Genomic DNA, 56792 nt, shown 5'->3' with positions numbered 1-56792 from the left:
GCAATCGTGATCCAGGCCGTCGCCCAGGCGGCGCTGCAGCAGGGTGATGTAGGAACTGATCATGCGCAGCGGCTGGCGCAGATCGTGGGAGGCCACATAGGCGAAATGCTCCAGTTCGGCGTTGGAGCGTTTCAGTTCCTTCTCCACCGACAGCCGGGCGGTGATGTCCTGGGCAATGCCCAGAAAGCCGCTGAGTTCGCCGGAATCGTCATACAGCGCCGTGATGGTCAGCAGGACGCGGAACCGCCCGCCATCCTTGCGGATATAGGTCCATTCGCCGCTGTCGGGCTTGCCCGTGTCCAGGGTCTTGGCGACGAAGCACTGGAAGCCGGCCTCGACCGGCCGCCCCAGTTCCTCGCTCAGAAGGGCGGCGCGGCGCGTCACCTCGCCCGCGTCATGAATGATGGCCGGCGAGGCCTTGCCGATCATCTCGTCGGCGCCATAGCCCAGCCAGCGCTCGGCGGTGGGATTGAACAGCGAGATGGTCCCATCGACGGCGGTGGCGATGATGGACGATCCCGCCCCGTCCAGCACCGCGCGGCGAAAGACCAGCAGCGAACGCACCTCGCGCTCGGCTTGGCGCCGGGCCGTCACGTCATGGACGATCGAATAGAGCAGCTGGCGCCCGGTGACCTCCACCGGCCCCGACCAGACCTCCACGTCGCGGACCTCGCCCGAGGCGAGGCGATGGCGGAAATCAAAATGGTCGCGAAGCTCCGCCTTGGCCTTCCGCATCTCCTCGGCGATGGCCGCCTTGTCCAGGGTGTTGATCTCCGAAATACGCATGGAGAGCAGCTGTTCATGGGTCCAGCCGTAATAGACCTCGGCGGCGTGGTTGGCGTCGATGATCCGCCCGTCGGCGGGATCGATCAGCATCTCCACCGCCTTGCAGCCGTGGAACAGCGCGTGATAGAGCGTCCCCCGGTCCCGCAGGGCCGCTTCAGCCGCTCCCACCTTGGCCTGCAGCGCGTTGAAGGCGCCGATCATCCGCCCGACCTCGTCGATGCGCGTCACCTCCAGCGGGGCGAGCGGAACGTGGCCGTCGACCATGGCCTGAATTTGCCCGGTGGCGCGATGCAGGGGCGACAGGGCGGTGCGCAGCACCAGCCACAACAAACCCAGCGACACCAGCCCAAAGCCCACCAGGGCCGCCACCAGGCGGCTCTTGATTCCGGCTATGGGCTCGAAGGCCTCGGCGGTGGGCAGGCGGGCCACCAGCACCCATCCGGTCGACTCGACGCGGCGGGCGGCGGTCAGTTCCTCGATTCCCAGCGAACTGACCGTCACCCCCGCTCCCTCGTAACCATCCACATAGCGGTCCAGCATGCGGTTGACGCCGCGCCGGGGCATCGGGGTGAATATGCGCTCCTTGTTGGTGGAAACGACGATGAGACCGGACTTGGGCGCCACCATGTAAAGGCCGCCGGTCGCCCCCACCTTCTGCTCCACCAGACGGCCGAGGAAGTTGCCCTGGGTCAGGGTGGCGGTGCCCACCAGCGCGCCGATGATGCGCTGGCCATCGCGGACGGCCACGGCCATGGTCACCGCCGGCTGGCCGAGGGCCTTGTCGAAATAGGGCTCGCCGAGCAGGGAACGACCGGTCTCGATCACCGGTTCGATCCCCGTCAGCCGGGCGAAGTCGCCCCCCAGCCGCCCCAGGTCGGGGGCCTCGGCCCGGACCATGCCGTCACGGTCGAGAAGCACCAGGCCGCCGGCAAAGAAGCCCTTGATCCCGATGCGATTGTCGAGAAAGGCGGTCAGGGCTTTCGGATCGTTCCAGCCGACCGCCGGAATCAGCCCCGCCACCCGTTCCATGGCGCCGATCTGCAGCTTGATCTTCTGGTCCAGCTCCTCGGCCAGTCCGCCGACGAAGGCCGCCTGCTGGCGGGCCAGGAGGCTTTCCATATCGTGCTGCAGCGAGCCGGCGAACAACACGGCAACGATGGCACCGACACCGAGGAACGACAGCAGGAAAAGAGTGAGAATGCGTATCCGTAACGACCTGAAATCCACGCTGCCTCCCGCCCCGGCTTTCCGGTCAGGATACGGCTAATTCCTGACCGTCCTCAAGAACTGTTCCACCTCGGCCTCGAGGCCGGACACCACGTCGGCCAGGGCACGGGCGCTCCAGATCACCCGAACCGTTCCGGCGCAGGCCATGGCCGACGAGCGGGACATTTCGGCGACGCTGCCCGACACCGCCGCCGCCTCCACCGCCACCTGTCCGATGTTGCCGGCGATGTCGCGGGTGGTGGCCTCCTGCTGCTGCACCGCGCCGGCGATGGCCGAGGACACCTGATCGATGGAGCGGATGGTTTCCACCACGCCGGCGATGCTGCCGGTCATCTCGCGGGTGGAGGCCTGGATGGCCGCCACCTGGGCGGTGATGTCGTCGGTGGCCCTGGCGGTCTGGTTGGCGAGATGCTTGACCTCCCCCGCCACCACGGCGAAACCCTTGCCCGCCTCGCCCGCCCGGGCCGCCTCGATGGTGGCGTTCAAGGCCAGCAGGTTGGTCTGGGCGGCGATGTCGCTGATCATCCTGACGATCTCGCCGATGGACTGGACCGCGTGGGACAGGTCCTCCATCTGGCGGGTAGTTTCGCTGACGTCATCGACGGCGCGCCGGGCGATATGGGTCGCCTGCCCCACCTGCTGGGCGATCTCGTCGACCGAGAGGGTCATTTGCCGGGTCGCCTCGGACACCACGTCGGCGCGCTCGGTGGTCTGCCTGGAAGCCTCGGCCACGTCGAGGGAACGGCCGCCGCTGGTTTCCGAACGCTTGGCCATGATCTGGGCGGTGCCCCGGATTCCCGCGGTCGAGCGCCCCACCTCGGCGACCCTGGCCTTGACGGTGGCCTCGAAATGGTCGGCGAGGTCGTGCAACATCTGGCGGCGGTTGATTGCGGCCTGATGCTCGGCCTCGGCCCGCTCGGCCTCGAGGCGCTGGCGGGCCTCGCTGTGCTCGCGGAACACCTGGGTGGCCCGCGCCATCTCGGCGATCTCGTCGGCATATTGGGTCCCCTCCAGACGGACGGAAAGGTCGCCTTCCGACAGCCGGGTCATGGCCTCGGCCAGATGGGAGACCGGCCGGACGATGGAGCGCACCACCGCCACGATGATGAAGCCGGTCAGGGCGAGAAGGGCCGCCAGCCCGGCGGAGACCATGACCAGCGAACGGGTGGCTTCGTCCCTGAGGCGCCCGGCCTGGGCATGGATCTCCCGGCCGATATGGTCCTCCACCGTCTTCAGCGCGTCGATCCGCTTGGTCGAGGCGGCGAACCAGGCGGGGCCGGTGACGTCGCCGATGGTTCCGGTGACGGCGCTTTCGATGGCGACGGCGCGCATGCGCGCCACCGGTTCCTCGATTTCGGAGGACAGGGCGGCCTTCAGCGCGGCGGCGGCCTCGGCCGAGGCGTAGCGCTGGAACACCGCGAAGGAGGAGCGCTGTTCCGCCCCCAGTTCCAGATAGCGCCGGTAGAGGACGGGCTCGAACTTGCCGGAAGCGAAGCCCCCCGCCCCGGTGGCGCGCTCCAGGCCGGCGCTTTCCTTGGCGTCGGTCAGCGCCACATAGGACGAAATCAGCTTGGCGGTCTCCACGTCGGGGCTGACGATGCCGACCCGGGCGACGGCGGCGATCAGCCGGCGGATCGCCTCGGTATAGGCGCCGACCGCCTCGGGCACCTTGGGCTCCAGGCGATCGACCCGGCCCCGCAGATCGGGCAGGCGGCGCAGCGCCTCGCGCACGTTCTCCACGGTGCCGGCCCCCAGCGCCTCGGCGGTGGCGGCCTCCAGGCCGCCCAACCCCGCTTCCAGTTCGGCGATCCTGCGGTCCGAATCCTTGCGCCGCTCGGCCAGCTCGGCGGCGAACTGGGTTCCCTTGCTGCCCAGGAACAGGGCCGAGGACCCGCGCTCGCGCTGCAGCTCGTGAACGACCCCGTTGGCCTTCACCGCCACGTCCGCCAGCCCGGTGAGAACCTTGCCCCGCCCGGCGGCGGCCATGTCCTGGCGCACCAGCCAGAAGGACAGCGCGATCAGGGCGGCGATCACCGGCAGAATGCCGAAGGCGATGCGCCCGCCGATGCGGGAATTGCGCAGAGTCACGGTACCATCCCCCCTCGATTCAAAGATGGGTATTTTACCCACACCTTTATCACATTTCGATTCTGACGGCCTATGCGCATTCCGGGCGGCAGCCCCCTTGATGAAGAATTGGTGACATCGGCCGTCATCCCGGTCACGACCCCGTCACGAAGTGGTAGAACGGGAGCCCCAACCTCAGGCGCTACCGATGACCGAGCCCTCACCTCCCACTCCCCACCGTCTTGCCGCCCAGGTCCTGCTGCTGGGCGAGCGCCTCGACACCAAGCGCCTGGAGGAGGGCGTGGTGCTGGCCACCGCGCCGTTGATCATCCGCGCCGGCCGCGAGGGCTTCGCCGTGCTGTTCCGCTACGGCGTGGTGGTGCTGTTCGGCCTGGACCCCATGGAGGAGGCGGTGTTCCTCGCCTCGCTGGGCAAGCTGGTCGCCGATCCCCTGCCCGTCCAGGGCCGGGAGGCGGCCGAGGTGCAGATCGAGCCCGATGGCGAGGACCGGGTGGATCAGTCGGGAACGGTCTTTCTGGCCGATTCCAGCCCCCAGCGTCTGCAGCTGGTGGCCGAGGTACTGGCCCGCGACCTGGTGCTCAGCCATTACGAGACGCGGATCGCCAAGGTGTTCGACGCCGTCGAGCCTCTGGCGGTGTCGCTCAGCAAGGGGGCGCTGCACAAGCTGAAGACCAAGGAATTGCTGGCCCAGATCGGCGAGGTGCTGCTGGCCGAGCACCGCATGGTGGGCCGCGTCGAATTGCTGGAAAGCCCGGAAGTGCTGTGGGTCAGGCCGGAACTGGAACGCCTGTTCATCCGGCTGGAGCGCGAATACGACCTGTCTGGCCGCAACCGGGCGCTGGACCGCAAGCTGGAGGTGATCTCCGACACCGCCGAGACGCTGCTCGACCTGATTCAGACCCGCTCGTCCATCAAGGTGGAATGGTACATCGTCGGCCTGATCGTCTTCGAGATCCTGATTTCCATCTACGAGAAGGTCCGGCTCTAACTCTCCAGCTGATGATGGACCGCCTTGGCCATGTCCATCAGCCGCTGGCGGTCCACGTCGCCGGCCAGGGCATAGCCCAGCGGCCCGTCCAGCCAGTAGAAGGCCTCCACCCGTCCCTGCGCCGCGAAGCGGAAGGCTGTCTCGCTTCCTTCGGTGTTGCGCCGCAGGTAAAGGGTCACCCGCCGTCCGTCGGCGTTCTCGTACATGAACTGGGCGGCCGGCCCCGACGCGGCGGGCAGCAGCCGCCCCCCCACCAGGGAGAAGCCCGCCTCCGACAGGTCGGGAACCCTCAGCTCCGCTCCAAGCCGCTTGGACAGCCAGGCCACCAGATGGGCGCGGTCGCCCGCCGTGACCTCGACGGGATGACGGATCTCGGCGGCAAAGACCACATGGGCCGACAGGGCCTCGGCGGCCACCAGGGCACCGGGGGCCGAGACGGCCCCGCCGCCGCGCAGCCACCAGCCCCCCGCCCCCCCGGCCAGAACCAGCAGCACCATGGCGGCCATGCGCAGCAGCGGCGCCAGCCAGCGGCCCGGCCGCCCGGCCTTCACCGCCGCCACCCGCAGCCGGTCGGGCAAGGCCTCGTCCAGCACCGGATCGAACAGGCGGTGCAGTCCCTCCACCTGCTCGCGCCATTGCCGCACCCGCTCGGCGTCGCGGGGATTGGCCTCCAGCCAGTCCTCGACCTCCCCCACCCTGTCGGGGTCGAGGACGCCGTCCACATAGGACAGCAGATCGTCGTCGGAAACCGACTTCCTCATTTCACTCTCCGGATGGCGGATTCGCCGCCGTGCATCAACAGGGCGAGGCGGTCGCGGCCGCGCTTCAGGCGCGACATCACCGTGCCGACCGGCACGCCGGTCACCGCGGCGACCTCGGCATAGCTCAGCCCCTCCAGCCCCACCAGCAGCACGGTCTCGCGCTGCTCCGGCGCCAGCTGGGCCAGGGCGGCGACCATGTCGCGCACCGCCAGACGGTCCGTCTGGCCGGGAGCGGTGGCCACGGTGTCGAGGGCCTCGTCCATGCCGTTGGTCTCCGGGCGGAGCTTGCGCCGCCGCAATTCGTCGATCCATGCGTTGCGCAGAATGGTGAAGAGCCAGGCCCGCAGATTGCCGTCGCGGCGCCACGGGGCCAGGCGGGAGAGCGCCCGCTCCAGGCAATCCTGGACCAGGTCGTCGGCCTGGGCGGCGTTCCCGGACAGGGCGCGGGCATAGCGCCGCAGCCCGGGAATCTCCGCCTCGATCTGGCTCTCCAGCGTGGTCATGGGTGATAGATGGCTACGGCTTGGCCACCCGCCAAACATCCTTGAAGCCCTCGCCGGTGACGTCGCCGGGCTTGGCATCCTTGATCCAGGTGTAGAGCGGCTTGCCCTTGTAGGCCCATTGCATGGAGCCGTCCGCCCGCTTGATGACGGTGTAATCCCCCTCGGCCATGGCCCCCGACGCGGCCATCAGCGGCGGCCAGTTCTGGGCGCAGGCATCGACGCAAGCCGACATGCCGGGAGTGTCCTTGTCGAAGGTGTAGAGCGTCATGCCCTTGTCGTCGGTCAGCACGGTGCCAAGCGCGCTTTGCCCCTGCTTGACCGGGGCGGCGAAGGCGGCCGTGCTCATGAGAAGAGCGGCGGCGAAGATGGTGAGGCTCTTGGCTATCATGGCTTCCTCCAGGTGCGGCCCGGCATGGGCCGCTGATGAGGAAACGGATGACGGCGGGGATTATTCCCTGGGGAGCGAATTTTATTTATGTCATCCCGAGCGAAGTCGAGGGATCTCCGCCTGCGATGCCTTTTCCGGTTTGGAAAAACTATTCCAGAACGAGATCCCTCCTCCCGTTGGTCGTCGGGATGACAGCCCTAACCCTTCAGCTTCTTCAGGGCCGCCACCAGGGTTTCGCGGGTGAAGGGCTTGGCGATGTAGCCGTCCACCCCCTTGGTCCGGGCGACGCGCACGTCGTCCAGGTCGGTCTTCGAGGTCAGCATGATGAACTGCACCTGGGGATATTTGGCCTTGGCCGCTTCCAGCAGGGCCAGGCCGTCCACCTCGGGCATGATCCAGTCGCTGATGATGATGTCGGGGATGTGGTCGGCGTGTTCCAGCTTGGTCAGGGCATCGGCGCCATCGGTGGCGGGCACCACCTTCTTGGCTCCCAGGCCACGCAGCAGACTGGCTTCCAGCATGCGGGCCGAGGTCATGTCCTCGACCACCATGAACACCTTGCCGCCCATCCAGGCGGTGAAGTCGGCATCGTCCTGCACGCTCATGAACCTGATCTCCTGAACAACCCCCCATTAACTTTAGTATGGCACCGCGCGACTTTCCAGCCCTCGTATTGAAAAAGGGCCCCGAAGGGCCCTTTTCCCCTGGCCGTCAGGCCGTCCCGGAGGAGGACGAGCCGCCCAGCGCCGCCTGGGCGGCGGCGAGGCGGGCGATGGGCACGCGGTAAGGCGAGCAGGACACGTAATCCAGCCCCGCCCCCTGGCAGAAGTGGATGGAGGCCGGGTCGCCGCCATGCTCGCCGCAGATGCCGAGCTTGAGCCCCGAGCGGGTGGCGCGGCCGCGTTCGGCGGCGATCTTGATCAGCTCGCCGACACCCGACTGGTCCAGGCTGGCGAAGGGGTCGTGCTCGTAGATGCCCTTGGCGCGGTAGACCTCGAGGAACGGGCCGGAATCGTCGCGGCTCATGCCGAAGGTGGTCTGGGTCAGGTCGTTGGTGCCGAACGAGAAGAACTCGCCGGTCTGGGCGATGTCGCCGGCCAGCAGGGCGGCGCGCGGCAGTTCGATCATGGTGCCGACCATGTACTTCACCGCGTATTTCTGCTCGGCGAACACCGCCTCGGCTTCCTTGTCGATGCTGGCCTTCATCAGGTCCAGCTCCTTCTTGGCGCCCACCAGGGGGATCATGATCTCGGGCGTCACGGTGCGGCCGGTCTCACGCGACACGTGCACCGCCGCCTCGAAGATGGCGCGGGCCTGCATCTCGTAGATTTCCGGGTAGGTGATGCCCAGACGGCAGCCGCGATGGCCGAGCATGGGGTTGCTCTCGTGCAGGGCGGCGTTGCGGGCCTTGACCACAGCGGGCTCGACGCCCGCTTCCCTGGCCACCTCGGCGATCTCGTCCTCGGTGTGGGGCAGGAACTCGTGCAGCGGCGGGTCGAGCAGGCGGATGGTCACCGGCAGGCCCTGCATGATCTCGAACAGGTCGATGAAGTCCTGGCGCTGGAACGGCAGCAGCTTGGCCAGGGCGGCGCGGCGGCCCTTCTCGGTCTCGGCCAGGATCATCTCGCGCATGGCGATGATGCGCCTGGGATCGAAGAACATGTGCTCGGTGCGGCACAGGCCGATGCCCTCGGCCCCGAACTTGCGCGCCGTGGCGGCGTCCAGCGGGGTCTCGGCGTTGGCGCGGACCTTCAGCGTGCGGATGGTGTCCACCCACTCCATCAGGGTGCCGAAATCGCCGGTCAGTTCCGGCTGGATGGTGGCGACGGCGCCGATGAACACCTCGCCGGTGGAGCCGTCCAGCGTGATGGTCTCGCCTTCCTTCACCACCTTGCCGGCGACCTTGATGGTCTTGGCGGCGTAATCGACGCGGATCTCGCCGGCGCCGGCCACGCAAGGCGTGCCCATGCCGCGCGCCACCACGGCGGCGTGGCTGGTCATGCCGCCCCGCGTGGTGAGGATGCCCTCGGAGACGTGCATGCCGCCAATATCCTCGGGGCTGGTCTCGATGCGCACCAGGATCACCCGCTCCTTGCGGTTCTTGACCCAATCCTCGGCGTCCTCGGCCGAGAACACCACCTTGCCCGAGGCGGCGCCCGGCGAGGCCGGCAGGCCGCGACCCAGCAGGGTGCGCGGCGCCTTGGGGTCGAGCGTGGGGTGCAGCAGCTGGTCCAGCGAGGCGGGATCGATGCGCTTGATGGCCTCCTTGCGGGTGATCAGGCCTTCGCGCGCCATATCCACGGCGATCTTCAGCGCCGCCTTGGTGGTGCGCTTGCCGGTGCGGGTCTGGAGCATCCACAGGCGGTTCTGCTGAACCGTGAACTCCATGTCCTGCATGTCCTTGTAGTGCGCCTCCAGCTTGTGGCGGATGGCGTTCAGTTCCTTGAACACCTCGGGCATGCACTCTTCCATGGCCGGCAGGTCGGACGACTGGGCGTTCTTGCCGGCGATGGTCAGCTGCTGCGGCGTGCGGATGCCGGCCACCACGTCCTCGCCCTGGGCGTTGACCAGGAACTCGCCGTAGAACTCGTTCTCGCCGGTGGAGGGGTTGCGGGTGAAGCACACGCCGGTGGAACAGTCATTGCCCATGTTGCCGAACACCATGGACTGCACGTTGACGGCGGTGCCCCACTCGGCGGGGATGTCGTGCAGGCGGCGATAGGTGATGGCGCGCTGGTTCATCCACGAGCCGAACACGGCGCCGACGGCGCCCCACAGCTGCTCGTGGACGTCCTGGGGGAAGGGCTTGCCCAGCTGTTCCTGGACCTTGTCCTTGTACTTGGCCACCACCTTCTTCAGGTCATCGGCGTCCAGCTCGGTATCGAGGCTGACGCCCTTGTCTTCTTTCACCTCGTCGAGGATCTCCTCGAAATTGTGATGATCGACGCCCAGGACCACGTTGGAATACATCTGGATGAAGCGGCGATAGCTGTCATAGGCGAAACGGGCGTCGCCCGAGCGCTTGGCCAGTCCCTCCACCGACTTGTCGTTGAGGCCGAGGTTGAGGATGGTGTCCATCATGCCCGGCATGGAGGCGCGCGCGCCCGAGCGCACCGAGACCAGCAGCGGGTCGGCGGTGGAGCCGAACTTGAGGCCGATGTCCTCCTCGACCTGGGCCAGGGCGGCCATCACCTCTTCCTTGAGGCTGGCGGGATAGGTCTCGCCATTGGCGTAATAATAGGTGCAGACCTCGGTCGAGATGGTGAACCCGGGGGGGACGGGAATGCCGAGATTGCTCATCTCCGCCAGATTGGCGCCCTTGCCGCCCAGCAGGTTCTTCATGTCGGCGCGTCCTTCGGACTTGCCTGCGCCGAAGCTGTAGACCCATTTCGTCATGGCCGTTCTCGTCCCCGATCCAGAAAAAGGAAAACCCGCGCCGCCGGTGGCTGCGCGGGCTTCATCATGCTACGTCCCAGAGGGATTGAAAATAGGGAGTACTGCTTTCTACCTCTCAGCCTTGGCCCTCGACCTTGGAGAAGTCGGCCAGCCGGCCCATGGCCGCGCCGATCAGGGCCAGCAGCTTCAGGCGGTTGACGCGCAAGGGCGCCTCGTCGGCGTTGACGGTGACCTTGTCGAAGAAGGCGTCGACCGGACGGCGCAGCCGGGCGAGCGCCGCCATGGCGGCGGCGAAATCCTCGGCGGCCAGCGCCTTCTCCACCGCCGGCCCCACATCGGCCAGGGCGGCGGCCAGGGCCTTCTCCTCGTCCTGGCGCAGCAGGGCTTCGTCGGCCGCGCCACGGAACAGGGCGCCGTCCTTCTTCTCCTCGATGCGCACGATGTTGGCGGCGCGGCGATAGGCGACCAGCAGGTTGGCGCCGTCGTCCGAAGCCAGGAAGGCGCCAAGCGCCTCGACCCGCTTCAACAGGCGGACCAGATCGTCCTCGCCGCCCAGCGAGAAGATGGCGGTGATCAGGTCGTGACGGACCCCCTTCTCCTTCAGCGCCACCGCCAGGCGGTCGGCGAAGAAGTTCAGCAGGTCCTTGGCCAACTCGCTGGGCGACTGCTCCAGCCTGGCCTTGTAATGTCCCGACGCCAGGAAGAACACCTGGGCCAGCGGCAGGCGCAGATTGTTCTCCAGCACCAGCCGGATCACGCCCAGGGCCGCACGGCGCAGCGCGAAGGGGTCCTTGGAGCCGGTCGGCTTCTCGTTGATGCCGAAGAAGCCCACCAGGGAATCGATCTTGTCGGCCAGGGCGACCGCCACCGACACCGGCGCCGTGGGGCAGGAATCGCCCGGTCCCTGGGGGGCGTAATGGGCGGCGATGGCATCGGCCACCTGCGGCGCCTCGCCGTCGTTCATCGCGTAGTAACGGCCCATCAGGCCCTGCAGCTCGGGGAACTCGCCCACCAGTTCCGACGACAGGTCGGCCTTGGCCAGGCGGGCGGCCCGCTCGGCCGCCGCCGTGTCGGCGCCGGTCATGCCGGCGATGTTGCCGGCCAGGGCGGCGATGCGCTCCACCTTGTCGGCCACGGTGCCGAGGCTGGCATAGAAGGTGCGCTCCGCCAGCTTGGGCAGGCGGGAGTCCAGGCGCTGCCGGCGGTCGGTGTCCCAGAAGAACTTGGCGTCGGACAGGCGGGCGCGCAGCACGCGCTGATTGCCCGCGACGACCGCGCTTCCGCCGTCGTTGGTCTCCATGTTGGAGATGACGATGAAGCGGGGCGCCAGCGAGCCGTCGGCCTTCAGGAGCGAGAAGTACTTCTGGTGGGCGCGCATGGAGGTGATCAGCACCTCGGCCGGCACGTCCATGAACTTGTCGTCGATGGAGCCCACCAAAGGCACCGGCCATTCCACCAGCCCGGTGACCTCGGCCAGCAGGCCGTCGTCGGCCTTGAGGGTCAGACCCTCGGCCGCCGCCAGGGCTTCGGCGCCGGAAAGGATGGCGTGGCGGCGCTCGACGGAATCGAGCATCACCTTGGCGTGGCGCAGGCGGGCGAGGTAATCGGCGAAATCCTTGACCCGGAAGCTTTCGGGAGCCAGGAAGCGATGGCCGGCGGTCAGGTCGCCCGCCTTGTGGGGGCCGAACTCCACCGGCACGACGCGGCCGTCGAACAGGGCCAGGATGGACTGGATGGGACGCACCCAGCGGATGGTGTTGGCGCCCCAGCGCTGGCTCTTGGGCCAGGGGAAGGCGGCCATGGCGCTCTCCACCACGTCCTTCAGGACCTCGGCGGTGGAGCGGCCCTTGCGGTTGACCACCGCGAAATAGAACACCCCCTTGCCGGTGTCGCGCTGTTCCAACTGCTCGACGCTCATGCCGGTGGACTTGAGGAAGCCCTCCATGGCCTGGGCGGGCGAGCCGACGCGGGGACCGCGCTTTTCCTCCGACACGTCGGGACCGGCCTGGGGCAGGCCCTCGATCACCAGCACCAGGCGGCGCGGCGTGACGTAGGAGCGCAAAGCCTCGAAGGCGATGCCGTTCTTGCCCAGCCCATCCGCCACCATGGTGCGCAGGTCGTCGGCGGCGCGCGCCTGCATGCGGGCGGGGATTTCCTCGGAGAAGATTTCAAGCAGGAACTCGGCCATGGCTTCAGCCCTCCTTTCCGGAACGAGAAGCCAGCCAGCCCTCGCAGCAGGCCTTGGCCAGGGCGCGGACGCGGCCGATATAGGCCTGACGCTCGGTGACCGAGATCACGCCGCGCGCGTCCAGCAGGTTGAAGCGGTGGCTCGCCTTGATGCACTGGTCGTAGGCGGGCAGCGCCACGCCCTTGGCCAGCAGGTTCTGGCATTCCTTCTCGGCGTCGAGGAAGTGCTGCAGCAGCATGTCGGTATCGGCGTGCTCGAAATTATGGGCGGAGTATTCCTTCTCCGCCTGCAGGAACACGTCGCCATAGGTGACGCCGTCGCCGTTGAAGTCCAGGTCGTAGACGTTCTCGACCCCCTGGATGTACATGGCGAGGCGCTCCAGGCCGTAGGTCAGCTCGACGGCGACCGGGTCGCACTCGATGCCGCCCACCTGCTGGAAATAGGTGAACTGGGTGACCTCCATGCCGTCGCACCACACCTCCCAGCCCAGGCCCCAGGCGCCCAGCGTCGGGCTTTCCCAGTCGTCCTCGACGAAGCGGATGTCGTGGGCCAGCGGGTCGATGCCGAGGCGCTTCAGGCTTTCCAGGTACAGTTCCTGGGAATTGGGCGGCGAGGGCTTCAGCAGCACCTGATACTGGTAGTAATGCTGCAGGCGGTTGGGATTCTCGCCGTAGCGGCCGTCCTTGGGCCGGCGCGACGGCTGGACATAGGCGCACTTCCAGGGCTCCGGCCCCAGGGCGCGCAGCGTGGTGGCCGGATGGAAGGTTCCGGCGCCCACCTCCATGTCGTAGGGCTGGAGGATGACGCAACCCTGCTCGGCCCAGAAGGCCTGGAGGGTGAGGATCAGGCTTTGGAAGCTCGGCTTCTTGGTCCCGACGATGCCCATGGAAAACCGCCGTTCAATCAGGTTTCGCAAAATTGCCGCAACCCTAGCCATGCGGCCTGACTCGGTCAAGACCGAGGGCGCCGTTTCCCGTGACCGGAAGGCATCCTGGGGTGAAAAGACCGCGTTTGCCCATGCGCGGGCCGAGGGCGGATCATCGGGGCAACCAACAGCCGAGGAGCCCTCCCATGTCCGAATGCATCCTGTGCGAGGTCAAGGACAACATCGCCACCGTCACCCTCAACCGCCCGGAAAAGCTCAACGCCATCAACTACGACCTGGTCGACACCCTGATGGCGGTGCTGGACGCCCTGGAAGCCGACGAGATGGTGGCCGCCGTCATCCTCACCGGGGCCGGCGAGCGCGCCTTCTCGGCCGGAGCCGACATCCACGAATTCTCGCGCGGCGTGGCGGCGGGCGGGGAGAAGGCCATGCGCGACTTCGTCCGCCGGGGACAGGCGCTGACCGCCCGGCTGGAAACCTTCGGCAAGCCGGTCATCGCGGCGGTCAACGGCATCGCCTATGGCGGCGGCTGCGAGATCACCGAGGCGGTCCATCTGGCCATCGCCAGCGACCGGGCCATGTTCGCCAAGCCGGAGATCAACCTGGGCATGCCCCCCACCTTCGGCGGCACCCAGCGCCTGCCCCGTCTGGCCGGGCGCAAGCGGGCGCTGGAACTGCTGCTGACCGGCGACCCGTTCAAGCCGGCCCGCGCCCTGGAACTGGGGCTAATCAACGCCGTGGTGCCCCACGACACCCTGATGGCGGCGGCCCGCCGTCTGGCCGGGCGGATGATCCGCCACTCGCCGCTGGCGCTGCGCTCCATCATCACCGCCGTGACGCGGGGCATCAACCTGCCCATCGCCGAGGGGCTGGCGGTGGAGGGCGAGCAGTTCGCCCGCATGATCCCCACCCACGACCTGCGCGAGGGGCTGGACGCCTGGATCGGGCGCCGGACTCCCGTCTACAGGGGGGCATAAGCGGCAAGCTCTTCGCGCAGCCAGTCGCGGAAGGCCACCACCTCGGGCCGGGCCAGGGAATCCCGGCCCGCCACCAGCCAATAGCCGGTGCGGCAACGGCGCGGCGGCCCCAGCACGGAAACCAGCCGCCCGCTTTCCAGGTCGGGGGCGGCCAGCGGCAGGCGGCCGAGCGCGATGCCCCCTCCCTGGGCCGCCGCCTCCCAGGCCATGTGCAGGGTGTCGAGCCTGAGGCCGCGCTCCAGGTCCAGGCCCTCCACCCCGGCCAGATCGGCCCAGGCGGCCCAGTCCTCGGAAATGTTGGTCACCTGCAGCAGCGTCTTGCCCTTCAGGTCCTCGGGCGAGCGGATCCGGGCGGCCATGTCGGGGGCGCAGACCGGCACCAGATCCTCCATGGTCAGGCACAGGCTGTAGAGATCCTGCCAGCCCCCCTGCCCCATGCGGATGGCCACGTCGATGCCGTCGCGGGGAAACTCCACCTGGCGCCGGGCGGTGTCCAGGGTGACCTCGATATTGGGATGACGCTCATGGAAGCGGGGCAGGCCGGGAATCAGCCAGCGCAGCCCGAAGCTGGGCGCCACGCTCACCGCCAGCCGGCCGGTGGGCTTGCGCCCCGGCACCGATTCGGTGGCCCCGGCCAGCTGCTGCAGCACGTCGCGGATGCGCGGCAGATAGGCCCGACCGGCGGCGGTCAGGGCCATGGAACGGTGACCGCGGGCGAACAGCGCCACCCCCAGCCAGTCCTCCAGCGAGGCGATGCCGTGGCTGACGGCGCTGGGGGTGAGATTCAGTTCCTCGGCGGCCAGCTTGAAGCTGAGATGCCGGCCGGCCGCCTCGAACAGGCGAAGGGAATTCAGCGGAGGAAGTCGGTAGGCCATGGACGCTCGCCCCCCCAAATGAAGGTCCAGCGCCGAGTGTCCGGGCCGACGCCGGTCTTTGCAAACGATTTGCCGCCACTCCCGGGTGAATGCAATTCATCCATAAGTCCGATCCAAGCTTCGCCCGTTGAGCCCGGCCGCCGGACAGGCTACCCTAAGGAGGTAGCCAAAGGGGGAAACAACCATGGCCATTGCTTGGGATGAAACGTTAAAGGTCGGCGACATCGAGATCGATGCCGACCACAAGGAACTCATCGGACTGATCAACGATTTCGAGGCCAAGGCCAAGGCCCCGGACGGCGTCGACAAGCACGCCATCCAGGTGACGCTGGAGCGCCTCCAGCTCTACGCCTACGACCACTTCGCCCGCGAGGAATACATTCAGGCGGTGGCCAAGTACGACGGCCTGGAAGAGAACAAGCGCCAGCACGCCGCGCTCAGAAAGACCCTGGGCGACTACATCTCCAAGTTCAATGCCGGCCAGTACGCCGACCTGGCCGTCGCCGCCGGCGAGATGTCCGCCTTCCTGAACCACTGGCTGATGAACCACATCCTGGAAACCGACCTCAAGATGAAGGGAAAGATGAAGGTCGAGCAGTGGCGCTGACCTGACGGCTCTCCGGCCGCCGGAATGCGGCCGGGACGGCCGCGCTCCACAAAGCCGCGCCATCTCGTGGAGCGCGGGCATCCTGCCCGCTGGCGCCCCTCATACCATCGGCAGGGCTTCCGCCCTGCCGGATCAGGCCTACCTCTCAGGGACACCCAACGGGAGCGCCGGCATGATCGATCTCTATTACTGGACCACGCCCAACGGGCACAAGATCACCATCTTCCTGGAAGAGAGCGGCCTGCCCTACCGCATCAAGCCGGTGAACATCTCCAAGGGCGAGCAGTTCCAGCCCGACTTCCTGCGCATCTCGCCCAACAACCGCATGCCGGCCATCGTCGATGACGAGCCCGCCGATGGCGGCGCCCCGCTCAGCGTCTTCGAATCCGGCGCCATCCTGGTCTATCTCGCCGAGAAATGCGGCCGCTTCCTGCCCGCCGACCCGCGCGGCCGGGCCCGGACGCTGCAATGGCTGTTCTGGCAGATGGGCGGACTCGGCCCCATGCTCGGCCAGAACCACCACTTCGTCCAGTACGCCCCGGAAAAGATTCCCTACGCCATCGACCGCTACGTCAAGGAGACCAACCGGCTTTACGGCGTGCTCGACCGACGCCTGGCCGAGGCCGAGTTCATGGCCGGCGAATATTCCATCGCCGACATGGCCTCCTATCCCTGGATCGTCCCCTGGGAGCGCCAAGGGCAGAACCTGGACGACTTCCCCCACCTCAAGCGCTGGTTCAACGCCATCGCCGCCCGCCCGGCGGTGCAAAGGGCCTACGCCCGTGCCGACGAGGTCAACACCCAGCGGGTGGTCACCGAAGAGGCCAGGAAAGTGCTGTTCGGACAAACCGCCGCCACTCTGCCATGACTGAAAGGGGCAGTGGCAGATGAAATGATACATTTTTAACGCATCTTAAAACCAACCCCCCGATGGAATAGTGGGTCAGGCTAATATTACAATCCGTGAATACCAAAGGGTAAGGTAGAGGAGCATCCGGAAGGCTGGTTTAAATCTTACTCTTCATTTTGTCACAAGCTGACACATCTCAGGTTTATCTGCATTTCATCACCTCTGACGTTTGACATCCGCGGCGCATTGCGATTTAGTTGCACTGCAGCAAACGCGGACTTGAACTCGAGGGCGGCGATGACTTGGCTTGATGACAGGCGAATCGGAACAAAAATCGGATTGATCGTGGCGGCGGCCTTCATCGGCATGTGCCTGATCTTCCTCGGCGCCCTCCAGATGCTGGACAGCGAGGTGCTGGGCGGGCGCAAGGCCAAGGTCAAGGATCTGGTGGACAGCGCCGCCGGCATCGTCGCCCTCTACGAGGGGGAGGCCAAGGCCGGACGCCTGCCCGAGGCCGAGGCCAAGGCCGCGGCGCGGCGCGACGTCGCCGCCCTGCGCTATGGCGACAACGACTATTTCTGGATTCACGACCTGAGCGGGCGCATGGTCATGCACCCGATCAAGCCTGAACTGGACGGCAAGGACGTCAGCGACCTCAAGGACGCCACCGGCCATCCGCTGTTCGTGCGCATGAACGAGCTGGTCAAGGCCAAGGGCGCCGACTTCCATTACTACGACTGGCCCAAGCCCGGCAACCCGAAGCCGGTGCGCAAGGTGTCCTATGTCAAACTGAATTCAGGCTGGGGCTGGGTGGTGGGCACCGGCATCTATCTCGACGACGTGGACGCCGCCTTCTGGTCCAGCGCGCTGTATTTCGGCGGCGGCGTCGTGGTGCTCACCCTTCTGGTCCTGGCCCTGTCCATGCTGGTGGCGCGCCGCATCACCAAGCCGCTGGTGAACCTGTCCCTGGTCATGGACGGTCTGTCCAAGAAGGATTTCCACATGGAGGTTCCCGCCCAGTCCCGCAAGGACGAGGTGGGAGGCATGGCGCGCACCGTGGAGATCTTCAAGGAAGGCCTGATCCGCGCCGAGCAGCTGGCCGCCGAGCAGCGCGAGGCCGAGTGGACCAAGGACAAGCGTGCCCGCGTCGTCGACAACCTGCTGAAGGAATTCAACGAGGAAGTGACCGAAGCCCTGCAGGGCATGGCCGCGACCGCCAGTCAGCTGGAATCCACCTCGCGGGTGCTGTCGGAAGCGGCCCAGGGCGCCTCGACCCAGGCCACGGCGGTGGCCTCGGCCATCGAGGAAACCGCCGTCAACATGCGCACGGCGGCCAATTCGGCGGAACAGCTGGCCATTTCCGGCGAGGACATCAGCCAGCGGGTCGGCCTGTCGGTGAGCATCGCCGGCGATGCCTCGGCCGAGGCCGGCCGCACCACCGCCCTGATCAACAGCCTGGCCGAGGCGGTGGACAAGATCGGCGCCGTTGTCGCCCTGATCAACGACATCGCCGCCCAGACCAACCTGCTGGCCTTGAACGCCACCATCGAGGCGGCCAGGGCCGGCGACGCCGGAAAGGGCTTCGCCGTGGTCGCCAACGAGGTCAAGACCCTGGCCAACCAGACGGCGCGCGCCACCGACGAGATCGCCACCCAGATTTCCACCGTCCAGAAGGTCACCGGCGACGCCGTCGCCGCCATCGCCTCCATCTCGGCGGTGATCGAGCGTATCCGCGACACCTCGTCGGGGATCGCCGATGCCGTCCACCGGCAGGACGAGGCCACCGGCGAGATCGCCGAGAACGTCCAGCAAGTTGCCCAGGCGACAAGCGAAGTCAGTTCGAATATCGTAGGGGTCAATCAGGCGGCCGAGCAGACCGAGCGGATCGCCGACGACGTATTCGACACGGCCAAGGACGTCGCGGGGCGGGCCAACACCCTTCGCGAGCGGGTGGACACCTTCCTGACCAGTATCCGGGCATCCTAGAAATCGAGAGAAGCCGACATGCAATACGCGCTCAAGACCAACGGAAACACGGCCCAGCTGACCCTCAGCGGCACCCTGACCTTCGCCCAGGCCCCGCTCTTTCCCAAGATCCTGGCCGAACTGGAGGCCGCCAAGACCCTGACCGGCCTGACGATTCTCCTGAACGGGCTGACCTTCATCGATTCCACCGGCATGAGCCTGTTCGTCCACATCTACGACGCATCGCAAAGCCGCAACATGCCCGTGTCCATCGAAGGGGCCAACGGTCCGGTGGCCGCCGCCATGGACCGCGCCGCCTTCAAGACCCTGTTCGAGTTCAAGTGAGCCGGGCCACCCCTCCTCCCGCCATTGTCAGCCGGACCGCGAGCAAGCGCGGCGTCGGCCGGTTCGGCCGCCTGGCGGCGGCAGGAATGCTGCCGCTGCGCACCGATGGCCACGGCCATTGTCTCGTGCTGTTCGAGGGAGCCGGGGCGGCCAACCCCGAGGACATCCTCTGTCCGCCGGCGGTCTGGGCCATCGACCTGGATTGCTCGTCTCCCGATCGGGGGTTGGAGAGGCTGCCCTCCCGGCTGCTGCTCCGCGCGTCCACCCTCGCCACCGTCAACCATGACATGGTGGGCGTGATGATCGCCGCGCTGATCCGGCACCTGCCACGCACCGAGGCCATGGCCGTCGATCTGCGTCTGGCGCTGCAAGAGGCGGTGAGCAACGCCGTCATGCATGGCAATCTTTGCCTCGACGGGCGCCTGCGCGCCAGCCGCGAAGGCCTCGCCGTCTTCACCCGGACCATGCAGCGCCGCCTGGCCGATCCCCGCTACGCCCGCCGGCCGGTGACCATCGCCGCCGACTGGAACCAGACCCATCTGGTGATCCGGGTCGAGGATCGCGGCCGGGGGTTCACGCCGCCCGCCGTGTCGCTTCCCGTCGCTCCCAAGGCCTGCAGCGGCCGCGGCATCGGCCAGATCCGCGCCCTGTGCCAGAGGGTGTCGTTCACCCGCCAGGGCCGGCGCATCTCCATGCGCTTCCGCCTGCCGTCCCCGAATGGACTTCAGCCCACCACCTGAACCCAGGTGACGTCGTCGGCCACCTCGCCCGGCGAGCGGGCGGCGAAGCCGGCCATCACCCGCGCCACCGTCTCCGAAGGATCGGGGCACATCACCTCGCCCATCAGATCCACCACCCATTGCTCGCCCAGGGGCTGGCCCGAGGAATCCGAGGCGTCGATCAGGGCGTCGCTGTACAGCGACAGCTGGCTGCCGGGCGGGAACGGCATCATCATGGTCTCGTAGCGTGCAATCTGGCTGATGCCCAGCGGCAGTCCGATGCCCCCCACCGGACGCGGCACGCCTCCAGGCTCGGCCAGAATGGGGGCCGGTCCGCCGCAATTGACCAGGGACAGGGTCCGGGCGGCGCGGTCGATCACCGCCATGGTCATGGTGGCGAACTGACCGCGCGGCAGCAATTGCTTCAGGGCGGAGTTGATCTTTTCCAGCACCGCGCCGGGATCGCCCATCTGCGGTTCCAGGTCCTGCAGCAGCAGATGCAGGCGAAAGGTGTTGATGGAGGCCGCCACGCCGTGGCCGGAAAAATCCACGGTGAACAGGGCCAGGCGGCTGGCGTCCACCGGCACCATGCCCCACAGATCGCCCCCCAGCTCGGTGGAGGGGCTGAACACGGCGTCGATGGCCAGGCCGTAACGCTCCCGTGCCTCGCGCATCTGGTCGGGACCGGGCAGCAGGGCGTTCTGCATGCCGCGCGCGGTGCGCAGATCCATCGCCAGCCGGTCGCGATAGCGGCGCAGGTCGGCCAGGGCCAGATGGCTGCGCAGATGGACCTCGACCCGGGCCACCAGTTCCCGGCGATCGATGGGCTTGCCGATGTAGTCGTTGGCGCCGGCGGCGAACAGGGCATTGCGGGTGGTCTGGTCCACCACCGCCGACAGCACCAGCACCGGCAGGGCGCGGCGGCGCGGGTCGGCCCGCAGCGCCACCAGGAACTCCTCGCCGTTCATCACCGGCATCATCAGGTCGAGCAGCACGATGTCCGGGTCGAAGGTCTCGACCTTGTCCAGCCCCTCGCGGCCGTTGCGGGCGCATTCCACCTGCAGGAGTCCCATGCTCTCCAGCACGGCGCAGGCGAACACCCGGTTCATCTCGTTGTCCTCGACGACCAGGACCCTTGCCCCGGTCAGGTCGATACTTCCCTCGTCCAGCGTGTCCACATCGCCCTCCCTGCCGCCAGGATAGCCATGTGCGGGAAATTCACCAAACGCGATGATGGCGGTCGGGGGCGAATTTCCCTCCGGCGCCAACAAGGCCTTGACCTGATCGCCGCCATCTTGGCAATGTTGTTGCGCCAGAACGCGGCAATACAAAATAATTATGCGTTCGTATAGGAAGGCGAGCAGTAATCGGTAGGGCCGGAACCATTCTGGAACCGGTAATCGCCACTGTTTTTCTGGAGACAACCGTGCTCGCCCGGATCGCCGATGCTCGCATCACCGTAAAATTTTTCATCGCCCCTCTCCTTCTGGTTGCCTGCATCGCCGTGCTGGGCATCGTGTTCAATGTCGCCATGAACCGGCAGGAACACTCCATGGAGAGCATGGTGACCGTATCCTTCGCCAACAGCCGCGCCGCCGCCGAGCTGGACGGCATGGCGGCCACCATCGAATCCAACATCTACCGCCTGCTGGGCTGGCAGGCGGCCAAGGAGGACAAGGAGCGCATCAAGGGGCTCGACACCCAGGTGCGCGCCGACCTGAAGGCCCTGGGCGACAAGTCCAAGGTTCTGCTGGACGCCATGAAGTCCGATCCGGCGGTGGCCAAGCAGATCAAGGATTACATCCTGGCGGCCGGCGACGTGCTCGACATGTATGCCAGCGACCATATGACGGCGCTGTCCATGATGGGCGCCACCGAGCTGGAATACGACGGCATCCGGGCCAAGCTGCGGGATCTGGTCGAAAAGGCCGCCGCCAAGGCCGCCGAGGACTACCAGGGCGCCACCGCCGCCGCCGCCGCCACCAAGACCCAGTACTTCCTGGTGCTGGCGGTGTTCCTGGGGGTGGGCGTCGTGGTGACGCTGGGCATGGCGCGCCTGACCGCCCGGCCGGTGACCCAGCTCACCGGCGTGATGGGGCGTCTGGCCGAGGGCAGCACCGAGGTGGAGATCCCCTCCCAGGACAACCGGGACGAGGTGGGCGAGATGGCCCGCGCCGTGGCGGTGTTCCGCGATTCCATGAAGCGGGCGGCGGAACTGGAGGCCCAGCAGCGCCGCCAGCGCGACCAGCAGGCCGAATTGCTGGCCCGGCGCGACCAGATGATCGCCGGCTTCAATGAGGCCATGGAAAGGATCATGGCGACGGTCAGCACCTCCATCGACCGGGTCCACAACCTGTCCAACGCCCTGCAGGCCAATGCGGAACAGACCAGCTCGCAGGGCTCGGCGGTGGCCAACGCCGCCGAGCACTCGGCGGCCAACGTCGCCACCGTGGCCAGCGCCGCCGAGCAGCTGGGCTCGTCGGTGCAGGAAATCAGCCGCCAGGTCACCGAGACCGCCACCATCACCACCGAGGCGGTGAGCGGCATTCACGCCGCCAACGGCACCATGGACGGACTGGCCGAGGCGGCGCGGCGCATCGGCGAGGTGGTGCAGCTGATCAACGACATCGCCGGCCAGACAAACCTGCTGGCGCTGAACGCCACCATCGAGGCCGCCCGCGCCGGCGAGGCCGGAAAGGGCTTCGCCGTGGTGGCCAGCGAGGTCAAGACCCTGGCCAACCAGACGGCGCGGGCCACCGACGAGATCGCCCAGCAGATCGCCGGCATCCAGTCCATCTCCAAGGAAGCGGTGGACACCATCCGCAGCGTCGGGCTGACCATCGACCGGGTCAACCAGGTGGTGTCGTCCATCGCGGCGGCGGTGGAGGAGCAGAGCGCCGCCACCGACGAGATCGTCCGCTCGGTGCAGGAAGCGGCCTCGGGCAACGCCGAGATCACCCGCAACATCGCCGATGTGTCCAAGGCCGCCATCGCCACCGGCGAAATGGCCTCGGGCATGTTCAAGGCCGCCGACGAACTGGTGGAGGAAGCCGGGCACCTGCGCTCGGAGGTGGGCGGCTTCCTCGCCAGCATGCGGCAGGCGTGACAGGCCCATTTGCGGAAAAACCCGTTCCAAGGCGTCGTCATTCCCGCGCATCAGCACACCGCATCTTGTGTCGAGATGGCCAGCTGGCGTCAACACCCCCCCGCCTTCGTGCGTGGGGGTGACGGGTAACAGCTGGCCGGCGAGTTTTTCCGCAGCCGTTAGACACACCCGACACGCACGAACCTTGGGGAGGGTCGCCCACTCCGCCATGGCGAGTTATTGTCACAATTGCACGTAATTGGATATTTCGATAACAATAAAATATAATATTATGATTCATATTGAATCTAGTTACACGCCATTGGCTATGCAATCATGGACAACCATTCGCTATCAACGATTATCAACAAACAATCGAATTCCTCATAGCTGAAATCAAACAGCCAAAGCCAGAGATCGGTCTCGGCTGCGGACCGGTGATGGCTTGAGGAAGCGATTCAGCGTCAGGAGCACCCCATGGCCGCAGCAGAAACAATTCTTGCATTCGCCGCTGAGAAGGGCGGCAAGAAAGCTGGTGTCTACCTCATCGACGAGCATCTCTCGCGCGAGGATGCGGAGCGCCTCAAAAATGCCCTGGGGCTCGATACACCTGATCTGAAGCCGATCCTCGAGAAGATTGCCGGTCAGGTGGGCAAGCTGGCGGATATCACCAAGGAAGTGGAGATCGTCGTCACGCTGCAGAAGCTGGACAGCGTGATCGTCGATCTGGACGCCACCCTTGACGCCTACATCGACGCCTTCGACCGTTTCCGCAAATTCTATCTCAAGCACAAGGGCAGCTATGCTGCCGGCTCGGTGCCCGACGAAGTGGCGCGCGAGGGCGAACTTCTCGATGAGCGCCTTCAGGGCGCCTGCCGCACCGTCTTCTCCAGCAAGGGGGCCGCCTACCAGGCCAAGCAGCTGATCGCCGCGGCCTCGATCACCACGACGGCCAAGGGCACCAACCTGTTCAAGACCCTGGATGCCATCTACCGCCGCGAGGCGATCGATGTCTTCACCTATTCCCGGCGCATGAACAGCATCTACAACACCATCATGAAATACGTGCTGATGGCCAATCAGGTCACCGAGGAGGCTTGCAGGGTCTACAACAACCATGGCGGCAAGCCGCGCGACACCTTCAACCTCGACTACGACAAGCTGAAGGAATTCGAGGAACTCTACAAAAAAGTGACATCACCCTGCCATCGGCAGGCCCACCGCCTGCGCGACTTGGCGGCCCGCAAGGCCAACGTCCTGATCCGCCGCGCCGCCGACAATCTGTCCGACAGTCTGTTCCTGATGGCTTTCGCCCCGGGCAGCGCCAGCAGCGAGGAGCCCTCGGTGGGCACGGGCAAGGATCATGGCAATCTGCGCGACACTTACAAGATTGCGTTCCACCAGGGGTCCAAGGCCCATCGTCCACCGCAGATCATGACCCCCAACATCGCCATCGGCAACGCGATCAAGATAAAGGTCAAGGACGAGCAGGCGTGGAGCTATGCCGTCGGATCTGTGGTCGGCCTCCTGAGCGCCCCTTTCGGCGGACCGTTCTCCGGCTCGGCGGCGGATATGAGCACGGCGATTCTCGCCAAAAGCCAGGGAGACATCCTGGCCCACAATACGTCCAGCCAGTTGTGGACGGTCGGTCTTGTGACGGAGAACGATGAGGAGTTCCTCTCCCTGACCAGCGTCCAGGCTGAGCAGCGCCTGGCCGTGCAAACCGAGAAGAACCGCGCCTGTCTGGCGGCCAGCGGACGCGAGACCCTGTGGCGCCCCATCTTGTCGGAACGCAAAGCCAAGTTCCCGAGCCGCAACGAGCTTGACCAGGTCGCCTTCCGCCTCAGCTCCGCCGCCCATGGCGGGCGCATTCTTCATTCAGCCATTGATCTGGCGGTCATGTGCACCACGGACAAAACCTCGGACGGCCAGACCGACCGCTGGCAGATCATCACCGAATCGACGCTCCCGCCCGGGCATTACATGGTCCCGGGAAGCTTCATCTCTTCCGCCAACCTGGAATACACGCTGAGCTATGCCAGCGAGGGCGGCAAGCTGGAGGTACGGGACAAGAGCGGCAAGCAGCGGCGGGAAATCCTCGCCCCCGGCACTCAGAAGTACAATGGCGGGCCAGGCAAGCTGATCGCCCAACCGGACGGCAATCTGGTTCTCTACACCAATGCCAAATCACCCGAGCCCATGTGGGTCAGCCACACCCAGGGCAACACCGATGCCGGCCTGGTGCTCACCGACAAGGGTGAGGCGCTGATCGTCAACCTGGAAGGCCGCGTGGTCAAATCGCTCTGAGCCGGGAGCCCCTCTCGCCCGCAGCCGGGTGAGAGGGGCGTCCGCCGCTACTTGCCGTCATACTCGGCGTGATAGGCGCCGATGCGCTCAACCTCGTTCTTCGAGCCCAGGATCACCGGCACGCGCTGGTGCAGGCTGGTGGGCGGCACCTCCAGCATGCGGCCGCGCCCGGTGGAGGCGGCGCCGCCGGCCTGCTCGATCAGGAAGGCCATGGGGTTGGCCTCGTACATCAGGCGCAGCTTGCCGCCCTTCTTCATGTTCTCGGTGTCGGCCGGGTAGAGGAACACGCCGCCGCGACACAGGATGCGGTGCACCTCGGCCACCATGGAGGCCACCCAGCGCATGTTGAAATCCTTGCCCCGGGGGCCTTCCTTGCCCTGACGGCACTCGTCGATGTAGCGCTTCACCGGCGGTTCCCAGAACCGCTCGCGCGAGGCGTTGATGGCGAATTCCTTGGTGTCGGCGGGAATGGTCATGTTGGGATGGGTCAGCATGAACATGCCGACATTGTTGTCCAGCGTGAAGCCGTTGACGCCGTTGCCGGTGGTCAGCACCATCATGGTGGACGAACCGTAGAGCGCGTAGCCGGCGGCGACCTGTTTGACGCCCGGCTGCAGGAAGGCGTCCTTGGACGAACCCGACGCGCCCTCGGGCAGCTTCAGGATCGAGAAGATCGAGCCCACCGAGATGTTGACGTCGATGTTGGACGAGCCGTCCAGGGGATCGAACAGCAGCAGGTACTTGCCGTCGGCGGCGCCGTGGACGGCGTGCACGTCCTCCAGCTCTTCCGAGGCCATGCCGGCATAGGAGCCGCCCAGCGCGTTCATGTGCAGGAAGATGTCGTTGGCCAGAACGTCGAGCTTCTTCTGCTCCTCGCCCTGGACGTTCTCGGACCCCGCCACGCCCAGATTGCCGGCCAGCGCGCCGCGATTGACCTCGTGCGAGATCATCTTGCAGGCGAAGATGATGTCGGTCATCAGCGCGGTGAAAGACCCCGAACCGCCCAGGCGGCGCTGCTCCTGCAGCAGGAAATGGGTCAGGGTGATCCTCTTGTACGGCATGTCTACCCTCTCTCTCGCTGGGCGGGGTTTCCCCGTCGTTGGGTGGCGGAATGACTTAAGCCCATGGCCACGAAAATGCAATGTGAAGGTGGGGGCTTCTCCCCTTCGGGCGGGTAGGATACGATCCCTTCCCCGTCACCCAGGAGCACCCCTTTCATGGTCGATCCCCTGTCTTCCGCCGACGAGACCCGCATCCGCCAACTGGTGACCGTCTTCGCGCGCATCGGCGAGGAGCGCATGAAGGATCTGGGCCTTTACAATCCCGAGCTTCAGGTGGAGGCGGTGGGCTTCCGCCGCTGGCAGGGCTGGCTGGCCGGTATCCTGGTCACGCCGTGGTTCATGAACTTCATGCTGCTGCCCGGCCCCGACACCGAGAATCTGGGCGGCGTCGAGCCCGGCTCGCGCCGGCGCATCGAACTGCCCAAGGGCGAGGTGGTGTTCGTGGTCGGCGAGGTCGAGGAGGTGGGCCCCTATCTCTCCCACTCCATCCACTCGCCCATGGGCCAGTTCCCCGACCATGCCAGCGCGTCGACCACCGCCTGGGCCGCAATCGGTCCCTGGTTCCAGGAGCCGGGCGAGGAACAGCAGGCGGGCTGCGGCTTCGGCTGGGGCGTCAACAAGGGACCATGAGGAGGTTTCCCGCCCTCCTCCTTCTCGTCCTCGCCCTCCCCGCCGGGGCGGAGGAGTGGCGGCCCTGCCCCCAATGTCCGCCCATGGTGCGCATTCCCGCCGGCCAATCCGTGATGGGCGACGACGAGGCCAAGTTCGCCAACGAGAAACCGGCCGTGCCCATCAGCATTGCCCGTCCCTTCGCCCTGTCGGCAACCGAGGTCACGTTCGACGAGTGGCAGGCCTGCGTCGCCGCCAAGGCCTGCAAGGGCGGCCAGGACGACCATACCTGGGGCAAGGGCAGGCGGCCGGTGATCAACATGACCTGGGACGACGCCAGGGCCTATGCCGCCTGGGTCGGGCGCGAAAGCGGGCTGGCCTGCCGCCTGCCCACCGAGGCGGAATGGGAATACGCCGCCCGGTCCGGCGCCTCCACCGGCTACTGGTGGGGGGAAGCGGCGGGCCAGGGACGGCTCAACTGCCGCGACTGCCTGGGGCCGGAGCCCCCTTACGGTTCCCAGCCGGTGCGGACGTTTCCACCCAGCCCCTGGGGCCTCCATGAGATGCACGGCAATGTCTGGGAATGGACCAGCGACTGCTGGACCCCCGACCATTCCAAGCCCGCCAGCGCCGATCCCGCCTGCCGCGACAAGGTGGTCAAGGGCGGCTCGTGGTACTATTTCTCCGCCATGTCGCGGGCCTCGGCCCGGGCCAAGAACGACGCTTCGGTATGGAGCTACAATATCGGCGTGCGCGTGCTGTGCGAGTTGCCGGGGGATTTCAGGCGGCTTGGCGATTGATGCGGCCTGCGGGCGGGACGCCCGCGCTCCATGAATTCGTTGGAGCGCGGGCGTCCCGCCCGCACATCACCCCTTCCCGTCCCGCTCGCGGATGTAATCCTCGGTGGTCCTGGTGACCGGCACCGCCCCACCGGCCATGGGGCGCGCCCCCTCCTCCAGCTCGTACTGGGCGACGACGCGACAGTCCTCGCACATCTTGATGAGGTCCAGCTTGCCGGTGCCCTTGAACATGGCGTGGCCGCTCATGCGCTCGGTCATGCGCTCGATCACCGATGTCGAGGCGAAGGGCTTGCCGCAGCGGATGCACTGGTAGGGCTCCTCCTCCTTCAGCACCTTGCGCAGCTTGGCGTCGGGGCCGAAGGCCAGACGCGGCACCAGGGTGACCGCCTTTTCCGGGCAGGTGACGCGGCACAGGCCGCACTGGACGCAATTGACCTCCAGGATGCCCAGCGACGGCTTGTCGGGATGCCCCGACAGCGCCTTGGCGGGACAGGCGGAGACGCAGGCCATGCACAGGGTGCACTTGGCCTCGTCCACGAGAATGGTGCCGAAGGGATCGCCCGCCTCCAGCTCCAGCACATCCACCGGGGCGGGGGCGTGGCGGTGCAGATGGGTCAGAGCCAACCCCAGGGTCTGGCGCTTGCCCCCCAGGACCAGGAACTCGGCCGCCGGCTCCACCGGCTTGGGCGCCTTGGCGGCGACGAGCGCGGCGATGGCGGCGGGATCGGACTCCACCTCGAGGCGAGCGCGGGCCTGCCAGCCCAGCCCCCCGGCCACCCGGTTGGCGAGGCCGACCGCCGCGCGCGCCCCGTCGAGATCGGCGCGCCGGGCGGGATCGGCCAGCAGCACCACCTCGCCCGCCCCCTTGGCCAGGGCGGCGAGCAAGGTTTCCGGCCCCAGGGCGGCGATGGCGGCCACCTGCACCGGCATCACGTCAGCGGGCAGGCCGTCGCCGAAGCGGGCCAGCGCCGACAGAGCCTCGCCCCCCGCCTCGTCATGGATCAGCAGGACGGGCGAGCCGCCGCCCGCCGCCCGATGGGTCTCCAGCAGGGTGCCCAGACGCTTGAACAGGCCGTTGCCGGCGGGAACGTCGAAGCGGATGGCGCCGGTGGGGCAGACCGAGGCGCAGGTGCCGTGCCCGCCGCACGCATGGGCGTCCACCGAGGCTGAATCGCCCAGCGGCGACAGCGCCCCCGAGGGGCAGGAATCGAGGCAGCGGGTACAGGCCACCTGACCGTTGCGGGAATGGGCGCACAGGGCGGCATCCACCTTGATCCAGCGCGGCTTCTCGAACTCGCCCACCAGCCCGCCGATCTCGGACAGGGCGCGTTCCAGCGCCACCGTGTCGCGGGGATCGACCCGCAGCCAGCCGTCGCGGGGGGCCAGCAGGGCGGGCTGCGCCGTCAGGTCCAGCACGATGTCGGCGGCCAGCTCGCGGCTTCCCACCGTCGCCTCGAAGGCCAGAGCTCCACGAGCAGACGGCGAGGCCCCGGCCAGATCGGCGACGCCGATCTTGAAGGCGCCGAGATGGCCCGAGGCGCGGACCGGCTTGCCCCGGAACAGGCCCAGCGCGCGCACGGCCGGGGGGATCAGGTCGGAATCGTGGCCGGGCAGCAGCAGGCAGGTCACCGCCCGCTCGGCCCCCAGGCGTCTGGCGGCGTCGAGAACCTCCTGGCCCTGGCCCAGGATCAGGACCGAGCCTTCGCTGGTCAGCGTCACGCTGGGGGTGGGCTCGGGTTCCTCGGCGGCGTCCAGAATCAGGGCGGCGATCTTGGGCGTGGCGCGCGCCGCCTCGCCCGACCAGCCGGCCCGGTCGCGGATATCGATGCATACGGGCTCGGGCGCCCCGGCGAGGCGGGCCAGTTCGGCGAACAGCGGCGCCTCCTGGCCGCAGGCGACCAGCACCTGCTCGCCCGCGGCCACCGCCTTGCGGAAGGCATCGGCCTGGGAGCGGCAGAGCTGGAAATACATCTGATCCGGCGGCTCGGTCCCCAGCGCCTTGGCCAGGGCCTTGACGTCGAGGGGCATGGTCCCCTCGCACGAACACATCATCACCCGCTTGCCGCCGACCTTCATGTCCCTGCCTTTCTTTCTTGCCGCCGACCATTGTAGGTCGGGCCGGGGCCGCATACTGTAAAGACCAGGAGGCCAAGAATGAACGACAAAGACATGCTGGTACGCCCCGACCCCGACGACAGGCGGCTTTACCAGACCGTTTCGGGCATCGATCACACCGGGGCGGAAGTCCCCGCCGACATCATCAACGAGCGGCCGCTGACCATCTTCCTCAACGGCCGCGAGATCGTCACCGCCATGACCATCGGCGATTACCCGGAATACCTGGCGCTGGGCTACCTGCTGAACCAGAACATGCTGCGCGCCGACGACGAGGTCAAAGCCGTCGATTACGACCAGGAGATCGAGACGGTGGTGGTGCGCACCACGCGGCAGACCGATTACGAGGAGAAGCTGAAGAAGAAGATCCAGACCTCGGGCTGCGCCATGGGAACGGTGTTCGGCGACGTCATGGAGAAGTTCGAGACGGTCAGCCTGCCCACCGACGAACGCTTTTGCACCTCGTGGCTCTACGGCCTGCAGAAAGCCATCAACACCATGCCCAGCCTCTATCTCAAGACCGGCGCCATCCACGGCTGCGTGCTGTGCGAGGAGGACCGGCCGCTGATCTACATGGAAGACGTCGGCCGCCACAACGCCATGGACAAGATCGCCGGCTACATGTTCCGCCACGGCCTGTCCACCAGGGGCAAGAGCCTCTACACCACCGGGCGCCTCACCAGCGAGATGGTGATCAAGACGGTGCAGATGGGAATCCCCGTGCTGCTGTCGCGTTCGGGCTTCACCGCCTGGGGGGTGGATCTGGCGCGCAAGGCCGGCCTTACCCTGATCGGCCGGGCCAAGGGCAAGCGCTTCATCGCCCTGGCCGGCACCGAGCGCATCGTCTTCGACGCCGACCCCACCCAGGCCGCCGACGAGCCCGGGCACCTGTCGCGCAAGGGGAGCCGGGACGATGAATAGGACGCACACGCTTATCGTCACCCCGGGCAAGCAACGCGCGACCCGGGGCCCAGGAGTCGCTCCCCCTGGCCCCCGGATAGCGCTTGGCGCTTCCGGGATGACGAGGGATGGCGACGATGACTGACATGGTGCCCCCCGCCTCCAATTCCATCGCCGGGCTGATCCTGGCCGGCGGGCTGTCCCGGCGCATGGGCGGCGGCGACAAGCCCTTGATCAGCGTCGGCGGCCACAGCCTGCTGGAGCGCGTAATCGACCGCCTGCGCCCCCAGGTGGGGCAGATGGTGCTCAACGCCAACGGCGACCCCGCCCGCTTCGCCGACACCACGCTCCCGGTGGTGCCCGACGTGATCGAGGGCTATGGCGGGCCGCTGGTGGGCGTGCTGACCGGGCTGGAATGGCTGAAGGACCACACCTTCGACGTGGAATGGATGGTGAGCGTCGCCGCCGACACGCCGCTGTTCCCCGACGATCTGGTGCAACGCCTGCTGGCCGCCGTCACCGAGCAGGGTGCCGACATCGCCGTGGCCCGGACCGGCGAGCAGGCCCACCCGGTCTTCGCCCTGTGGCCGCTGCGCCTGGCCGACGATCTGCGCCGCGCCGTGGTGGACGAGGACATGCGCAAGATCGACCTGTGGACCGAGCGCTATAAGGTCGCCCATGTGGATTGGCCGACCCGGCCCCATGATCCCTTCTTCAACGTCAACACTCCCGAAGACGTGATGCGGCTGTCCATGATCCTCGACGGCACCCTGCCGGCCGAGCCGCCGATCCGGGCCGAGACCGGCATCGCCGTGCTGGTGGAGCGCCGCGACGGCTCCAGCCCCTGGGTCACCGAATCCTGGCGGCCGCTGGAAGCCCTGGCCGAAGCGCCGGGCGCGGCGCCCTGGACCCTGCTGCGCCGGGAAACGGGCTTCGAGCATTACCTGGAAACCGGGATCAAGGTGGTGCTGCACCGCTCGGACCTCGCCTCCTACCGCTACAATCTCGCCGGGCTGGAGCCCCGCCTCTACGTGGTGCTGCGCCGCACCGGGGAAACGGACCGGCCGGTCCGGGTGGTGATGGCCACCATCGCCCCCGACGAGGCGCAGGCCATGAGCGAGAGCGGCGAGGACATGGTGGACGGCGTGCCCCTGCCCCGCCCCCTGTTCGACTGGGCCATGGCGTTCTGCGCCTGCCACCCCCCCGACGAGCCCATGCGCAAGCGAAAGCGCGACCGCCTGGATTCCGACAAGGTGTTCGCGGGCAAGGGGAAACGGCCATGAGCGACGAACCCTTCCTGTCGCGCTGGTCGCGCCGCAAGCTGGACGCCAAGGCCGAGCAGGCGCCTCCGCCCCCCGCTCCGGCCGAGGACGCCAAGGCGCCGGAACCGGAACCGCCTTCCCCTCCGCCCGACCTGCCGCCGGTGGACTCCCTGGACAAGGATTCCGACTTTTCCGTCTTCCTCAAGGCGGGCGTGCCGCAGGAGCTGAAGCAGGCGGCGCTGCGGAAGCTGTGGCAATCGGACCCGGCCCTGATGGCGCCGGAAATCATGGACCTGCACATGGGCGATTACACCTCGCCCGTCGCCGAGGTGGTCAAGACCGCCTGGCGGCTGGGCAAGGGGGTGCTGGACGCCGCCGAACTGGCCGCCGAGGAGGAGGAAAAGGCCAAGGCCGCCGCCTTGCCCAGCCCGCCTGAAAGGGATTCCTAACGACCATGCATATTTTTCGCACAGCTAGTAATTTTCGCACAAAATAATACAGCATGAGAATGCCTGAATAAGCGACGCCCTGAATTGCTGTGATGCAGCAATGAAAATCCAACCTGCCCCCATGGAATTACAGCCTTCTACTCCCGATCTTCTTGACTGGTCACACCAGTTCCCGGATTATCCATTGATCGCCACGCAAGATGGCTAAGGCTTCGGCAAGAGATCGAGGCCTCGGGAGGAGCGATGAGGGCAGTGACGGCGCACCAAGGCGTTGCCGAGGACGATTTTCTGCGCGCCCGTTTCTACGGATTGCTGGCGGCCCTGTTTGTCGCGCCGCCGGGCGAGGATTTGCTGCGCCGGCTGGCCGCCATGAAGGCTGATGCCACGCCGCTGGGCGCCGCGCTCGGCCGCCTGGCCGAGGCCGCCGCCGCCGCCGATGCCGATTCCGTCGCCGATGAGTTCGCCGCCCTGTTCGTGGGCGTGACCGGCGGCGAGGTGATGCCCTATGCCTCCTGGCACCTGACCGGCTTCCTGCATGAGAAGCCCCTGGCCGAGCTGCGCCAGGACATGATCCGGCTGGGCATCGAGCCCGCCCCCGGCGTGTCCGAGCCCGAGGACCACGCCGCCTCGCTGTGCGAGATGATGCAGGGCCTGATCACCGGCCTGTTCGGCGAGCCGCTGGACCTGGCCGGGCAGAAGGATTTCTTCCAGGCCCATCTGGGTAGCTGGATGCCCCGTTTCCTGGACGATCTGGACAAGGCCCCCTCCGCCCGCTTCTACCGCGGCGTGGCGGGAATCGGCCGGGTGTTCCTGGAGATCGAAACCCAGGCTTTCGCCATGGTGGATTGATGGAGAGCGAGATGACGACCGAGAGCCCCGAATCCCAAAGCTCCGAAAGCAAGACCATCCTCAGCCGCCGCGGCCTCTTGAAGGGCGCCGTGCTGTCGGCCGGAGCGGCGGGAGCCGCCGCCGCCGGCGTGATCGGGGCGGGCCAGGATGCCCAGGCGGCCTCCGAGACCCGGGCCGGGGCCGGCTACCGGGAAACCGAACACGTGCGCCGCGCCTACGAAGCGGCCGGCTTCTAAGACCTGACGGGAGGAAGACATGCTGATCAAGAAGCGTGACGGGGAAGCCCGCAAGTCCGCCCTGTCGGAGACCCTGGCCTCGGTGGCCGGCGGCGCCATGGACCGCCGCGCCTTCCTGCGCCGCTCGGGCCTTGCCGCCGGCGGCGTCGCCCTGGTGGGGGGTGTCGGCGCGGGAACGGTACGCAAGGCCGACGCCGCCCCCTCGGCCCCCGATCCCAAGGCCGAGATCAAGAAATCCATCTGTACCCATTGCTCGGTGGGCTGCACCGTCAACGCCGAGGTGGTCAACGGCGTGTGGGTGGGCCAGGAACCGGCCTTCGATTCGCCGCTCAATCTCGGCAGCCATTGCGCCAAGGGCGCGGCGGTGCGCGAGCACGCCCACGGCGACCACCGCCTCAAGTATCCCATGAAGCTGGAGGGCGGGAAGTACAAGCGCATCTCCTGGGAGCAGGCCATCACCGAGGTGGGCGACCGCCTCCTGAAGATCCGCGATACGGCGGGTCCCGATTCGGTCTACTGGCTGGGCTCGGCCAAGTTCTCCAACGAGCAGGCCTACCTGATGCGCAAGTTCGCGGCGCTGTGGGGGACCAACAACGTCGACCACCAGGCCCGCATCTGCCATTCCACCACCGTCGCCGGCGTCGCCCAGACCTGGGGCTACGGCGCCATGACCAATTCCTACAACGACATCCACAATTCCAAGGCGATGTTCTTCATCGGCTCCAACGCCGCCGAAGCCCATCCCGTCGCCATGCTCCACATCCTCAAGGCCAAGGAGCAGAACAAGGCGCCGCTGATCGTCTGTGATCCCCGCTTCACCCGCACCGCCGCCCATGCCGACGAATACGTGCGCATGCGGCCCGGTACCGACGTGCCGCTGATCTGGGGCATCATGTGGCACATCTTCGAGAACGGCTGGGAAGACAAGGAGTTCATCCGAAAGCGCGTCTGGGGCATGGATCAGGTCAGGGCCGAGGTCGCCAAGTGGACTCCGGAGGAGACCGAGCGGGTCACCGGCGTGCCCGGCGCCCAGCTGAAGCGGGTCGCCCAGATTCTCGCCACCCACCGCCCCGGCACCGTGGTGTGGTGCATGGGCGGCACCCAGCATACGGTGGGCAACGCCAACGTCCGCGCCTATTGCAACCTGCAGCTGGTGCTGGGCAACGTGGGCGTGGCCGGCGGCGGCACCAACATCTTCCGCGGCCACGACAACGTCCAGGGCGCCACCGACATGGGCCTGGACGTCACCACCCTGCCCGCCTATTACGGCCTCGCCGCCCCGGCCTGGAAGCACTGGGCGCGGGTGTGGGGCCTGGACTACGAGTACATCAAGGGCCGCTTCAAGACGCCCGAGCTGATGGAAGCCCCCGGCATCCCGGTGTCGCGCTGGTATGACGGCGTCAACGAGGCCAAGGAGAACATCGCCCAGCCCGAGCCCATCAAGGCCATGGTGTATTGGGGCCACGCCCCCAATTCCCAGGTGCGCCAGCCCGAGCTGAAGAAGGCCATGGAAAAGCTGGACACCCTGGTGATCATCGATCCCTACCCGACGGTGTCCGCCGTGCTGCACGACCGCACCGACGGCGTCTACCTGCTGCCCGCCGCCACCCAGTTCGAGGTGGACGGCTCGCGCACCGCGTCCAACCGCTCGATCCAGTGGTCCGAGCGGGTGATCAAGCCCATGTTCGAATGCAAGGCCGACCAGGAGATCATGTATCTGCTGGCCAAGAAGTTCGGCTTCGCCGACCAGCTGGTGAAGAACATCAAGCTCGAGGGCACCGTGCCGCTGGCCGAGGACATCCTGCGCGAGATCAACCGGGGCGCCTGGACCATCGCCTATACCGGCCAGAGCCCCGAGCGCCTCAAGGCCCACATGGCCAACCAGCAGACCTTCGACAAGACCACGCTGCGCGCCGTGGGCGGTCCCTGCGACGGCGACTATTACGGCCTGCCCTGGCCGTGCTGGGGCAACGCCGCCATGAAGCATCCCGGCACGCCCAACCTCTATGACCCGTCCAAGCCGGTGAAGGACGGCGGGCTGAACTTCCGCGCCCTGTTCCCCGAGTACAAGGGGGAAAGCCTGCTGGCCACCGATTCCTGGCCCGAGGGCTCGGAACTGCCGGCCGGCCACCCGGGCTTCACCTACGGCATGCTGAAGAAGCTGGGCTGGGACGTGGACCTGACGCCGGAGGAAAGGGCCACCATCGAGAAGATCGGCGGCGAGAAGGCCGACGACGTCGCCTGGACCATCGACCTGTCGGGCGGCATCCAGCGCGTGGCGGTCAAGCACGGCGCCGCGCCCTTCGGCAACGGCAAGGCCCGCGCCGTGGTGTGGAACTTCCCCGATCCGGTGCCCCTGCACCGCGAGCCGCTCTACACGCCCAGGCGCGATCTGGTGGAGAAGTATCCCACCCACGCCGACAAGAAGATGATGCGCCTGCCCTTCCTGTATAAATCGGTCCAGGACAAGGACGTGTCCAAGGAGTTCCCCATCATCCTCACCTCCGGCCGTCTGGTGGAGTACGAGGGCGGCGGCGACGAGACCCGCTCCAATCCCTGGCTGGCCGAGCTGCAGCCCGACATGTTCGTCGAGGTCAACCCCTTCGACGCCAACAACGCCGGCATCCGGGCCGGCGACTATGTCTGGGTGAGCGGCCCCGAGGGCGGCAAGGTCAAGGTCAAGGCCCGCATCACCGAACGGGTGGGACGCGGCGTGGCCTTCATGCCCTTCCATTTCGGCGGCTGGTTCCAGGGCAAGGACCTCAGAAGTAAATACCCGGAGGGAGCCGCGCCCATCGTGCTGGGCGAAAGCACCAACACCGCCCAGACCTACGGCTACGACTCGGTGACCGGCATGCAGGAGACGAAAGTCACCCTGTGCCGCATCGAGAAGTTCCAGGCGTAAGGAGGAACCACCATGGCCCGCATGAAATTCCTCTGCGACGGCGAACGCTGCATCCACTGCAGCGGCTGCGTCACCGCCTGCAAGAACGAGCACGAGGTGCCCTGGGGCATCAACCGCCGCCGCGTGGTGACCATCAACGACGGCAAGCCGGGGCAGAAATCCCTGTCGGTGGCCTGCATGCACTGCTCGGACGCGCCGTGCATGGCGGTCTGCCCGGTGGATTGCTTCTACCAGACCGGCGACGGCATCGTGCTGCACAACAAGGATCTGTGCATCGGCTGCGGCTATTGCTTCTACGCCTGTCCCTTCGGCGCGCCGCAATACCCCTCCACCGGCAATTTCGGCGGACGCGGCAAGATGGACAAGTGCACCTTCTGCGCCGGCGGCCCCGAGGCCGACCATTCCAAGGCGGAGCTGGAGAAGTACGGCCGCAACCGCATCGCCGAGGGCAAGCTGCCGCTCTGCGCCGAGATGTGCGCCACCAAGGCCCTGCTGGCCGGCGACGGCGACATGGTCTCGACCATCTACCGCGAGCGCGTCATGGCCCGCGGCTTCGGCTCCGGCGCGTCGGGCTGGGGCCAGGCCTATGGCGAACAGCGGCGCGAACGGGCCCGCGAGGGCATGGGCGCTCCGGCCAAGGACAAATAGCCATGCGCCCGCCCGCCGTGGCCACCGCCCTGGTCTGCCTCCTCGCCCTTGCGGCTTGCAAGGGCGAGGAGATGGGCCGCCAGATTAAGCTGGACAAGGGCAGCTACATGGGTCCGCGCGACGCGGAGATCGCGCCCGCCGCCAGGACGTCCCTGGACCAGCGGATCGCCGGCCAGTCGGACGGCATCGCCCGGCTGACGACCAACGGCCCCATTCCCACCGGCGAGGCGGCTCCATCGGGCCGCATCGCCGGCCAGAAATTCTGAAGGGGAGGCATCGCATGAGCCGAACCATCCTCGCGGTCCTGATGCTGGTTCTGGGTCTGGGCATGGCGCAGCCTTCCCTGGCCGCCAGCTATGACGGCGACGTCACCAGCGCCGCCCAGTCGGACCGCATCACCGACCCCGACAATTGGCGCACCATCCGCCAGGGCGAGGCCGGCTACATCGCCGGACAACCGGCCGCCCGCGGTGTGCTGATCCAGTCGGAAGGCGAGATCTGGCGCAATTTCCGCAATGGCAAGCTGGCGGTCTATGCCGGCTGGGCGCTGATCGGCGTGACGCTGGCCATCACCGCCTTCTACTTCATCCGCGGCAAGATCATGATGGAGGGCGGCCCCTCGGGGCAGACCATCCTGCGCTTCACCAAGGTGGAACGCATCGGCCACTGGCTGACCGCCGGTTCGTTCCTGGTTCTGGGGCTCACGGGGCTGAACCTGTTGTTCGGCCGCTGGATCATCGAGCCCTGGCTGGGCAAGACCCTGTTTTCCTGGCTCTCCTGGGCGGGCAAGTGGCTGCACAACATCGCCGGCTTCGTCTTCATCGTCGGACTGGTGATGATCTTCGTCCTGTGGGCCAGGGACAACCTCTGGGACCGCTACGACTGGGGCTGGATCAAGGGCGGCGGCGGCCTGCTGAAGAAGGGCGTCCATCCCCCCGCCGCCAAGTTCAATTTCGGCCAGAAGACCCAGTTCTGGATGGTGATCATCGTCGGCGCCCTGGTGTCGTCGACGGGTCTGAACCTGCTGTTCCCCTTCACCATGGGCGACATCCACGCCATGCAGGTGATGCACCTGATCCACGCCGCCCTGGCGGTGGTGATGGTGCTGTTCATCCTGGGGCACATCTATATCGGCACCATCGGCATGGAAGGGGCGAGCACCGCCGTCACCACCGGCTACGTGGACCGGGAATGGGCGCGCGAGCACCATGCCGCCTGGGTCGAGGACGTGGAAAAGGGCGAGCCGAAGGCGGCGGAGTAGACTGATCGCCAAGGCGATCGGGCTGCCGCCCGAGCCCGCCTGGAGGCGCAGCCTCCAGACCACCAGTTTCTTAAAGCAGGGAGACAAACTCCCTGCTTTTATTTTGGCAGTCGGACCCGCCCCTGGCAGCCCATGGACTCATACCATCCTGCCAATGAATCGAGCTGTCATGCTGAGGCTGGTCCGAAGCATCTTTCAGGTGCAAACGGCTCCGCCTGCGGTTGAAAGATCCTTCCGCCCTTTGGGCGTCAGGATGACACGATGGGTCACTTCTAAGGCCGGCTGGCATCAAAGGGGGTTTGGGGCATCGCCCCAAATGGGTTCGGGCGATAGCCCGATAATGCCTCTACCCCTTCGGCTTGTGCCGGGTCAGATCGTCCGGCCACAGCGCGCTGGGGTTCAGCTCCACCCGGCCCGGTTCCGGCGCGCTCAGGGGCTCGCACGGCACCATGCTCTTCAGTGCCCGCTGGGCCAGTTGCTGGTAGGCCTCGGTGCCGCGGGTCTTGCGCGCCACCTCTTCCGCCGTGAGGTCCCGCAGCACCTTGGCCGGCAGGCCGGCCACCAGGGTACGGGGGGGAATCCTGAACCCGGCGGGGACGAAGGCCATGGCGGCGATGATCGCCTCCTCGCCCACCTCGGCGCCGTCATAGATGGACGACGCCATGCCCACCAGGGCGTTGCGGCGGATGCGGCAGCCATGCACAACGGCGGCGTGGCCGATATGGCCATAATCCTCCACCACGGTGTGGAAGCCCGGGGTGCCGTGCAGGATGCAATTGTCCTGGATGTTGACGCCAGATCCGATGATCACGCTGGAGAAATCGGCCCGAAGCGAAGCGCCCGGCCCGATGAAGCAGCCGGGTCCGATGCGCACGTCACCGATCAGCACGGCGGTGGGATGGACGTAGGAGCTGGGATCGACCACCGGCACCATTCCCTCGAACGCATAGCAAAGGCCGGTCATGGCATCCTCCGGTGGGCTTCGAACACGGCCTGTACCGTGTCGGGAATGGGAACCGGGCGCTGGCTGGCCCGATCGACGAAGACGTGAATCCAGTGGCCCTCGGCGGCAGCCTCGTCGCATCCCGCCTCGAACAGGGCCAGACCGTAGCGGGCGCTGGTGCGGCCCATGTGGTCGATGCGGATGCCCGCCACCACGGCCGAGGGATAGGACAGGGGCTTCAGGAAGCGGCAGGAGGATTCGGCGGCGAAGGTGATCACCGGGGCGCTCATCAGATCCAGCCCGCAAGGCCCGGTCAGGAACTTCACCACGATATGCTCGAAGAAGCGCTGATAGACCACATTGTTCAGGTGGCCGAACATGTCGTTGTCCGACCACCGCGTCTGAATCTCCACGCGAAAGGGATAGTCGGCCTGACGGGACGGTTCCTTCCTGTGGCTCATTGCGCCGATCCCGCGGGACATGTCATCCCGAGCGAAGCCGAGGGATCTCGTCCTGACACGGCTTGTCCGATTCGGCCCCGCCCGGCCAGACGGAGATTCCTCGCCTGCGGCTCGGAATGACAAGCGGAGAGGGACAACCAGCCGCTCATTGCGCCGTCCAGCCGCCGTCCATGGAAAGGGCCGTGCCGGTCATGTTGGCGCACGCGGGCGAGCAGAGGAACACCGCAAGGTCGCCCAGCTGTTCCGGAGTGGTGAAGGTCTTGGAGGGCTGCTTCTCGGCCAGCAGGTCGCGGCCCGCCTGCTCCACCGGCACGCCCAGGGCCTCGGCGCGAGCGTCGATCTGCTTCTGCACCAGGGGGGTGAGCACCCAGCCGGGACAGATGGCGTTGCAGGTGATGTCGATCTCGGCGGTTTCCAGCCCCACCACCTTGGTCAGGCCGATCACGCCGTGCTTGGAGGCGACATAGGCGGCCTTGTTGACGGAGGCCACCAGACCGTGGGCCGAAGCGACGTTGATGATGCGGCCCCAGCCGCGCGCCTTCATGCCGGGCATGGCGGCGTGGATGGCCTGGAACACCGAGGTGAGGTTGATGGCGATCACCGAATCCCAGCGTTCCAGCGGAAAATCCTCCACCGGCGCCACGTGCTGGATGCCGGCGTTGTTGACCAGGATATCGACGCCGCCCAGGCGGCTTTCCGCGTCGCGCACCAGGTCGCCGGCCCCGTCGGGCTTGGAGAGGTCGGCGCCGTTGTAGAGCACGGTGACGCCGAATTCCTCGGCGAGACCGGCGCGCAGCGCCTCGATCCCCGCCGCGTCGCCGAAACCGTTGAGCATCACCGAGGCCCCTTGCGCCGCCAGCGCGCGGGCGATGCCGAGGCCGATGCCGCTGGTGGACCCGGTGACCAGGGCCCTTTTCCCGTTCAACATGGCGTTTCCTCCCTCCCTATGGTCTTAGCAAGAGGCAAAGCGGTAAACAAGTACCGATTTACCGCTTGAAGAACGCCTCGGCTCCCATCTTCACCGCCTGCTTGGCGGTGATGGCCTGCTCGACGCGGGCGATCTCCCCCTTGAGATCGGAGATGTATTCGCGCAGTTCGTCGATGGACATGGGATCGAGATTTCTCGAGGCTTGGGGCTTCTTGCGCGGTTCCAGGTCGTCGGCGTCCATGGGCTTTTCCTCTCTTGCCACGATTGGACGAACGTACCAGATTGAGCTCCTCACCGACAGTACGAGGCCCGACGGATGCTGCCCGAGACCATGACCTGCATCGAGATTTCCACCCCCGGCGGTCCGGAGGTGCTCAAATCCGTCACCCGCCCACTACCACAGCCCAAGCCCGGCGAGGTGCTGATCAAGGTGGCGGCGGCGGGCATCAACCGCCCCGACGTGCTGCAGCGCGCCGGCGCCTATCCCGCCCCGCCCGGCGCCTCGGACCTGCCCGGCCTGGAAGTGGCCGGCGTGGTCGTCGCCCTGGGCGACGGGGTCGCCGCCCCTGCCCTGGGCGCCGAGGTTTGCGCCCTGGCCCCCGGCGGCGGCTATGCCGAGTACTGCACCGTGGACGCCCGCCACTGCCTACCGCTGCCCGAGGGCTACGACATGGTCCGCGCCGCCGCCCTGCCCGAGACCTTCTTCACCGTCTGGCACAACGTGGTGGAGCGCGGAGCGTTGAAGGCGGGCGAGCGCTTCCTGGTCCATGGCGGCGCCGGCGGCATCGGCACCACCGCCATCCAGCTGGCCAAGGCTTTGGGGGCGGAAGTCTTCGCCACCGCCAATGGCGAGGCCAAGTGCAAGGCCTGCCGCGAGTTGGGCGCCGACGTGGCCATCGACTATTCCTCGGCCGATTTCGTCGAGGTGATCAAGGAGCGGACCAAGGGCAAGGGCATCGACGTCATCCTCGACATGGTGGGCGGCGACTATCTCGCCCGCAACATCAAGAGCCTGGCCGCCGACGGCCGCATGGTCTCCATCGCTTTCCTGAGAGGCTCCAGCGCCGAGCTGAACCTGATGCCGGTGATGCTGAAGCGCCTGACGCTGACCGGCTCGACGTTGCGCCCGCAATCGAACGATGCCAAGGCCCGCATGGCCAAAGGCTTGGCCGAGACCGTGTGGCCGCTGCTGGACCGGGGCGCCATCGCGCCCTTGATCCACGCCGTCTTTCCCCTGGCCGAGGCCGCCAAGGCCCATGCCCTGATGGAAAGCAACGCTCATGTGGGCAAGATCGTGCTCCAGGTTTGACCAAAGCCACATTCGCACCTATAACTACCTCTGCGCACTCGCCGGGGTGTCGCCATCCGCGATTCGACCCCATGCGGTCTCGCGGGTAATTCGTGAAAAGCGTTGCGGGGGTTGGACCCGCCCCGTCCCGGGCGGACGGAGGGGGACAACGCCGCGTCAGGAGGTTTAATGGCTCTGCCGCTCATGCCCAAGGCGACCGCCGTCTGGCTGGTCGAGAACACCGCCCTCTCCTTCGAGCAGATCGCCGATTTCTGCGGCCTGCATCCGCTCGAGGTCCAGGCCATCGCCGATGGCGAAGTGGCCGCCGGCATCGTCGGGCTCGACCCCGTGGCCAACGGCCAGGTGACCCGCGCCGAGATCGAGCGTTGCGAGGCCAACCCCGACGGCCACCTGAAGCTGACCGTCACCGACATTCCGCAGCCGCGCGCCAAGCCCAAGGGTGCCCGCTACACTCCCGTCTCCAAGCGCCAGGACCGGCCCGACGCCATCGCCTGGATTCTGAAGCACCATCCGGAACTGTCGGACGCCGCCATCTCCAAGCTGATCGGCACCACCAAGCCGACCATCCAGTCGGTGCGCGACAAGAGCCATTGGAACGCCGCCAACATCAAGCCGCGCAATCCCGTCACGCTGGGCATGTGCAGCGAGGCCGACCTGGAGAAGGTGGTGGCGCTGTCGGGGCGCAGCCGCGCCCACGTCATCGACGACGAGCCGGCCCATCACGACGACGCCCCGGCCGAGGACTGATCCTCTCCGCCGAAGGCCAAGACGAAACGCCCGCCCTCACCGGCGGGCGTTTTGCTATCTGGGGAAAGAGGATGTCATGCTGAGTGTAAGCGAAGCATCTTTCAGCCTGAAGCGATGACCGCCTGTACCTGAAAGATCCTTCGGCTTTGCCTCAGGATGACAGGGGGACCTACTTGGCCGCCGGCTTCCTGGCGTTGGTCTCGGAGCCGTCGTCGAAAATGTTGAAGAGGTTCCGAAGGAAGCCGGGGGTCAGCGCCGACAGCGGATTGACCACCACCGACGGGTCCTCGGTCGGCCCCTTCATGGAGTAGTTGAAGGCGATGATGCCGCCGCCCTTCTCGCCGCCGGTGACCAGCCAGCCCAGCACCGGAATCTTGCCCAGCACCGAGTTCAGGGCATAGGCCGGCACCACGGTGCCCTCCAGGGCCAGGCGGGAATGATCCATGTCGATCTGGCCCTTGGCGGTGATGCCGAGCGCCGTTCCCCAGGCGCGCACGTCGCGCACCTCCACCAGCCCGTCGGTCATGGTGAAGGGCGCCTCCAGCGACGAGAAGCTGACGCCTTCCCCCTGCAGCACGTCGAGAATGCCGGTCAGCGCCGCCACGGTCAGCAGGCGGGCCAGGATCGGCGCGTTGCGCACGTGATAATCGGAAACCTTGATGATGCCGTTATAGGGCTGGTCCTTGCGGGAATCGTCGATATGGCCCTCGACCGACAGCTCGCCGCCCATCATGTCGCCATAGATGTCGAACACCCGCAACACCGCGCCGGCATCGTCGGAGGTGACGGTGAAGTTGCGCCGCTTCGGCCCGCCGGGCTGGACATTGGCGGCGAAGCCCTTGTTGCCGCCCAGGCCGCCCTTGACGTGGACCTGCTGCCATTCCTCGGCGTCGCGGGTCAGCGAGGCGGTGGCGTTGAGCAGCGCCCCCTTCCCCGACATCCACATGGCCTTGGCCGAGGCGGTCACGCTCATGGGCGGCGGCTTGTCGTCATCGTCCTTCTTCCGGCCCGCCTTGGCGTCCTCGTCGCGGGCCAGCACCGGCTCGGCGTCGAAGCTGGCGCCCTTGAAGACGATGTCCAGGCCGGCCTTGTCGGGGCGGATGGAAATGGAGCCCTCGCCATCGGTGCGCAGGTACTTCACCCGCGAGAAATCCACCTTGCGCGCCGCCCCGTCGGGACCAAAGGCCACCGATCCCGCCACGTCCAGGTCGCCGGCCCTGACCGCGAAGCGCGGCACCGCCGAGATCAGCTTGCGGTCGAGCCGGACCAGCACCTCGGCGCTGCCCGGCTTGTCCGCCGGCTTTTTCCAGCCCAGGCCGGGCAGTTCCATGCGGGCGGCGGCCAGGTCCACCTTGGCGTCGATCTCGGCCTTGCCGCCGTCCATGAAGGTGGCGACCAATTCGGCGCCCACCGGCCCGCTGGTGAACGGCGCCACGAAGGGCACGCCGTCCAGGCCCAGCAGCTTGCGCTGATCCTCGGTGACCTCGGGAGCCTTGAGGAAGTAGCGCGAGCGAAACGCCTGGCCCTTGGAGAAGTTCTCGCGCCAGGCCAGATGGCCGGGAATTCCGGCCAGCACCACCGGCCCGGTGGCGTCGAGGCCCTTGGCGTCCACGTCCAGCTCCAAGGTGCCGTCCGACAGGTCGAGCCCCATCATCACCTTGGGAATAGCCACCTTCCTGACGGTGGCGGAAGCCTTGATGCCCACGTCGTCCAGGCGCAGCGTCTTCAGCAGCGGAAACTTGAGCCGCACCTTGGCCACGGCATCGCCGCCCACCTTGGCGGGCTCGATGCCCAGCGCCTGGGCGTAGCGCAGCGGTGGATTGTCGATCAGTCTCAGGGCGTCGGTGGCGGGACCGGCGATCACCAGTTCGATGTCGGCGAACTGGTCCTCCTTGTCCAGGCCGGTGAAGACGATGGTGCCTTCCTTCAGCCGCAGGCCGTAGACCTCGCCCCCCGACAGGGCGATGCGGAACGACGAGGCGTCGAAGGTACAGACGCCCACCGTGTTGCGCGCCACCGGCATGGGGTGGAGGTAATCGACGGTGACCCCCTCGGGGCGAATCTCGCCGCCCAGATGGTCGATCACCACATCGTCGAAGCGGCCCGAGGGCGAGCGGGCCGACAGCTGGATGGTCGCCTCGCGGACCACGCCCTTGGACAGGTTGGGAATCACCCAGTCCCGCGCGTTCTGGGCCAGGCCGTTGGGCCACAGGTCGCGGACCCGGTCCACCGGCACGTCGCGCAAACCGCCCTCGGCCTTGACCGAGGTCTCGCCGCCCAGCCCGTCCACCACCGCCGCCAGGGCGAAGGTGGGGCCATCCAGATCGATACGGACCTCGGTGAGGTCCAGCCGGGTCATGTCCCGGCTCAGTTCGCCCCGAAGCGCCGCCGAGGCGACCGGATGGGTCGTATGGAACGGTGCCGGCAGGTTGAGGCGTCCCGCTCCGCCCGACAGGTCGAAGGCCAGGGTCTCCAGCACGCCGCCGCCGTTCACCCGCGCCCGCACGCTGCCGGCCAGCGGCATGTCGATCACGCCGAGATGCGCGGCCGGGCCGCCGAAACGGGCCAGCACCGCCGGACGGATGCTCTGCAGGCGCAGGTCCAGGTCGGCGGCGCCATCGGCCTTGGCATAGCCGGCCTCCACCGTCACCTCGCCCGCCTCGCCGGCCAGATCGAGGGGAATGCGGCCCTTGGCCTGGATGCCGGCGGGAACGCGGCGGATGGCCAGATCGGCCCCCGGGGCGTGCCAGGCGGTGCCCAGCGCCCGGTCCTCGATCCGCAAATCGGCGCCCCGGATGCTGAAGGATTGCAGCGAACGCCCCGGCTTGGCGGGGTCGGGATCGCCCAGCAGGGCATCCTTGATCCGGGCGATGACCAGCCCGGCATCGCCGCCGCCGCCGCTGTCGGGCAGATCGAACTGGAAGCGGCCCGAGGCATCGCGGACCAGGGAAAGGCGCGGCCCGTGCAGGCGGATGGAATTGGGAGCGATGACGCCCCGGAGCAGCGCCCGGCCGCTCAAGGACAGCGCCATGTCGGGCACCGCCACCACGGGAACGTCGTTGCCGGCCACATAGGCCCGGGCGTTGCGGACGTGGATTTCCAGCATGCGCTCGTCGTCGCCCCGCTGCAGCAGGGTGGCGTCCAGGCGGACGGTGAGCGAACCGTCCCTCGCCGTCAGCGCTTCCTCGATATAAGGTGTCAGGAATTCGAGCGATATGGGACCGTGGGACAGCCGCCATGCCGCCAGCGGCACAACCAGCAGCAGCCCCACCAGAACGGCCCCCAGCAGCTGGAACAGACTCCTAACGGTGCCGTGAACCACTCTGCGTCTTCTCCATGCCCGCTTGACCCCTGATCCCGTATTCCGCAGTGTGAAGCAACCACAACATTTGGGGCCGCACAAGGTGAGTTTTCCACTCGATCCACGTTTCTTCCCCGGTGTTGCCGATCCCGCCCGCGTCGAGGTCGGACTGGCCCGCTGGCACGAAGCCGCCGATGCCCAGGACGACGCCGAACTGGCCGCCTTCATGCGCTCCCTGCCCGGCCGGGACGGAATCGGCGACCTGCTGCGGGGCGTTTTCGCCAACTCGCCCTTTCTCACCCTGTGCCTGGAGAAGGAGCCCGCCTTCCTGCGCCAGGCCCTGGAGGTGGGGCCGGATGCGGCGTTCGACGGCCTGATGGCCGATCTGACCGCCCGGTTGCGCGACGAGGGCGATTTTTCCCGCCTGATGCGGGAGCTGCGCGTCGCCAAGCGCCGCTGCTCGCTGCTGGCCGCCCTGGCCGATCTGGGCGGGGCATGGCCGCTGGAAAAGGTCACCGGGGCGCTGGCGAGCATGGCGGAGGCGGCCTGCCGCCTCGGCCTCTCGTTCCTGCTGCGGCGCGAGGCCGGGCGCGGCAATCTGCAACTGGCCCATCCCGAGGAGCCGGAAAAGGGATCGGGCATCATCGTGCTGGGCATGGGCAAGCTGGGCGCCCGCGAGCTGAACTATTCCAGCGACATCGACCTGATCGTCTTCTACGACCACGAAAAGCTGGTCTACACCGGCAAGCGTTCCGTCCAGGAATGCGTCATCGCCATGACCAAGGAGCTGGTGCGCATCCTCGACGAGCGGGATTCCGACGGCTACGTGTTCCGCACCGATCTGCGCCTGCGCCCCGATCCCGGCTCGACGCCGCCCGCCGTCGCCCTGGTGGCGGCGGAAGCCTATTACGAGGGTTTCGGCCAGAACTGGGAGCGGGCCGCCATGATCAAGGCCCGCCTGGTGGCCGGCGATGCCGAGACCGGGGCGGCCTTCATCCGCTTCCTGCGCCCCTTCATCTGGCGCAAGTCGCTGGACTTCGCCGCCATCCAGGACATCCATTCCATCAAGCGCCAGATCAACGCCCACAAGGGCGGGCGCTCCATCGCGGTGGCCGGACACAACGTCAAGCTGGGACGCGGCGGCATCCGCGAGATCGAGTTCTTCGCCCAGACCCAGCAGCTGATCTGGGGCGGCCGCCAGCCCGAGATGCGCGTCTCGGGCACGCTCGAGGCCCTGCACGCCCTGGCCGCCGCCGGCCACGTCACCCCCGAGGTGGTGGCCGACATGGAGGCCGCCTACCGCTATCTGCGCACGCTCGAACACCGGCTGCAGATGGTGGACGACAAGCAGACCCAGACCCTGCCCACCAATCCCCAGGTCCTGGCCGAGATCGCCGCCTTCATGGGGGCGGCCGACGTCGAGGCTTTCGCGGCCGAGCTGACCGCCCACCTGCAGAAGGTGGAGCACCACTATGCCGGCCTGTTCGAGGACGCGCCGCCCCTGGGAGCGGGCGGCAATCTGGTGTTCACCGGCGGCGAAAACGACCCCGAGACGGTGCACACCATCACGGAAATGGGCTTCGCCAATGCCGACGCGGTGTGTTCCACCATTCGCGGCTGGCATCACGGGCGGGTGCGGGCCACCCGCTCGACCCGGGCGCGGGAATTGCTGACCGAGCTGACGCCCGCCCTGCTGTCGGCGCTGGCCACCACCACGGCGCCCGACGACGCCTTCATGCGCTTCGACGAGTTCCTCTCCCGCCTGCCGGCCGGGGTGCCCCTGTTCTCGCTGTTCTACGCCAACCCCTCCCTGCTGGAGCTGGTGGCCGAAATCATGGGCGACGCGCCGCTGCTGGCCGAACATCTGGCGCGGCACACCACCACGCTGGATTCGGTGCTGCAGGCCAATTTCTTCGAGCCCCTGCCCCCCCAGGACGTGCTTGAAGCCGAACTGGCCAAGGCGCTTTCCGAGGCCGACGACTTCCAGCTGGTCCTCGATGTCACCCGGCGCTGGGCCAACGACCGCAAGTTCCAGGTGGGCGTGCTGACGCTCCGGAACGTCATCGAGGCGGGCGAGGCGGCCAGCGCCCTGTCCGACGTCGCCGGAGCCATCCTGCGCCGGCTGGGACCCAAGGTGGAGGAGGAATTCGCCCGCGCCCACGGCCATGTGCCGGGCGGCGCCTGGGTGATCCTGGCCATGGGCAAGGCGGGCGGCCGCGAGATGTCGGCCACCTCGGACCTGGACCTGATCCTGGTCTACGACTGCCCGGAGGATGCCGAGGAATCCGACGGCTCGCGCCCCCTGGCGCCGCCGGTGTGGTTCTCGCGCCTGACCCAGCGCATGGTCAACGCGCTCACCGCCAAGACCGGCGAGGGCACCCTTTACGAAGTGGACATGCGCCTGCGGCCGTCCGGCAATTCCGGCCCCATCGCCTCCAGCCTGGAGGCCTTCCGCCGCTATCAGGAGGAAGCCGCCTGGACCTGGGAGCACATGGCGCTGACCCGTGCCCGGGTGGTGGCCGGCGATGCCGCCCTGACCGAACGGGTGAACGCCATCATCCGCCAGACCCTGACCAGGCCCCGCGACCCGGCCAAGCTGCTGCTCGACGTGGCCGACATGCGCGAGCGCATGGCCAGGGAGCACAAGGCCGCCTCGGTCTGGGAGGTCAAGCACCTGCGCGGCGGACTGGTGGACATCGAGTTCACCGCCCAGTACCTGCAGCTGGCCCACGGCCCAGCCCATCCCGAAATGCTGGACAGCAACACCGCCCGCGCGCTCGACAAGGCCGCCCAGGCCGGCGTGCTGGACCGGGCCGACTGCACCACGCTGACCGAGGCGCTGCGCCTGTGGTCGGCGGTGCAGACCGTGCTGCGCCAGACCATCGCCGGCGGCTTCGACGAGCACACCGCCCCCCGGGGGCTCAAGGACGTGCTGGTCCGCGCCGCCGGACTGACCGATTTCAAGAGCCTCACCGACCGCATGGAAGACTGCGCCGCCGGCGCCCACGACGTGTTCCGCCGCCTGATCGACCAGCCCGCCGCCGCATTGAAAGACAGGGAGACCACCCCATGACCACCCCCGCCCCCGACTTCTCCATGGAAACGGACGACGGCAAGGCCGCCCTGGCCGATTACCGGGGCAAGATTCTGGTGCTGTACTTCTATCCCAAGGACGACACCTCGGGCTGCACCTCGGAGGCCAAGGCCTTCCGCGACCTGTATGCCGGGTTCCAGGCGGCCGGCATCGAAATCCTCGGAATCTCCAAGGATTCGGTGGCCAGCCACGCCAAATTCCGCGCCAAGCACGAGCTGCCCTTCCGCCTGGGCTCCGACCCCGAGGGAGCGGCGTGCGAGGCCTATGGCGTGTGGAAGAAGAAGAGCATGTACGGCCGCGAATACATGGGCATCGAGCGCTCCACCTTCCTGATCGATCAAAACGGCGTGCTGCGCGCCGAATGGCGCAAGGTCAAGGTCACCGGCCATGCCGAGGCGGTGCTGGGGGCCCACTGCGCTGCAGGCGCGAGAGCCGGGGGGCGAGCTCCTCGCCGTCCTCCGGGGCAGTCGTAGACCAGGATCAGGTCCAGGTCCGAGGTGGCCGACATCTCGCGGCCGCCCGCCTTGCCCATGGCCAGGATCACCCAGGCGCCGCCCGGCACATGGCCGGGCACGGGCGAACTCCTCCTCCACCTTGCAGTACCAGCCGCACAGGGTAGGCCCGGCAACATGGGACGGGCGCTGGCCGCCTCGCCCGCCTCGATGACGCCTCCGGAGCGTGCGCGCGCGCCCACCTGGAACTTGCCGTCGGCTGGCCCGGCGCCCGGGGACATCGAGGACCACTGGAAGTCGTCGGCCTCGGAAGCACTGGCCAGTTCGGCTCGAGCGCGTACTGTGACTCGAGGAATTGGCCTGGCACCAAATGCAGCGGGATATGCGCGCGCGAGATGTTCGGCCAGCAGCGGCGCGCGCCCATGATTTCGGCCACCCGCTCCAGCAGGGAGGGGTTGGCGTAGAACGGCGAGAACCGGGGCGCCCCGGCCGGCAGGCGGGAGAGGAACTCGTCGAAGCGCATGAAGGCGTCGTGGGCGCCGTGGTGATGCCAGCACCGACAGCAGGGCGGCTGCTCGGTGCCGCAATTCCCGCGCCCGGGTGCGAGCGGTGGCCCGCACCCGCCCGTGATCCACCCGCGAATGGATGGAGACGCACCGCGTCGGCATTGGCGAAGCCCATTTCCGTGATGGTGTGCGCCATCTCGGGTGGTTTTCGCCGCCGGTGAACACCAGAGTACCGCCCGCTCCCAGGGCGGCGCGTCCTCGAACAGGCCGGCGTGGTGGTGTTCCACCTTCTGGGTGGGCGGTCGCTCGCCGCGAAAGCCTCGACGTCGGCCCCCCATGAAGGCGGCGACTCGGCCGGCCTGGGATGGTGCGGGTCTGGGTCTGCTTGTCGTCCACCATCTGCAGCCGGGTGTTCGAGCGTGCGCAGATAGCGGTAGGCGGCCTCCATGTCGGCCACCACCTCGGGGGGTGACGTGGCCGGCGGCGGCCAGGGCGTGCAGGGCCTCGAGCGTGCCCGAGACGCGCATCTCGGGCTGGCGGCCGCCCCAGATCAGCTGCTGGGTCTGGGCGAAGAACTCGATCTCGCGGATGCCGCCGCGTCCCAGCTTGACGTTGTGTCCGGCCACCGCGATGGAGCGCCCGCCCTTGTGGGCGTTGATCTGGCGCTTGATGGAATGGATGTCCTGGATGGCGGCGAAGTCCAGCGACTTGCGCCAGATGAAGGGGCGCAGGAAGCGGATGAAGGCCGCCCCGGTCTCGGCATCGCCGGCCACCAGGCGGGCCTTGATCATGGCGGCCCGCTCCCAGTTCTGGCCGAAACCCTCGTAATAGGCTTCCGCCGCCACCAGGGCGACGGCGGGCGGCGTCGAGCCGGGATCGGGGCGCAGGCGCAGATCGGTGCGGAACACGTAGCCGTCGGAATCCCGCTCGTCGAGGATGCGCACCAGCTCCTTGGTCATGGCGATGACGCATTCCTGGACGGAACGCTTGCCGGTGTAGACCAGCTTTTCGTGGTCGTAGAAGACGATCAGGTCGATGTCGCTGGAATAGTTCAGCTCGCGGGCGCCCAGCTTGCCCATGCCCAGCACGATGATGCCCGATCCCTTTTCCGGCTCCTCGGGATGGGCCAGTTGCAGATTGCCGCGCCCGGCCTCGCGCCGCAGCAGGAACGAGAGGCCGAGGCGGCAGGCCGCCTCCGCCATGCTCGCCAGCGCCCCGGTGACCTTTTCCAGCGGCCATGCCCCGCCCAGATCGGCCAGGGCGGCCAGCAGCGAGCAGCGGCGCTTGGCGACGCGCAGCTCCCGCATCAGGCGGGAAAAATCGCCCTCGTCGCGCAACCGGGCGGTCAGATCGGCCATCAGGCCGTCGAACGCCGCATCCGGCCCCACCTCCAGGGCCTGGCGCAGGAAGGCGGGCTCCTTCTCCAGGCACAGGGTGAGAAAGGGCGAGTTGGCGAAAACGCCCCGCAGCAGGTCGCCGATTCCGTCCCGGCCGGGCAGGGAGCGCATGAAGGCGGCCAGTTCGGCGTCGTCCTGGGCATCGGCGGCTTCGTGCCAGCGGGCCAGTCCGACCTCGACGCGGGCGGGATCGGCAACACCGGGGAAGAAACGTGGATCGAGTGGAAAACTCACCTTGTGCGGCCCCAAATGTTGTGGTTGCTTCACACTGCGGAATACGGGATCAGGGGTCAAGCGGGCATGGAGAAGACGCAGAGTGGTTCACGGCACCGTTAGGAGTCTGTTCCAGCTGCTGGGGGCCGTTCTGGTGGGGCTGCTGCTGGTTGTGCCGCTGGCGGCATGGCGGCTGTCCGACGGTCCCATATCGCTCGAATTCCTGACACCTTATATCGAGGAAGCGCTGACGGCGAGGGACGGTTCGCTCACCGTCCGCCTGGACGCCACCCTGCTGCAGCGGGGCGACGACGAGCGCATGCTGGAAATCCACGTCCGCAACGCCCGGGCCTATGTGGCCGGCAACGACGTTCCCGTGGTGGCGGTGCCCGACATGGCGCTGTCCTTGAGCGGCCGGGCGCTGCTCCGGGGCGTCATCGCTCCCAATTCCATCCGCCTGCACGGGCCGCGCCTTTCCCTGGTCCGCGATGCCTCGGGCCGCTTCCAGTTCGATCTGCCCGACAGCGGCGGCGGCGGGGATGCCGGGCTGGTCATCGCCCGGATCAAGGATGCCCTGCTGGGCGATCCCGACCCCGCCAAGCCGGGGCGTTCGCTGCAATCCTTCAGCATCCGGGGCGCCGATTTGCGGATCGAGGACCGGGCGCTGGGCACCGCCTGGCACGCCCCGGGGGCCGATCTGGCCATCCGCCGCGTTCCCGCCGGCATCCAGGCCAAGGGCCGCGTTCCCTCGATCTGGCCGGCGAGGCGGGCGAGGTGACGGTGGAGGCCGGCTATGCCAAGGCCGATGGCGCCGCCGACCTGGACCTGCGCCTGCAGAGCGTCCGTCCGGCGGTGCTGGCCCGTTTCGGCGGCCCGGCCGCGCATCTCGGCGTGATCGACATGCCGCTGGCCGGCAGCGTGCGGGCGCGGGTGAACGGCGGCGGCGTGCTGGAGACCCTGGCCTTCGACCTGTCGGGCGGAGCGGGACGCCTCAACCTGCCGGCACCGTTCCATACGACCCATCCGGTCGCCTCGGCGGCGCTTCGGGGCGAACTGAGCCGGGACATGACCCGGCTGGACCTCACCGAGGTCCGTATCGATCTGGATGGCCCCACCTTCGCCCTGGCGGCGGTGGTGGACGGGCTGGGCGGCGAGACCTCGGTCAAGGCCGAGGGCGGTTTGCGCGACGTGCCGGTGGACCGGGTCCGCGACCTGTGGCCCAACGGCCTGGCCCAGAACGCGCGGGACTGGGTGATTCCCAACCTGTCCAAGGGCGTGGTCCGCGAGGCGACCATCCAGCTGTCGGCCGCTCGCCCTCGGGCCGCTTCGACGATGTGGTGATCGACCATCTGGGCGGCGAGATTCGCCCCGAGGGGGTCACCGTCGATTACCTCCACCCCATGCCGGTGGCGCGCAACACGGTGGGCGTCTGTACCTTCGACGCCTCGTCGTTCCGCATCGCCCTGTCGGGGGGCGAGGTCTACGGCCTGCGGCTGAAGGAAGGCACCATCGTCTTCACCGGCCTGGACAAGGAGGACCAGTTCGCCGACATCGAACTGGTGATCGCCGGTCCCGCCACCGACGCCCTGAGACTGATCGACAATCCACCGCTGCGCTACGCCCAGGCGCTGGGCATCGAGCCCGCCAAGGTGGGCGGCGATGCCGTGGCCAAGGTGCGGCTCAAGTTTCCGCTGCTGAAGACGCTGCGCCTGGACGACGTGGGCATCAAGGCTTCCGCCACCGTCAGGAAGGTGGCTATTCCCAGGTGATGATGGGGCTCGACCTGTCGGACGGCACCTTGGAGCTGGACGTGGACGCCAAGGGCCTCGACGTCACCGGGCCGGTGGTGCTGGCCGGAATTCCCGGCCATCTGGCCTGGCGCGAGAACTTCTCCAAGGGCCAGGCGTTTCGCTCGCGCTACTTCCTCAAGGCTCCCGAGGTCACCGAGGATCAGCGCAAGCTGCTGGGCCTGGACGGCGTGCCCTTCGTGGCGCCGTTCACCAGCGGGCCGGTGGGCGCCGAATTGGTCGCCACCTTCATGGACGGCGGCAAGGCCGAGATCGACGCCAAGGTGGACCTGGCCGCCGCCCGCATGGAACTGCCCGGCCTGGGCTGGAAAAAGCCGGCGGACAAGCCGGGCAGCGCCGAGGTGCTGGTCCGGCTCGACCGCAAGCTGATCTCGGCGGTGCCGCGCTTCGCGGTCAGGGCCGGCGACCTGGACGTGGCGGTGTTCGGTGGCCTTTGGTCCCGACGGGGCGGCGCGCAAGGTGGATTTCTCGCGGGTGAAGTACCTGCGCACCGATGGCGAGGGCTCATTTCCATCCGCCCCGACAAGGCCGGCCTGGACATCGTCTTCAAGGGCGCCAGCTTCGACGCCGAGCCGGTGCTAGCCCGCGACGAGGACGCCAAGGCGGGCCGGAAGAAGGACGATGACGACAAGCCGCCGCCCATGAGCGTGACCGCCTCGGCCAAGGCCATGTGGATGTCGGGGAAGGGGGCGCTGCTAACGCCACCGCCTCGCTGACCCGCGACGCCGAGGAATGGCAGCAGGTCCACGTCAAGGGCGGCCTGGGCGGCAACAAGGGCTTCGCCGCCAATGTCCAGCCCGGCGGGCCGAAGCGGCGCAACTTCACCGTCACCTCCGACGATGCCGGCGCGGTGTTGCGGGTGTTCGACATCTATGGCGACATGATGGGCGGCGAGCTGTCGGTCGAGGGCCATATCGACGATTCCCGCAAGGACCAGCCCTATAACGGCATCATCAAGGTTTCCGATTATCACGTGCGCAACGCGCCGATCCTGGCCCGCCTGCTGACCGTGGCGGCGCTGACCGGCATTCTCGACGTGCTGCAGGGGGAGAAGGCGTCAGCTTCTCGTCGCTGGAGGCGCCCTTCACCATGACCGACGGGCTGGTGGAGGTGCGCGACGTGCGCGCCTGGGGAACGGCGCTCGGCATCACCGCCAAGGGCCAGATCGACATGGATCATTCCCGCCTGGCCCTGGAGGGCACCGTGGTGCCGGCCTATGCCCTGAACTCGGTGCTGGGCAAGATTCCGGTGCTGGGCTGGCTGGTCACCGGCGGCGAGAAGGGCGGCGGCATCATCGCCTTCAACTACTCCATGAAGGGGCCGACCGAGGACCCGTCGGTGGTGGTCAATCCGCTGTCGGCGCTGACCCCCGGCTTCCTTCGGAACCTCTTCAACATTTTCGACGACGGCTCCGAGACCAACGCCAGGAAGCCGGCGGCCAAGTAGGTCCCCCTGTCCACCCCGAGGCAAAGCCAAGGATCTTTCAGGTACAGGCGGTCATCGCTTCAGGCTGAAAGATGCTTCGCTTACACTCAGCATGACATCCTCTTTCCCCAGATAAAACGCCCGCCGGTGAGGGCGGGCGTTTCGTCTTGGCCTTCGGCGGAGAGGATCAGTCCTCGGCCGGGGCGTCGTCGTGATGGGCCGGCTCGTCGTCGATGACGTGGGCGCGGCTGCGCCCCGACAGCGCCACCACCTTCTCCAGGTCGGCCTCGCTGCACATGCCCAGCGTGACGGGATTGCGCGGCTTGATGTTGGCGGCGTTCCAATGGCTCTTGTCGCGCACCGACTGGATGGTCGGCTTGGTGGTGCCGATCAGCTTGGAGATGGCGGCGTCCGACAGTTCCGGATGGTGCTTCAGAATCCAGGCGATGGCGTCGGGCCGGTCCTGGCGCTTGGAGACGGGAGTGTAGCGGGCACCCTTGGGCTTGGCGCGCGGCTGCGGAATGTCGGTGACGGTCAGCTTCAGGTGGCCGTCGGGGTTGGCCTCGCAACGCTCGATCTCGGCGCGGGTCACCTGGCCGTTGGCCACGGGGGTCGAGCCCGACGATGCCGGCGGCCACTTCGCCATCGGCGATGGCCTGGACCTCGAGCGGATGCAGGCCGCAGAAATCGGCGATCTGCTCGAAGGAGAGGGCGGTGTTCTCGACCAGCCAGACGGCGGTCGCCTTGGGCATGAGCGGCAGAGCCATTAACCTCCTGACGCCGCGGTGTTGTCCCCCTCCGTCCGCCCGGGACGGGGCGGGTCCAACCCCCGCAACGCTTTTCACGAATTACCCGCGAGACCGCATGGGGTCGAATCGCGGATGGCGACACCCCGGCGAGTGCGCAGAGGTAGTTATAGGTGCGAATGTGGCTTTGGTCAAACCTGGAGCACGATCTTGCCCACATGAGCGTTGCTTTCCATCAGGGCATGGGCCTTGGCGGCCTCGGCCAGGGGAAAGACGGCGTGGATCAAGGGCGCGATGCGCCCCGGTCCAGCAGCGGCCACACGGTCTCGGCCAAGCCTTTGGCCATGCGGGCCTTGGCATCGTTCGATTGCGGGCGAACGCTCGAGCCGGTCAGCGTCAGGCGCTTCAGCATCACCGGCATCAGGTTCAGCTCGGCGCTGGAGCCTCTCAGGAAAGCGATGGAGACCATGCGGCCGTCGGCGGCCAGGCTCTTGATGTTGCGGGCGAGATAGTCGCCGCCCACCATGTCGAGGATGACGTCGATGCCCTTGCCCTTGGTCCGCTCCTTGATCACCTCGACGAAATCGGCCGAGGAATAGTCGATGGCCACGTCGGCGCCCAACTCGCGGCAGGCCTTGCACTTGGCCTTGCCATTGGCGGTGGCGAAGACTTCCGCCCCCAAAGCCTTGGCCAGCTGGATGGCGGTGGTGCCGATGCCGCCTGCGCCGCCATGGACCAGGAAGCGCTCGCCCGCCTTCAACGCTCCGCGCTCCACCACGTTGTGCCAGACGGTGAAGAAGGTCTCGGGCAGGGCGGCGGCGCGGACCATGTCGTAGCCCTCGGGCAGCGGGTAGGCAGTGGCGGGCGTCCACGGTGCAGTACTCGGCATAGCCGCCGCCGGGGGCCAGGGCGCAAACCTCGGCGCCCAGGGCAGGGGCGGCGACCCCGTCGCCCAGGGCGACGACCACGCCGGCCACTTCCAGGCCGGGCAGGTCCGAGGCGCCGGGCGGGGCGGGATAGGCGCCGGCGCGCTGCAGCACGTCGGGGCGGTTGATGCCCGCCGCCGCCACCTTGATCAGCACCTCGCCGGGCTTGGGCTGTGGTAGTGGGCGGGTGACGGATTTGAGCACCTCCGGACCGCCGGGGGTGGAAATCTCGATGCAGGTCATGGTCTCGGGCAGCATCCGTCGGGCCTCGTACTGTCGGTGAGGAGCTCAATCTGGTACGTTCGTCCAATCGTGGCAAGAGAGGAAAAGCCCATGGACGCCGACGACCTGGTACTGGTGAAGAAGCCCCAAGCCTCGAGAAATCTCGATCCCATGTCCATCGACGAACTGCGCGAATACATCTCCGATCTCAAGGGGGAGATCGCCCGCGTCGAGCAGGCCATCACCGCCAAGCAGGCGGTGAAGATGGGAGCCGAGGC

The 56792-nt window shown here is 67.6% G+C and carries 51 protein-coding genes and 2 pseudogenes (1 of these 53 running past the window's edge); 31 read left to right on the top strand and 22 right to left on the bottom strand.

Annotation, left to right across the window (positions count from 1 at the left end; translation table 11 throughout):
* Both ACV4UZ_RS01165 and ACV4UZ_RS01160 read right to left on the bottom strand, forming a co-directional pair.
* Positions 1-2013 carry the 5' portion of a PAS domain S-box protein gene (locus ACV4UZ_RS01165; protein ID WP_491599123.1) on the bottom strand. The gene continues 573 nt to the left of window position 1, outside the view, so the window shows 2013 of its 2586 coding nt (coding positions 1-2013); its start codon is at positions 2011-2013; its stop codon lies beyond the left edge, outside the window.
* A gap of 36 nt (positions 2014-2049) precedes the next feature.
* Positions 2050-4101, bottom strand: coding sequence for a methyl-accepting chemotaxis protein (locus tag ACV4UZ_RS01160; protein ID WP_491599122.1), 2052 nt, complete (start codon positions 4099-4101; stop codon positions 2050-2052).
* Between the two features lie 187 nt (positions 4102-4288).
* On the opposite strand from ACV4UZ_RS01160, the gene ACV4UZ_RS01155 reads away from it, so the two are divergent.
* Positions 4289-5089 (top strand): RMD1 family protein, encoded by an 801-nt coding sequence (locus ACV4UZ_RS01155; RefSeq protein WP_491599121.1) that lies wholly within the window; start codon positions 4289-4291, stop codon positions 5087-5089.
* Here the strand turns inward: ACV4UZ_RS01155 and ACV4UZ_RS01150 are convergent.
* The 7 genes from ACV4UZ_RS01150 to ACV4UZ_RS01120 form a co-directional block, all read right to left on the bottom strand.
* Positions 5086-5850 carry an anti-sigma factor family protein gene (locus ACV4UZ_RS01150; RefSeq protein WP_491599120.1) on the bottom strand — a complete coding sequence of 255 codons (765 nt, stop codon included), beginning with the start codon at positions 5848-5850 and terminating at the stop codon, positions 5086-5088. The genes ACV4UZ_RS01155 and ACV4UZ_RS01150 overlap by 4 nt on opposite strands.
* Positions 5847-6353 (bottom strand): sigma-70 family RNA polymerase sigma factor, encoded by a 507-nt coding sequence (locus ACV4UZ_RS01145; protein ID WP_491599119.1) that lies wholly within the window; start codon positions 6351-6353, stop codon positions 5847-5849. The genes ACV4UZ_RS01150 and ACV4UZ_RS01145 overlap by 4 nt, the downstream gene beginning before the upstream one ends.
* A 13-nt stretch (positions 6354-6366) precedes the next feature.
* On the bottom strand, positions 6367-6741 hold the full coding sequence (locus ACV4UZ_RS01140; RefSeq protein WP_491599118.1) for a COG4315 family predicted lipoprotein: 375 nt from the start codon (positions 6739-6741) through the stop codon (positions 6367-6369).
* Positions 6742-6938: 197 nt separating this feature from the next.
* A complete protein-coding gene (locus ACV4UZ_RS01135; protein ID WP_491599117.1) occupies positions 6939-7346 on the bottom strand; it encodes a response regulator in 408 nt (135 codons plus the stop codon).
* Positions 7347-7452: 106 nt separating this feature from the next.
* Positions 7453-10137, bottom strand: a complete 2685-nt coding sequence (ppdK, locus tag ACV4UZ_RS01130) for a pyruvate, phosphate dikinase (RefSeq protein WP_491599116.1) — start codon at positions 10135-10137, stop codon at positions 7453-7455.
* A 115-nt stretch (positions 10138-10252) separates the two neighbouring features.
* Positions 10253-12325 (bottom strand): glycine--tRNA ligase subunit beta, encoded by a 2073-nt coding sequence (glyS, locus tag ACV4UZ_RS01125; protein ID WP_491599115.1) that lies wholly within the window; start codon positions 12323-12325, stop codon positions 10253-10255.
* A 4-nt stretch (positions 12326-12329) separates the two neighbouring features.
* Entirely contained in the window at positions 12330-13211 is an 882-nt protein-coding gene (locus ACV4UZ_RS01120; RefSeq protein WP_491599114.1) for a glycine--tRNA ligase subunit alpha, read from the bottom strand.
* 185 nt (positions 13212-13396) lie between these two features.
* Here ACV4UZ_RS01120 and ACV4UZ_RS01115 point away from each other — a divergent pair, with 185 nt between their 5' ends.
* Positions 13397-14188, top strand: coding sequence for a crotonase/enoyl-CoA hydratase family protein (locus ACV4UZ_RS01115; protein WP_491599113.1), 792 nt, complete (start codon positions 13397-13399; stop codon positions 14186-14188).
* Here the strand turns inward: ACV4UZ_RS01115 and gcvA are convergent.
* Positions 14173-15063: a transcriptional regulator GcvA gene (gene gcvA / locus ACV4UZ_RS01110; protein WP_491599112.1), complete on the bottom strand. Its 891-nt coding sequence runs from the start codon at positions 15061-15063 to the stop codon at positions 14173-14175. The genes ACV4UZ_RS01115 and gcvA overlap by 16 nt on opposite strands.
* A gap of 184 nt (positions 15064-15247) precedes the next feature.
* Here gcvA and ACV4UZ_RS01105 point away from each other — a divergent pair, with 184 nt between their 5' ends.
* Both ACV4UZ_RS01105 and ACV4UZ_RS01100 read left to right on the top strand, forming a co-directional pair.
* The gene (locus ACV4UZ_RS01105; RefSeq protein WP_491599111.1) at positions 15248-15670 is read left to right on the top strand and encodes a bacteriohemerythrin; all 423 of its coding nucleotides are present in this window, start codon (positions 15248-15250) and stop codon (positions 15668-15670) included.
* A 172-nt stretch (positions 15671-15842) separates the two neighbouring features.
* A complete protein-coding gene (locus tag ACV4UZ_RS01100; RefSeq protein WP_491599110.1) occupies positions 15843-16538 on the top strand; it encodes a glutathione S-transferase N-terminal domain-containing protein in 696 nt (231 codons plus the stop codon).
* 161 nt (positions 16539-16699) lie between these two features.
* On the opposite strand, the gene ACV4UZ_RS01095 is transcribed toward ACV4UZ_RS01100, so the two are convergent.
* Complete coding sequence (locus ACV4UZ_RS01095) at positions 16700-16882, bottom strand: hypothetical protein (RefSeq protein WP_491599109.1); 183 nt, start codon at positions 16880-16882, stop codon at positions 16700-16702.
* Here ACV4UZ_RS01095 and ACV4UZ_RS01090 point away from each other — a divergent pair.
* From ACV4UZ_RS01090 to ACV4UZ_RS01080, 3 genes are read left to right on the top strand one after another with little or no spacing between them, the layout of a single operon-like run.
* Complete coding sequence (locus tag ACV4UZ_RS01090; RefSeq protein ID WP_491599108.1) at positions 16866-18506, top strand: methyl-accepting chemotaxis protein; 1641 nt, start codon at positions 16866-16868, stop codon at positions 18504-18506. The two genes, ACV4UZ_RS01095 and ACV4UZ_RS01090, sit on opposite strands and share 17 nt — an antisense overlap.
* An 18-nt stretch (positions 18507-18524) precedes the next feature.
* On the top strand, positions 18525-18830 hold the full coding sequence (locus ACV4UZ_RS01085; protein ID WP_491599107.1) for an STAS domain-containing protein: 306 nt from the start codon (positions 18525-18527) through the stop codon (positions 18828-18830).
* Complete coding sequence (locus ACV4UZ_RS01080) at positions 18827-19570, top strand: ATP-binding protein (protein WP_491599106.1); 744 nt, start codon at positions 18827-18829, stop codon at positions 19568-19570. Before ACV4UZ_RS01085 ends, ACV4UZ_RS01080 begins: the two co-directional genes overlap by 4 nt.
* Here ACV4UZ_RS01080 and ACV4UZ_RS01075 read toward each other — a convergent pair.
* Positions 19555-20727: a PP2C family protein-serine/threonine phosphatase gene (locus tag ACV4UZ_RS01075; protein WP_491599105.1), complete on the bottom strand. Its 1173-nt coding sequence runs from the start codon at positions 20725-20727 to the stop codon at positions 19555-19557. The genes ACV4UZ_RS01080 and ACV4UZ_RS01075 overlap by 16 nt on opposite strands.
* Positions 20728-20975: 248 nt before the next feature.
* Between ACV4UZ_RS01075 and ACV4UZ_RS01070 the strand changes: the two genes are divergently transcribed.
* Both ACV4UZ_RS01070 and ACV4UZ_RS01065 read left to right on the top strand, forming a co-directional pair.
* On the top strand, positions 20976-22655 hold the full coding sequence (locus ACV4UZ_RS01070) for a methyl-accepting chemotaxis protein (protein ID WP_491599104.1): 1680 nt from the start codon (positions 20976-20978) through the stop codon (positions 22653-22655).
* A 456-nt stretch (positions 22656-23111) separates the two neighbouring features.
* A complete protein-coding gene (locus ACV4UZ_RS01065) occupies positions 23112-24941 on the top strand; it encodes a hypothetical protein (RefSeq protein WP_491599103.1) in 1830 nt (609 codons plus the stop codon).
* Between the two features lie 47 nt (positions 24942-24988).
* Here ACV4UZ_RS01065 and ACV4UZ_RS01060 read toward each other — a convergent pair whose 3' ends face one another.
* The gene (locus ACV4UZ_RS01060; protein WP_491599102.1) at positions 24989-26002 is read right to left on the bottom strand and encodes a class 1 fructose-bisphosphatase; all 1014 of its coding nucleotides are present in this window, start codon (positions 26000-26002) and stop codon (positions 24989-24991) included.
* A 156-nt stretch (positions 26003-26158) separates the two neighbouring features.
* Here ACV4UZ_RS01060 and hybE point away from each other — a divergent pair, with 156 nt between their 5' ends.
* Both hybE and ACV4UZ_RS01050 read left to right on the top strand, forming a co-directional pair.
* Positions 26159-26632, top strand: coding sequence for a [NiFe]-hydrogenase assembly chaperone HybE (gene hybE, locus ACV4UZ_RS01055; protein ID WP_491599101.1), 474 nt, complete (start codon positions 26159-26161; stop codon positions 26630-26632).
* On the top strand, positions 26629-27411 hold the full coding sequence (locus ACV4UZ_RS01050) for a formylglycine-generating enzyme family protein (RefSeq protein ID WP_491599100.1): 783 nt from the start codon (positions 26629-26631) through the stop codon (positions 27409-27411). The genes hybE and ACV4UZ_RS01050 overlap by 4 nt, the downstream gene beginning before the upstream one ends.
* A 66-nt stretch (positions 27412-27477) precedes the next feature.
* Here ACV4UZ_RS01050 and ACV4UZ_RS01045 read toward each other — a convergent pair whose 3' ends face one another.
* Positions 27478-29487, bottom strand: a complete 2010-nt coding sequence (locus ACV4UZ_RS01045; protein ID WP_491599099.1) for a 4Fe-4S binding protein — start codon at positions 29485-29487, stop codon at positions 27478-27480.
* A gap of 78 nt (positions 29488-29565) precedes the next feature.
* Here ACV4UZ_RS01045 and fdhD point away from each other — a divergent pair, with 78 nt between their 5' ends.
* From fdhD to ACV4UZ_RS01000, 9 genes are all read left to right on the top strand, one after another.
* The gene (gene fdhD / locus ACV4UZ_RS01040; RefSeq protein ID WP_491599098.1) at positions 29566-30447 is read left to right on the top strand and encodes a formate dehydrogenase accessory sulfurtransferase FdhD; all 882 of its coding nucleotides are present in this window, start codon (positions 29566-29568) and stop codon (positions 30445-30447) included.
* Between the two features lie 107 nt (positions 30448-30554).
* Complete coding sequence (gene mobA, locus ACV4UZ_RS01035) at positions 30555-31709, top strand: molybdenum cofactor guanylyltransferase MobA (RefSeq protein ID WP_491599097.1); 1155 nt, start codon at positions 30555-30557, stop codon at positions 31707-31709.
* The gene (locus ACV4UZ_RS01030) at positions 31706-32137 is read left to right on the top strand and encodes a DUF3306 domain-containing protein (protein ID WP_491599096.1); all 432 of its coding nucleotides are present in this window, start codon (positions 31706-31708) and stop codon (positions 32135-32137) included. Before mobA ends, ACV4UZ_RS01030 begins: the two co-directional genes overlap by 4 nt.
* A gap of 243 nt (positions 32138-32380) precedes the next feature.
* Positions 32381-32986, top strand: a complete 606-nt coding sequence (locus ACV4UZ_RS01025) for a TorD/DmsD family molecular chaperone (RefSeq protein WP_491599095.1) — start codon at positions 32381-32383, stop codon at positions 32984-32986.
* Positions 32987-32997: 11 nt separating this feature from the next.
* A complete protein-coding gene (locus ACV4UZ_RS01020; protein WP_491599094.1) occupies positions 32998-33222 on the top strand; it encodes a twin-arginine translocation signal domain-containing protein in 225 nt (74 codons plus the stop codon).
* 19 nt (positions 33223-33241) lie between these two features.
* Positions 33242-36127: a formate dehydrogenase subunit alpha gene (locus ACV4UZ_RS01015; protein ID WP_491599093.1), complete on the top strand. Its 2886-nt coding sequence runs from the start codon at positions 33242-33244 to the stop codon at positions 36125-36127.
* A 12-nt stretch (positions 36128-36139) separates the two neighbouring features.
* Positions 36140-36775, top strand: coding sequence for a formate dehydrogenase FDH3 subunit beta (gene fdh3B / locus ACV4UZ_RS01010; protein WP_491599092.1), 636 nt, complete (start codon positions 36140-36142; stop codon positions 36773-36775).
* Positions 36776-36777: 2 nt separating this feature from the next.
* The gene (locus tag ACV4UZ_RS01005; protein ID WP_491599091.1) at positions 36778-37041 is read left to right on the top strand and encodes a hypothetical protein; all 264 of its coding nucleotides are present in this window, start codon (positions 36778-36780) and stop codon (positions 37039-37041) included.
* A gap of 14 nt (positions 37042-37055) precedes the next feature.
* Positions 37056-38036 (top strand): formate dehydrogenase subunit gamma, encoded by a 981-nt coding sequence (locus ACV4UZ_RS01000; protein WP_491599090.1) that lies wholly within the window; start codon positions 37056-37058, stop codon positions 38034-38036.
* Between the two features lie 346 nt (positions 38037-38382).
* Here ACV4UZ_RS01000 and ACV4UZ_RS00995 read toward each other — a convergent pair whose 3' ends face one another.
* The 4 genes from ACV4UZ_RS00995 to ACV4UZ_RS00980 all read right to left on the bottom strand — a co-directional run bounded on the left by ACV4UZ_RS00995 (position 38383) and on the right by ACV4UZ_RS00980 (position 40609).
* Complete coding sequence (locus ACV4UZ_RS00995) at positions 38383-39000, bottom strand: acyltransferase (RefSeq protein WP_491599089.1); 618 nt, start codon at positions 38998-39000, stop codon at positions 38383-38385.
* Positions 38997-39440 carry an acyl-CoA thioesterase gene (locus ACV4UZ_RS00990; protein WP_491599088.1) on the bottom strand — a complete coding sequence of 148 codons (444 nt, stop codon included), beginning with the start codon at positions 39438-39440 and terminating at the stop codon, positions 38997-38999. The genes ACV4UZ_RS00995 and ACV4UZ_RS00990 overlap by 4 nt, the downstream gene beginning before the upstream one ends.
* A 145-nt stretch (positions 39441-39585) precedes the next feature.
* Positions 39586-40368, bottom strand: coding sequence for a 3-hydroxybutyrate dehydrogenase (locus ACV4UZ_RS00985; RefSeq protein WP_491599087.1), 783 nt, complete (start codon positions 40366-40368; stop codon positions 39586-39588).
* Between the two features lie 58 nt (positions 40369-40426).
* Positions 40427-40609 carry a DUF1192 domain-containing protein gene (locus tag ACV4UZ_RS00980; RefSeq protein WP_491599086.1) on the bottom strand — a complete coding sequence of 61 codons (183 nt, stop codon included), beginning with the start codon at positions 40607-40609 and terminating at the stop codon, positions 40427-40429.
* A gap of 75 nt (positions 40610-40684) precedes the next feature.
* Between ACV4UZ_RS00980 and ACV4UZ_RS00975 the strand changes: the two genes are divergently transcribed.
* A complete protein-coding gene (locus tag ACV4UZ_RS00975; RefSeq protein ID WP_491599085.1) occupies positions 40685-41677 on the top strand; it encodes an NAD(P)H-quinone oxidoreductase in 993 nt (330 codons plus the stop codon).
* A 168-nt stretch (positions 41678-41845) separates the two neighbouring features.
* Entirely contained in the window at positions 41846-42424 is a 579-nt protein-coding gene (locus ACV4UZ_RS00970) for a DUF1013 domain-containing protein (RefSeq protein WP_491599084.1), read from the top strand.
* Positions 42425-42593: 169 nt separating this feature from the next.
* Here ACV4UZ_RS00970 and ACV4UZ_RS00965 read toward each other — a convergent pair whose 3' ends face one another.
* A complete protein-coding gene (locus ACV4UZ_RS00965) occupies positions 42594-45746 on the bottom strand; it encodes a YhdP family protein (protein ID WP_491599083.1) in 3153 nt (1050 codons plus the stop codon).
* Positions 45747-45828: 82 nt separating this feature from the next.
* Here ACV4UZ_RS00965 and ACV4UZ_RS00960 point away from each other — a divergent pair, with 82 nt between their 5' ends.
* Together ACV4UZ_RS00960 and ACV4UZ_RS00955 are read left to right on the top strand one after the other, a co-directional pair.
* Positions 45829-48798 carry a bifunctional [glutamine synthetase] adenylyltransferase/[glutamine synthetase]-adenylyl-L-tyrosine phosphorylase gene (locus ACV4UZ_RS00960; RefSeq protein WP_491599082.1) on the top strand — a complete coding sequence of 990 codons (2970 nt, stop codon included), beginning with the start codon at positions 45829-45831 and terminating at the stop codon, positions 48796-48798.
* A complete protein-coding gene (locus ACV4UZ_RS00955; protein ID WP_491599081.1) occupies positions 48795-49292 on the top strand; it encodes a peroxiredoxin in 498 nt (165 codons plus the stop codon). The genes ACV4UZ_RS00960 and ACV4UZ_RS00955 overlap by 4 nt, the downstream gene beginning before the upstream one ends.
* 67 nt (positions 49293-49359) lie before the next feature.
* Here the strand turns inward: ACV4UZ_RS00955 and ACV4UZ_RS00950 are convergent, their stop codons facing one another.
* Positions 49360-51408, bottom strand: a complete 2049-nt coding sequence (locus ACV4UZ_RS00950; RefSeq protein ID WP_491599080.1) for a [protein-PII] uridylyltransferase family protein — start codon at positions 51406-51408, stop codon at positions 49360-49362.
* 82 nt (positions 51409-51490) lie between these two features.
* Here ACV4UZ_RS00950 and ACV4UZ_RS00945 point away from each other — a divergent pair, with 82 nt between their 5' ends.
* Genes ACV4UZ_RS00945 through ACV4UZ_RS00920 form a run of 6 tightly spaced genes read left to right on the top strand, consistent with a single transcriptional unit; the run spans position 51491 to position 54641 of the window.
* A complete protein-coding gene (locus tag ACV4UZ_RS00945) occupies positions 51491-52165 on the top strand; it encodes a hypothetical protein (RefSeq protein ID WP_491599079.1) in 675 nt (224 codons plus the stop codon).
* The gene (locus ACV4UZ_RS00940) at positions 52162-52728 is read left to right on the top strand and encodes a hypothetical protein (RefSeq protein WP_491599078.1); all 567 of its coding nucleotides are present in this window, start codon (positions 52162-52164) and stop codon (positions 52726-52728) included. Before ACV4UZ_RS00945 ends, ACV4UZ_RS00940 begins: the two co-directional genes overlap by 4 nt.
* Entirely contained in the window at positions 52725-53156 is a 432-nt protein-coding gene (locus ACV4UZ_RS00935; protein WP_491599077.1) for a hypothetical protein, read from the top strand. The genes ACV4UZ_RS00940 and ACV4UZ_RS00935 overlap by 4 nt, the downstream gene beginning before the upstream one ends.
* Positions 53156-53911, top strand: a complete 756-nt coding sequence (locus tag ACV4UZ_RS00930) for a hypothetical protein (protein WP_491599076.1) — start codon at positions 53156-53158, stop codon at positions 53909-53911. The genes ACV4UZ_RS00935 and ACV4UZ_RS00930 overlap by 1 nt, the downstream gene beginning before the upstream one ends.
* Positions 53866-54288, top strand: a complete 423-nt coding sequence (locus tag ACV4UZ_RS00925) for a hypothetical protein (RefSeq protein ID WP_491599075.1) — start codon at positions 53866-53868, stop codon at positions 54286-54288. Before ACV4UZ_RS00930 ends, ACV4UZ_RS00925 begins: the two co-directional genes overlap by 46 nt.
* Entirely contained in the window at positions 54285-54641 is a 357-nt protein-coding gene (locus tag ACV4UZ_RS00920) for a hypothetical protein (protein ID WP_491599074.1), read from the top strand. Before ACV4UZ_RS00925 ends, ACV4UZ_RS00920 begins: the two co-directional genes overlap by 4 nt.
* 166 nt (positions 54642-54807) lie before the next feature.
* On the opposite strand, the pseudogene ACV4UZ_RS00915 reads toward ACV4UZ_RS00920, so the two are convergent.
* Together ACV4UZ_RS00915 and ACV4UZ_RS00910 are read right to left on the bottom strand one after the other, a co-directional pair.
* Positions 54808-55387, bottom strand: a pseudogene (locus tag ACV4UZ_RS00915) (DUF1013 domain-containing protein).
* A 170-nt stretch (positions 55388-55557) separates the two neighbouring features.
* Positions 55558-56550: pseudogene (locus ACV4UZ_RS00910) on the bottom strand (NAD(P)H-quinone oxidoreductase).
* 75 nt (positions 56551-56625) lie between these two features.
* Between ACV4UZ_RS00910 and ACV4UZ_RS00905 the strand changes: the two are divergent.
* The coding region (locus tag ACV4UZ_RS00905; RefSeq protein ID WP_491599529.1) for a DUF1192 domain-containing protein at positions 56626-56792 on the top strand (167 nt) is incomplete at its 3' end.

Source organism: Paramagnetospirillum sp., from assembly GCF_058402745.1.
Note: the sequence above shows the minus strand (reverse complement) of the source record. Positions and strands in the feature narration are given on the sequence as shown.

Excerpts from the sequence above, each read along its gene's own strand:
- ACV4UZ_RS01155 (WP_491599121.1), top strand. The coding sequence starts at position 4,289 with ATGACCGAGCCCTCACCTCCCACTCCCCACCGTCTTGCCGCCCAGGTC.
- ACV4UZ_RS01150 (WP_491599120.1), bottom strand. The coding sequence starts at position 5,850 with ATGAGGAAGTCGGTTTCCGACGACGATCTGCTGTCCTATGTGGACGGC.
- ACV4UZ_RS01145 (WP_491599119.1), bottom strand. The coding sequence starts at position 6,353 with ATGACCACGCTGGAGAGCCAGATCGAGGCGGAGATTCCCGGGCTGCGG.
- ACV4UZ_RS01140 (WP_491599118.1), bottom strand. The coding sequence starts at position 6,741 with ATGATAGCCAAGAGCCTCACCATCTTCGCCGCCGCTCTTCTCATGAGC.
- ACV4UZ_RS01135 (WP_491599117.1), bottom strand. The coding sequence starts at position 7,346 with ATGAGCGTGCAGGACGATGCCGACTTCACCGCCTGGATGGGCGGCAAG.
- ppdK (WP_491599116.1), bottom strand. The coding sequence starts at position 10,137 with ATGACGAAATGGGTCTACAGCTTCGGCGCAGGCAAGTCCGAAGGACGC.
- glyS (WP_491599115.1), bottom strand. The coding sequence starts at position 12,325 with ATGGCCGAGTTCCTGCTTGAAATCTTCTCCGAGGAAATCCCCGCCCGC.
- ACV4UZ_RS01120 (WP_491599114.1), bottom strand. The coding sequence starts at position 13,211 with ATGGGCATCGTCGGGACCAAGAAGCCGAGCTTCCAAAGCCTGATCCTC.
- ACV4UZ_RS01115 (WP_491599113.1), top strand. The coding sequence starts at position 13,397 with ATGTCCGAATGCATCCTGTGCGAGGTCAAGGACAACATCGCCACCGTC.
- gcvA (WP_491599112.1), bottom strand. The coding sequence starts at position 15,063 with ATGGCCTACCGACTTCCTCCGCTGAATTCCCTTCGCCTGTTCGAGGCG.
- ACV4UZ_RS01105 (WP_491599111.1), top strand. The coding sequence starts at position 15,248 with ATGGCCATTGCTTGGGATGAAACGTTAAAGGTCGGCGACATCGAGATC.
- ACV4UZ_RS01100 (WP_491599110.1), top strand. The coding sequence starts at position 15,843 with ATGATCGATCTCTATTACTGGACCACGCCCAACGGGCACAAGATCACC.
- ACV4UZ_RS01095 (WP_491599109.1), bottom strand. The coding sequence starts at position 16,882 with ATGAAGGCCGCCGCCACGATCAATCCGATTTTTGTTCCGATTCGCCTG.
- ACV4UZ_RS01085 (WP_491599107.1), top strand. The coding sequence starts at position 18,525 with ATGCAATACGCGCTCAAGACCAACGGAAACACGGCCCAGCTGACCCTC.
- ACV4UZ_RS01065 (WP_491599103.1), top strand. The coding sequence starts at position 23,112 with ATGGCCGCAGCAGAAACAATTCTTGCATTCGCCGCTGAGAAGGGCGGC.
- ACV4UZ_RS01060 (WP_491599102.1), bottom strand. The coding sequence starts at position 26,002 with ATGCCGTACAAGAGGATCACCCTGACCCATTTCCTGCTGCAGGAGCAG.
- hybE (WP_491599101.1), top strand. The coding sequence starts at position 26,159 with ATGGTCGATCCCCTGTCTTCCGCCGACGAGACCCGCATCCGCCAACTG.
- ACV4UZ_RS01050 (WP_491599100.1), top strand. The coding sequence starts at position 26,629 with ATGAGGAGGTTTCCCGCCCTCCTCCTTCTCGTCCTCGCCCTCCCCGCC.
- ACV4UZ_RS01045 (WP_491599099.1), bottom strand. The coding sequence starts at position 29,487 with ATGAAGGTCGGCGGCAAGCGGGTGATGATGTGTTCGTGCGAGGGGACC.
- fdhD (WP_491599098.1), top strand. The coding sequence starts at position 29,566 with ATGAACGACAAAGACATGCTGGTACGCCCCGACCCCGACGACAGGCGG.
- mobA (WP_491599097.1), top strand. The coding sequence starts at position 30,555 with ATGGCGACGATGACTGACATGGTGCCCCCCGCCTCCAATTCCATCGCC.
- ACV4UZ_RS01030 (WP_491599096.1), top strand. The coding sequence starts at position 31,706 with ATGAGCGACGAACCCTTCCTGTCGCGCTGGTCGCGCCGCAAGCTGGAC.
- ACV4UZ_RS01025 (WP_491599095.1), top strand. The coding sequence starts at position 32,381 with ATGAGGGCAGTGACGGCGCACCAAGGCGTTGCCGAGGACGATTTTCTG.
- ACV4UZ_RS01020 (WP_491599094.1), top strand. The coding sequence starts at position 32,998 with ATGACGACCGAGAGCCCCGAATCCCAAAGCTCCGAAAGCAAGACCATC.
- ACV4UZ_RS01015 (WP_491599093.1), top strand. The coding sequence starts at position 33,242 with ATGCTGATCAAGAAGCGTGACGGGGAAGCCCGCAAGTCCGCCCTGTCG.
- fdh3B (WP_491599092.1), top strand. The coding sequence starts at position 36,140 with ATGGCCCGCATGAAATTCCTCTGCGACGGCGAACGCTGCATCCACTGC.
- ACV4UZ_RS01005 (WP_491599091.1), top strand. The coding sequence starts at position 36,778 with ATGCGCCCGCCCGCCGTGGCCACCGCCCTGGTCTGCCTCCTCGCCCTT.
- ACV4UZ_RS01000 (WP_491599090.1), top strand. The coding sequence starts at position 37,056 with ATGAGCCGAACCATCCTCGCGGTCCTGATGCTGGTTCTGGGTCTGGGC.
- ACV4UZ_RS00995 (WP_491599089.1), bottom strand. The coding sequence starts at position 39,000 with ATGACCGGCCTTTGCTATGCGTTCGAGGGAATGGTGCCGGTGGTCGAT.
- ACV4UZ_RS00990 (WP_491599088.1), bottom strand. The coding sequence starts at position 39,440 with ATGAGCCACAGGAAGGAACCGTCCCGTCAGGCCGACTATCCCTTTCGC.
- ACV4UZ_RS00985 (WP_491599087.1), bottom strand. The coding sequence starts at position 40,368 with ATGTTGAACGGGAAAAGGGCCCTGGTCACCGGGTCCACCAGCGGCATC.
- ACV4UZ_RS00980 (WP_491599086.1), bottom strand. The coding sequence starts at position 40,609 with ATGGACGCCGACGACCTGGAACCGCGCAAGAAGCCCCAAGCCTCGAGA.
- ACV4UZ_RS00975 (WP_491599085.1), top strand. The coding sequence starts at position 40,685 with ATGCTGCCCGAGACCATGACCTGCATCGAGATTTCCACCCCCGGCGGT.
- ACV4UZ_RS00970 (WP_491599084.1), top strand. The coding sequence starts at position 41,846 with ATGGCTCTGCCGCTCATGCCCAAGGCGACCGCCGTCTGGCTGGTCGAG.
- ACV4UZ_RS00955 (WP_491599081.1), top strand. The coding sequence starts at position 48,795 with ATGACCACCCCCGCCCCCGACTTCTCCATGGAAACGGACGACGGCAAG.
- ACV4UZ_RS00930 (WP_491599076.1), top strand. The coding sequence starts at position 53,156 with ATGATGGGGCTCGACCTGTCGGACGGCACCTTGGAGCTGGACGTGGAC.
- ACV4UZ_RS00920 (WP_491599074.1), top strand. The coding sequence starts at position 54,285 with ATGACCGACGGGCTGGTGGAGGTGCGCGACGTGCGCGCCTGGGGAACG.